We start from the raw sequence: 55470 nt of genomic DNA, 5'->3' as shown, positions 1-55470 counted from the left end.
ACGCCGCCCCGCTCGCGCCGGGCACGCGCAGTTGCGACTGGGCCACGGTCGCGCCGTCGCGCGGGTCCAGCTTCAGCGCGTGCAGCACGGTCTGCGACAGGCTCTGTTGCGACTGGGTGTCGGTCTGCAGCAATACGTACAACGCCCCGCCCTGGCCCAGGCAATGGGTAGCGCGGCCCTGATGCATGTCCGCCGGCAACGCCAGGCTGCGCACCCAGACCGGCCGGCCCGAGGCTTCGGCCAGGTAGACCACCGGCCGCTGGTTCATGCCGTCCTCGTCGGTCGCCGCACCCACCATGCACTGCCGATGGCCGCCGATCGATGCGCTGGCGTAGGACGAAAAACCCGCCGGAATCTGCGCCGGCGCGGGCCGGGTCCGCGCGGCGGCAGCGTCGGGGGACTGCGCTGCCTGGCTCGCTGCGGACACGGCGGCCACGCGCTCGCCGGCGGATTCCGCCGCGCAGGCCGTCAGCGCCCACCCCAGGGCAGCCAGCGCCAGCGGCGGAACCAGTGCATCGATCTTCATTGCCTTGCCATCCTGTGACTGTGACTAGCCAAACCGCGCTCGCATGCGCACCCGCATCGATTCTGCGAGCCGGAATGGCGCGTCCGCCGTATCGGCGGCGAACGCGCCAGACCGGACCGCACCGACCGCTCCCGCCTCCCCGCGTGAGCGACCGGCTACCCCTGGTCGTCCCTGACCATCCATCCGTGGCCGTCGTCCCTGACCAACAAACCCGGTGCGCCGGCATCGCCGCCGGCGCGCGGCGGTCAGGCCATCAGCGGCCGCTGCTGGCGCTCCTGCTGCTGTTGCTGCTGCTGAGCCTGCTGCGGCACGTCCTGCTGCAACTGCTGGCTGGTCTGCTGCACGGTCTGCGCGACGGCCTGGCCGCGGTCGACGTGAACCCGATGGTGCGCCGGGTCGTTGACCTCGCCCTGCACCGCGAACAGGCCGGTGCCGCTGGCGTTGGGCACCACGTGGTCGATCTTGTTCAGACCGCTGACGCGCGCTTCGTAGGTCAGGGTGGCGGCGGCGCGCTCCATGTCCTCGCGGTTGCGGAAGCCGCCGTTCGGGCCCAATCGCTCCAAGCCTTCCACGGCCTGGCGGTACATCGGATTGTCGCGGTTGGCCGGATCGGCCAGCGAACCGGTGCGGGCCGGCTCGGCCTGGGCCGGCTGCTGATCGCGCTGCGGCTGCGCGTTGCGCAGGGCGTTGAGCGTATCGCGGCCGGCGATGCCGTCGTCGGTGAGGCCGTTGGCGCGCTGGAACGCCTTCAGCGCTTCCTCGGTGCGGCGGCCGAAATGACCGTCCGGATTGATCTCGCCGCCGGCGGCATCGCGATAGCCCAGGCGCTTGAGCGTTTCCTGCATGTCCTGCACCGCCTGGCCGCGCTCGTTGAGCTTGAGCACGCCGTCGGCCATCGCATCGCGGCCGCCGCGACCCTGCGTCTCGGGCAGGTTCACCTGGCCGCGCGACAGCCCCTGCATCACTTCCGGGGTCAGCATGCGCTCCCACTCGGCGACCGCGGCGCGGCGCTCGGGCAGGTGGTTGCTGCCGCCGTTGATGTCGCGGGTCGCCGCGCGCACGTCGAACTGGTGGCCGTGCGGCACCACCCGGCTCTGCCAGTAGTGCACGGCGATGTTGGCGGCGTTGGTGCGGTCGGCGGCCAGGTCCGGGTTGCGGGTCAGGTCCATGCCGAGTTCGCGCGCGGCGCGCTCGTAGTTGTCGCGGCCGGTCAGCTGCACGTAGCCGCGGCCGTGGAAACGCCAGCCGTCGCCCGGCTCGGTGTTGCCGAGGTTGTCGCGGCCCCAGCGGCCGCCGTAGATCTGCTCGGCGATCTGCTCGCGGCCGCCGTTCACGGCGGCGCGCGCCTCGGCGAGGGTGTCCATGCCGTTGCGGCCCGGGAACACTTCCAGCAGGCGCTCGGCGCTGTAGCCCAGGCCTTCGTGCATGCTGCGGAAGCGGCCCGACTCGACCTGCATCTGGCCCATGAACGCGGCCAGTTCGCGCGGATCGCGGATGCCGGCGTTATAGGCGTGTTGCAGCAGGAAATCGCGATTGCTCGGGTTCGACATGGTGTACTCCTCCTTGATGAAATCGTGGCGACGGCCGGACCGTTCCGGCCGTGGAATCAACTCTTGGCCGGCAGGCCGCTGCGATCGATGGCGTCGTCGCGGCCCCAGCTACGGGTGAACTTGAACAGCGCGTCGTCGATGTCGTCGACCACGCTGCCCGACTCGCAGGCCTGCACCTTGTCGGCCTTGGCCGCGCCGGCGGCGACGGTCATCAGGCCTTGCTCCTGCAGTCCGGCTTCGCCGGAGATCGAATAGAAAATGCGCTTGCTGCCGGCGTCCTCGAACGAGTACGCATAGCCGCCGGTGTTGCCGGCGAAGCCCAGTTGGGTGCGCTTGAAACGGCCCGCCGGGGCGGCGTTGTCGGCCGGAAAGCGGTACTCGACGCGGCCGGCGCCCTGGGCGAAATAGACATGGCCCGACTGTTCGCTGGCGCCCTTGGAGGCGCAGATCGAGGCCAGTTGGCCGCCGTCGAGCTTGCAGGCGAACACGATGTCCTCGTTGGCCGCGCACAGCGAACGGCCGTCGCCGGCCGGCGCGGCAGTCGCTTCGATGGCTGCGGGCTCAGCCGCCGCGGCCGGCGCGGGTTCGCCCGCCGGCGCAGCCGCCTCGGTCGCGGCCGGTGCGGACGCCGCTGCGTTCTCGCCGCCCGGCGCGCTGGCCGAATTGCAGCCGGCGAGCGCGGTCAACAACGCAAGGCCCAACAGGTTCGAAGCTTTCATGGCAGTTCCTTGATGATCGAGGTACGGAAAGACGCCGGGATCGGCGGATTCGTTCGCAGGACGCAAGCGTCCCGGGGCGCGGGCACGGCGCCGGTTCGGATCGGGCGAAAGTCGTGGCGCGCGGCGACCGCCGATGCGCAGGCGGCGACGGAGCGGACCGATTCGAACCGGACGAGTCCGGGCACCCCGATCGCGCAAGCGAACGAGGCGCCGTCGGCTCAGACCGTATGGCTCTTCGGCCTCTGCTCCGGCGTCTGCGCTGCGAGCTGCGGCGCGTCCTGCCCGGCTTGGAAGGTCGATCGCTCGATCGGCTGCTGCGCCGCATGGGCCTTGTCGACGTGCACGCGCTGGTGACCGGGGTCGGTCAAGGCGCCCTGCACGGCGAACAGGCCGCCGCCGTTGGCGGTCGGCACCACGTGGTCGATGCGGCTGAGCCCGCTGACCTTGGCCTCGTAGGTCAAGGTCGCGGCGGCGCGTTCGAGTTCGGCGTGGCTCTTGAACGCCTGCGGGCCGAGCTTCTCCAAGCCGTCGACTGCGTTCTTGAACATCGCGTGGTCGGGATGGGACGCATGCGACAGCAAGGGCGCGCGTTCGGCCTGCTTCAGCGCCTCCAGGGTCTTGGGCCCGGCGATGCCGTCGTCCTTGAGCCCGTGGGCGCGCTGGAAGGCCTGCAGCGCTTCCTTGGTGCGCTCGCCGAAATCGCCGTCGGCGCGCAGCGCCTGGCCGCGCGCGTCGTGATAACCGAGCTTGTTGAGCGACTCCTGCAGGCCGCGCACGGCCGGGCCGCGTTCGTCCTGCTTGAGCAGCCCGTCGGCCAGCGCGTTGCGCGCCGCGGCCGGTTCGCGGGCAGGCGCCCGCGTATCGGCATGTCCGATCGACACGCCGTTCTTCTTGATGTCTTCGATGATCCCGGGAAGCTTGCGCTCCCAGGCCTCGGCGTAGTTCTCGCAGTCCTTGGCCGCTTTCACGGTCCAGGCCTTGGCCGGGGTGACGCCGTTGACGGTGCGACGCGCGTTGTACAGATCGTGCGAGTCTTCGTCGATGTAGCGGTCCAGACGCTTGCCGGTGAACAGACCGTCGCGCATGCCGACCACCAGGATCTTGGCGGCCAGTTCGGGGTCTTTGGCGAGGTCGGGATTCTTGACCAGCTGCCCGTTGAGGCCCAGCAGCTTGTCGAAAGTCTTGTAGTTGTAGTCGTGGGTCAGGTGCACGTACCCGCGACCATAGAATTCTTCCCCGCCGCTGTAGCCCAGCTTGCGCGCCTGCGACCGGCCGAAATCCTCTTCCGGGGCGCTGAAATTGCGGGTTTCGTGCTGCGCCGTCGCCAGCATGTAGGCGATCTGGCGCGTGTCGGTGACGCCGTTTTCGAGCGCGGTCTTGACGATGAGGTTGACCGACGAGTTGCGGTCTATCCCAAAGCCGTCCGTGCTCCGGCCGTGGCCGTTGCTCATGGTGCTATCTCCTGTACGTGCATGTCATTGGAATTTGTTGTATCGCCGGATCCATCGAGGGACCCGTGCGTTGCATGTACCAGCGTTGTGTGTGGCTGAAGATCAGCCGCGCCCTGTTCGCATCAGGGCTGGTGAAGCACCTCCTTCATCTCGCCGTCGACGAGCTTCTCGGTGCGAACCTTAACCTTATCCTGGCCTTCGGTCGAGTCCTGGGTGACACGTTCGACCAGCTTCGGCCGCCCACCTTCGATGGCGTATGTCTCGACCACGTGCAGGCAGCAACCATCGGTGGACGACGAAACCAGACGCCCGTCACGAACCGCGAACAGGCCGTTGCTGCCGATGCCGATGTCGGAGAATTCCTGGTCGAACTCGAAGCTGCGCCGCGCCGGGTCGTACAGGAACACATCGTAGGAGGCGGCGCCGTGCGCGCCCTCCTTGCCGGTCCACAGCAACAGGTCGTCGTGGCCGTCGCCGTCGACATCGGCCAGCACCAGCGACACCCCTTGCGGGAAGCGTTCGTCGAGCGGGCCGCGGTACACGGTCTTGACGCTGTCCAGGTACAGGGCGTCGGGCTTGAGGGTCTGGCGCAGGCTGCCGTCGCGCCGGCTCAGGCTCAGCTCGACTCCGCGGTTGCACAGGCTCAGGGTATCGCTCTGCTCGATGCAGGCGGGCGCGGTAAGGCTCAGGCTCAGGTCGCCGGCCTCGGCCTGCAAGGTGCCGGCGGCGCTGAGCTGGGCGGAAACAGAGATCGGCATGGACACTCCTGTGTTCGCCTGTCCGGCATCCGCTTGCTTCGCCGCAGGGGCGACGGGCTCGGGCGCAGGCGTGCCGCGGTCGGGCGCTTTGCACGCCGCCAGGCCGCAGATCACGAACAGACAGACGGACTGAAATCGTTTCATCGCATGGTGACCGGTCTTGGGGCTAGTGTACGTCATGCGCGCGACGCAGGCCGTCGATCGCCAATCGGCGCAAAAAGGCGGGAACCGGCGACGCAGCGCCAGCCCGGCGCCGGTCCGCCTGCGCACGCAGGCCCGGCGCAGGCACCGGTACGCGCCCGGCCGGCCGCGTCGCCGGCCGCGTCGCCGGCCGCCTGGGCGCGGACGCTCGGACGCTCCGCGCCCGCGCCGCGCCTGCGGCGAGGACGGTTCGCGCCGCCCTGCCCCGCGCCGGCCAGGATCAGGCCATCGCCGGCCGCGGCGCCTGCCGCTCGGGCGATGCCTGCGCCGGCTGCATCTGCGCCGCATCCTGCTGCAACTGCTGGCTGGTCTGCTGCACCGACTGGCTGACCGCCTGGCCCTTGTCCACATGCGCGCGCAGGTGGGCCGGGGCGTTGAGCGCGCCCTGCACCGCGAACACGCCGCTGCCGCTGGCGTTGGCCACGACGTGGTCGATCCGGCTCAGGCCGCCGGCCTTGGCCTCGTAGGCCATCGTCGCCGCCGCTCGCTCGCGGTCCTCGCGATTGGGATACCCCTGCGCGCCGAGCTTCTCCAGGCCCTCGAAAGCCTGCTTGTACAACGCGTGATTCGGATGCGCCGGGTCCGACAGCAGCGGCCCCTGGCTGCGAGCGTCGTCGCGGTTCTGCGCCGGCGCCGCGTTCTTGAGCGCGTTCAAGGTATCGCGCCCGGCCTTGCCGTCGTCGTTCAGGCCGTGCGCGCGCTGGAAGGCTTGCACCGCTTCCTGGGTGTGCTTGCCGAAGTGGCCGTCGGCCGACAGCGGATTGCCCTGCGCGTCGCGGAAACCCAGGCGGTTGAGGCTTTCCTGCAACTCGCGCACCGCCGGCCCGCGCTCTTCGAGCTTGAGCACGCCGTCGGCCATCGCGTCGCGGCTCGGCGCCGGGCGCGGCGCGGCATCGTGCGAACGGCTGCCCGGCGCCAGCGACACCGGCGGCACCTCGATGCCGTTCTTCTTCAGCAGCTCTTCCTGATTGGCCAGTTGCACCAGCGAATCTTTCTCGTTGTTGGCGCGCTTGAGCAGCCCCGGCCACCAGTCCGGCGAGCTTTTGAACAGGGTGTTGTTGTGGGCGATCTTGTAGTCCTGCACCGCCTCGACGATCTGCTTGTCGCTCAGTTCCGACAGTTTGTAGTCCTTGCCGTACGCTTCCTTCATCCCCTTGTCGAAGATGTCGGGGGTCAGGCCGCGGAACTGCACCGAGGTGCTCCACAAGGCGTCGTGCACCGCACGGCCGCGGTCGGACAGATCGATCCCGCGCGCCTTCAGCGCCTCGTTCTGCTTGTCGAAATGCGAGCGGCCGATGAAGTCGTGCTGATCCTTGCCGAAGCCGGGATCGGAGGCGGCCAGTTGCTTCCATTTGGCGTTGAACTCGGGCGTGGCCGGGGTCAGCCCCTTGAACTGATCGCCGTAGCGCGACTGTTCCAGGTACTCCTGCACCGTGCCCTTCTTGCTCGACAACTGGTACTCGCCGTACGACACGCCGCCGGCGTCGCCTACGCCGGTCGAAATCGTCCCGGCGCCCTTGCCCGAGGACTCGTAACCCGCCGAGGTCTGGCCGATGTGCCAGCCGTTGACGGCGCGTTTGGCCTTCTCGATATCGTCTGCCATTGCATTCACTCCATTGATTGTCGTGGGCTTCCTAGGCGGCGGATCAGCGCTGGCGCGCGACCATCGCCTCCAATTCGACCGCGCGCTCGGCGGTCATCTTCAACGCGCAACTGTTGGCTTCGATGCGCTGGGCCTGGCCTTCGGTCTCGGCGTCCCAGGCGCAGGCCTTGTCTTTCTCGGCGATCCACTTGCGCTGCGCGTCGCGCAGCACCGCCATCTCGGCCGCCGGCAGCAGCGTCTGCAGACGCTTGTAGGCGGCGTTGAGGCGCTCGTCCTGGTAGACGAACTCCTGCTCGATGCAGTTCTGGATCTCGAAGGTGACGCCGTTGGTGGCTTCGGCGCACTTGCTGTAGGACTCGCGGAACATGCTGGCTTCCTTGTCGGTGGCGGGTTCGCCCTCGGACGCGGCCGCGGGTGCCGCCGCATCGGCTGGGCCGGGAACGCTCGCGGGTTCGGCGCCCGGTGCGGGCGCCTCGGGCGCGGGCGCGGCTGCCGGCGCGGGCGCCGGTGCGGTGTCGGCGGCAGGCGTCTGGGCCTGGCACGCGACCGCCAATGCCAGCAGCGCGGCCAGGCCGCAGGAACGAATGGCTTGCATAGGGTTACCGTCTCTCCATGACCTACGGGGTGCGCGAAGGCCGCGCATCGATGCCCTGTTCCAGGCCGTGAGGCCATCGTAGCAAAGGCCGTCGCCGCACCACAGTCGCCGATCGGCGCGTGGCTGAACGGCGCTCGACTTGTGGACTCGAACGCGGACGGCCATTGCGCTGGCGCCGCTACCGTCCCGCGCAGCGGCAACCGATCCGCCTAGGGCTCAATAGACCGGAACGGGGTATGCGCAATCGGTGTAGGCGATCTTGCAGTCGACGGCGGACCGGGCGCATTGTTCCAGCGCCAGGTCGGACGCTCCCGGAACGTCGGGGCCGCGCGCCGACGCATAGAAGTCGCCGCCCCAGGCCAGCACCCCGCACTGATCGCGGTAGACCAGCACGACCTTGCATCCGCCACCGCCCTCGCGGGCGCAGTCCTGCAGCGCTTCGCGTTCCGCCTCCGGCTGGCTCGCCACCTGGGTGGAGGTGCCGACGCTGCGGCTGCCTTCGTCGACCGCGATTGCCCCCCATTGCATGCGCCAGTCGCGGGGAGCGACCGGCGGCGGCTCGGGATAGATCACTTCCGCAGGCGGCGCCCGCCCCCAGGCGTTGAACAACACCCACTGGAAATGCCCGGCCGAGGGCACCGCGAACGGGAAGTGCGCGGCGGCCGGCCCGGCGAACCCGAGCATTGCGATGAGGCTGAGCGCGATGGGTTTCATCGCCCGCTCCTTCGGCATTGGAGCCTGCGGACACTATACGCCGCCCCTCAAAGCGGCGCCGAAAGCGCCACTGTTAGAGCGCCGGCCGGCGGCGGTTCAGCCGACTGAACCGATTCAGCCGATTCGCGCCGCGCTTGCCGGCGCAGCTTACTGAATCAGGAACCGCGCGCGCGCAATCCGAATGAAAGACCTTGCAGCGCGAGGACGAGCGCTCGCGACATTTCGTCGCCGACTCGGATGCTCTTACTGGATGCGCACGGGCAGACTGCAATCGGAGTAGTACACCCGGCAACCGGTATCCGACGAATTGCAGCGCTTCATCGCCAGCGCAGAGGCGCGTTCGATCGAGGCGGCCGTCTGCGTCGAGTAGTTCTTGTCGCCCGTGACCAACACCGCGCACTGGTCGGAATACGAGATATCGAGGATGCAGTCCTTGCCGCCCTGTTCGCGGCATTGCGACAACGCGATCTCCTCCGCATCTTCTTTCGACGCGATGCCCGTGGCGGTTCCGAGCTTGGCATTGACGCCGTCGGCGGCGATCGCGCCCCAGGTGCTTTTCCAACGCGGCGGCGGGCGCGGCGCATCATCGCCGTCCGCCGGCCTGTTGTGCCGCCAGCCCGGAGCGTCGGGAGGAGCGCAATTGGGAGACGGCGGAATACCCGCCGGACACTGCGCATAAGCCGCGCCCGCAAATCCCATCAACAAGCCCGCCAAGACGACCCGCATCGACCTACTCCTAAGATTCAATGGCCGCATCCCGCAACCACGGCGCCCGAGCCGCGCGCGCCCGGCGAATACCTGCCGCTCGATCAGACTTCGGCCTCCAAGACGGACAACGGCGCCGTGAGGCGCCGCTGACTGGAATCCCGCTGGGATGCGCATCGCAACAGCGCACCGAAACTTCAGTGGACCGCCGTAGGCAAGGCGCAGTCCGAGTACGCGACCTTGCAGTCCTTGGTGGACTTGCTGCATTCGGAAATCGCCATCTTCGAGGCCTTGTCCACCGAAGGCCCGCGAGCGGTCGCGTAATAATCGTAGCCCCAGGCCAGCACGCCGCATTGGTCGTGGTACGCGAGCACCACCCGGCAGCCGCCTCCGCCGTTGTCCACGCAGCGATCGAGCGCTTCCTGCTCGGCATACTCCTTGCTTGTCGACTGGGTCGAGGTGCCGACGCTGTTGGTGCCGTCGTCCACCGCGATCGCTCCCCAACGGGACAGCCACTGCTTGGGCGTGCGCGGCCTGGCCTCGTCGCCGGGCGCAGGCATGTTCTGCCGCCAGCCCGGGCCGTCGGGCGGAATGCAACCGGGCGTATTCGGCATGCCCGCCGGGCACTGGGCGTAAGCCCCTCCCATCCATCCAAGAAGCAGAACTGCGACCATCGCACGCATCGGTAGACTCCTTCACCGCGAGTGAGCTACAGCCGCCAGCCCCTTCGAGGTCTGGCGGCACATAGCGCTTATTCTCGCGATCCTGTCTTAACCGTATCTTGATGGGCGACGGTCTGCCCGCCGCTGACGCGGCTACCCACCATGTTGGGTCCACCGCCCATATTCGGACCGCCGCCCGGAGCCACACGCCCCGCACCGCCCATGTCGTAGCCAGGGTTGCTGGGCGCATAACCGCCACCGCCGCCCTCATAGCCGCGGTTGCTCGGCGGAATGCCGCCACCCGGCGACGCGGTCTGGCCACCGCCGGCGAAGTTGTTGTAGCTGCTGAACTGGCCCATCACGCCCTGGAAGAACACCGCGGCCATCGGCGGCGCGCTGATGATCAGCACCGACAGGATCAGGCCCAGGCCGCCCTGCTGCAGCGCCTGGCTGGACATGCCGTCGCTGGTGTCCAGGCCGGTCAGCGAGCCGAGGATGGCCGTGCCCCACAAGGCGATGGCGACCTTGGACACCATCTTCAGCGCGATCGAGATCATCGCGCTGAGCACCGCCATCGAGAACATCGTGCCTATGCCGTAGAACAGCCATTTGCTGAACAACTGTTTGGTCTGGTCGAACAGCAAACACAAGATGAATATCGGCCCGAACCCGACGAACAAAGCCATCGCGATCTCGTACAACAGCAGCGAGATGCCGGCGGTGACCGCCGGACCGCCGGCGCCGACGCCGACGAACCACATCGCCCGGGTCTTCTTGGCGTCGAGGACGTTGTCATCCATCGCATCGAGCATGTCGATGCTCGACCAGGCCAGCTGCATGTAGCCCAGGTTCTTGTCGATCTCGTCCTCGGGATCGGTGTTCTCGCCGGTGACGACCCAGTGGATTTCCTTCTTGACGTCCTTGGTCAGGAACTGGTGCATCGGGGTGCCGAACATGGCCATGGTCGTGGCCAGGCCGACGATCAGGGTCGCACGCAGGGAGTTGGTCACCAGGGCCATCATCGACTCGCGCGACTGGCCGGTGGCGATGCGGTAGCCCTGGATCATGATCCACAGGGTCAGCAGGGTCAGGGCGATGCCGCCCGCCCACTGCATCGCGTTGCCGAGGATCTCGATGCCGAACTTCTCGATCTCCTTGCGCAGGTACTTCAGGATCAAGCGGAAGAAGATGAAGTCGCCCGCCGAGTCGATGCTGGGGCTCAACCAATCGGTCAAGCCGCTCGCCGATCCGCCAACGAGGTTGAATGCCTTACTCATACCGCCACCACGCCCTCTGAGGCTCATGCCCCTGATCTAGTGAATCCATTTACTCACCGCGGGAACTCCGTCCCGCACGTCCCCTGCGCCCGGAGCAGCGCTCAGTTGTTGAGCGCGCGCTCGAGCGCGACGGTCTTGAACACCGAGCCGAGGATGCCGGCGCGGCCGTTCATCGCCGTTTCCACCAGCTGGCGCTGGTTGTCTTCCATCGCCATGATGTAGCTGTCGTAAGCCTGCATCTGGCCCTGGTAGTTGGCGAACTTGGCCGACATGGCGTTGGCCAGGCGCGCCGAGTCGTTGGCGACGGCTTCCATCGTGCCCTGCTTCAGGTCGCTATTGCGCTTCTTTTCCAGGGTCTTCATCTGGCGCTCCATTTCCGGCAGCGTGTCGCGCGCGAAACGGACGGTGTAGTTGTACTTCTCGACCTTGGCGCTGACGATGTTGACGCAGATCTGGCGCTGCTGCTTGGCGACGTCGCCGCCCAGATCGAGCTTGAACCCGCCGGTCAGCGCGCCGATCACCGGCAACCCGCCGCCGCCGCCGCCGCTGGAGGCGCACTTGGCCGCGACTTCGGCGCCCCGGTCCAGCTCCTTCCACTTCTCCTGCGGCGGCATGCCGATCGTGCTCAGCATGCTCTGCAGCTTGACCAACTGCTGCTGGAAGTGCTCGACCGACTCCTTGAGCTTGGTCCATTCCTTGTAGTGCTGGCCGTAACGCTCGGCGAAGCCCTTGATCTGGGTGACGATGTTCTGGATGGTGTGGCCCGGGTCGGTCACCACCCACTGGGCGTGGGCGCTGCTGACGCCGAACACGCAGGCCGCGGTCAGGACCGCAACGGCCAGGTTCTTCTTGATCGCCTGCTTGGCATTCATGGTCTTCATCTTCCTTTTCTCCTGATCTCGTAAGTCGCGCTTGACGTTGCGGCTCAAGGTGATTGCGTGATTAAGCGGCGGACCGGTTGGGCGAGGCGCTCTTGGCGCCGCCCTTGCCCGAGCCCTTGCGGTTGTCGTAGAAATCCTGCAGCCAGGCGTCGGGACTCAGATCGTCCGCGGCCACGCCGGCCTTGTGCGCTGCTTTCTCCACCACCTGGTGCATGATCTCGATGTTGTCGGTCGACGAGGAGATCACCGCCAGCGCGTCGTCCATGCCGCGCAGGTTCAACTGGCAGACGGTCGCGGCATGGCCCTGCTTGACCAGGAAGCAACGCGAACGCTCGTCCAGGCTCTTGACCACCTGGTACTCGGCGTCGGTGAGCTTGAGGCCTTCGATGTAGTCTTCGCGGCTCGCGTTCGGGTTGGGCAGCAGGATCAGGGTCGCGGTCTGCTCGATCAGCGAGGCCGAGATGTCGCTGGCCAGCGCGTCTTCCGGGCTCTGGGTGGCGAAGATGCCCAGGCCGTTCTGCTTACGGATGGTCTTCTGCTTGTTCTTGGCGAATTCCTTCAGCGCGCCGCCGCCGTCGAGGATCTTCCAAAACTCGTCCATGACGTAGATCAGCGGGCGGCCGTCAATCAGCTCTTCCAGGCGGTGCAGCAGGTAGTTGATCACCGGAACGCGCACCTCGACGTTGTCGATCACGTCGGTGTAGTCGAAACCGATGATGCTGGCCTTCTCGAGGTTGATCGTGTCGACCGGATTGTCGAACACCCAGCCCAGCGAATTGCCCGCGGTCCACTTGCGCAGGCGCGCGTAGAGGCCGTCGTCGCCCATGTTGGGCAGGCTCTTCTGCAGGTTGGTCATGCTGCGCAGGTGCATCGGCGTGTCGAGGATGTTCTCGACCGCGCGGAAGATGTCCTCCTCTTCGCGCGCCGAGTACACCGACTTGCCGGCCAGCACCTTGATCAGGTCCGACAGGAACTGGACGTTGGTTTCGTTGTTCTCGCACTGGAACGGATTGAAGCCGGTCGGCTGGCCGTTCTCGAGCGCAAGGTAGTTGCCGCCGCAGGCGCGGACGAAGATCTCGGCGCCGCGGTCCTTATCGAAGAAGAAGATGGTCGGCGTCGGCTTGAGCTTCTGCACCTGGCTGAGCAGGAAGTTGATCAGCGCGGTCTTGCCGGTACCGGACTTGCCGATCACCATGGTGTTGGCGATCGCCTTCTCGCCGAGCGAGTTCTCGGCCGGATGGGTGGCGTGGAAATTGAAGAAATACGGCTGGCCGTTGGTGGTCTGCAGCGTGGTGACGCACTCGCCCCAGGGATTGTTTTCCTTCTTGCCGGTGGCGAAGTTGTGCAGCGGCGACAGGCCGAGGAAGTTCAACGAACTGACGTTGGCCAGGCGCGTGCGGTACTTCCAGTTGGCCGGGAACTGGGCGTAATAGGCCGCGGTCACGGCCAGATCTTCCTTGACCGAAACGAAGCCGGCGTTGGACAGCTCGGCGCGGGTCATGGCGATGTTCTGCGCCAGCGCTTCCTGGCTGTCGGCATACACGGCGAAGCTGAAATGGTACTCGCCGAGCACGAAGTTGCCCGAGGCGAGCTGGTCCATCGCGTAGTCGAGCTCGACGATCTGGCTGACCGCCTTGTCGCCGGAGGAGATCATCATGCCCTTGGTGCGGTCGAGCACCTTGAGCGCGTCCTGGCGCCCCATCGGGCTGAAGGAATGGGTTACCACGTACTCGAAATCCAGGTACTTCAGCCCGTTGAGGATGCCCGGATAGGTAGCGTCGGTGTATTCCTTGACGTTGAGGATCGCGCCGAAATGGTTCTGCCCGGTCGGCGTGGTGACCACGAAGTCGCCGGTCTTGCTGGAGAAAGTGTGGCGGCTGACCGGCAGGTAGTTGTAGACCGGCGCCGGCAGCACCGGCACCGGCTCGTCGATGCGGTTGAGCACGTAGCCGAAGAACTCCAGCGCCTCGGAGAAGACGACTCCGTTCTTGGCCTCGTACATGCCCAGGCGGTACGGCGCGTAGTCCTTCAGCACCGCCTCGACGTTGCTGGCCAGCTCCAGCACCTTGGCGATGGCCTGGTCCTGCTGCTCCTGCAGCTGCTGGACGTTCGAGGATTTCTCGGCCAGCCGCTTGCCGGTGACGATCGGGCGGTAAATCATCGTCAGGTACAGCTCGTTCTGCATCAGCTTCTGGCTGGACAGCGAGGCGAAATAGCCGTCGGAGAGCTGCTGGTTGAAGGTCTGGCCGAACTTGCTGTCGGTCTTGATCCGGCGCTTGCGGCGCACGTCGTGGACCCAGAACGCGACATTGGTGAAGTCGGGCGCACGCAGCGTCTGCAGCATGCGGTTGAAGGTGTTGTGGCGGTGCTCCAGCTCCCACTCTTCGCGACCGACGAACGGCAGGCCGCCCAAGTGCCAGACCAGCATGAAATCGCCGCCGGTGGTCTTGAGCACCGTGGGCGAGACATGGGTGGACAGCGGGATGAATTCGCTGATCGGAGCGTCTGGACTCAGCATTGGGCGGCGGTCGATGTCTGCTGTGGGAAGTGGGCGGCCCCGGCCGCGGCCGAGGCCGCGCGGGTTCCGAACCTGATTGCGCTACTGCGCCGGACGCCATTGCGGCTGACCGCAATGGCGTCCGGTTACGGCACTATGCCTTGCTCTTTTCGCCAGGATTGCGATAGAGGTTCGGCGAGAACACCCACATGTTCGCGTTCTTCTGCAGGTTGCGGACCCGCATGCGGAACTGCAGCCGCAGGCCGAGCAGACGGAAGATCATCTCGTCGCGCCGGGCCATCTGCCGCATGATGAAAATCACGATCGGCAGCAGCAGAATGCAGAACATGTCGATGTAGAACGTCAGCAGCAGGCTGGTGCCCGCGCCGAAGGCGAACGGGATGTACGGCACGCCGAGGAACATCGGCGGGCGCGTACAGCCGCGGAACAGCACGTTCTTATGCATACACGGGCAGAGCGGCGGTGATCATGCTCACCGCCGAGCCGACGTCCGCCGGGATGACCATCTTGGCCAGCTGGGCGGCGGCGCCGATCAGGAAGCCACCGATCAGAACCGGAGCGACGTCGGCGATGCGCTTGTGGGCGAACGCGATCTGGTAGCCGGCGAAGATCACGGCGATGGTCACGATGGCGACCGAAGCGATGTTCAGCAGGCTGTTCAGGTTGGTGATGAAGCCCTTGACGCGGCCTTCGGCCGGGTTCTGAGCGAAGGCCAGTTCCGGCATGGCCAGCATGGCGACGAACAGGGCGGCCATCGCGAAGGCCGACGTGAAGTTCTTGAGGACGGTGGTATTCATGAAGAAATCCCTTCTTTTTAGCGAGTGGTCAGTGGTGGTCGAGGAAAACGGAATCGCTTTACGGGGTCGGTGGAGGACAACAACAAATCAAAAGACGAAGGCCTGGTCTCCCGGGGAAGTCGCCGTTGCCGGCGCAGGAGCGACAGGCGCAGCCGCCGTGGCCGCGTTCATCGGCATCACCTTGACCGGCTGGAGCGGTTGCGGCTGGGCCGCAGCCGTACCGGCCGGAGCAAGTCGGACCGCCGCGGCAAGGGGCTGCGGCCCCACCACCACTGGCGTAGGTAACGGCATCGGGGCGACGGGCGCGGCCATCGCCGGCGCGGCGGCGAGCGGCGCCGGCGCCGGATCGAGCGCGGCGGCCAGGCGCTGCGGGCCGGACTGGCGGCCGGGGGCGTAGACCCCGCGCGCGGTCGCGGTCGCCGCAGCCGCCGACATCGGCGCGCTGCCGACCCGACGCTGGGCCGGCGCGGCGAGGCCGGCCAGGGCGATGGCCTGGCCGTCGGACTCGGCCGCGGCGGCCTTGTTGATCGATGCGTAGATCTTCTGCACGTAACCGTGGCGGAAACCGGTCACGAAGTTTCCGGAGTAGTAGCAGCTGAAGGACTTGCCCCAGTTCGAACCGGAGCGGCCGTAGCATTCGGCCAGGATCTTCGAGCCGGCCTGCAGGTTCGGGCAGACTTCGAACGCCTTCTCGTACGACGGCAGGCCGTACTTCTCCAGGTTGTAGCGATTGACCTGGGCGACGCCGAGCGAAAAATTGTAGCCGCGGCGCTCGAGCATGCGCGCGGTGGCCACCGCCTCGGACAGGTTCTTGGGCTGGCGCACCAGGCGGCCGCCGACCACGCCGATGGCGTAGGGATTGAACGAGGACTCCACCCGAACGACGTGTTGCATCACTTCGTTCGGGACAGCCAGGCCCGTGCAGTTCGTCAATTCAATTCCGGGCAACATTCCTTGATCCCCCCGTGCCGACCTTGGCGCCGACCCCCTGCAAACATTCCAGAAATGAAGGACTTATCGAAAGTCGCATTGACGCAGCAATGATTCATTCTGGAGCCAGCAATGTCAATGGCCGTGCACAACTGCGTCACAGTTCAGGCTATTCAGCGCCCTCGCCTCACTCGGCGAAGGCGCGCTCCGGATTGAAGTCGATGCCGGTGATGTATCGCTGGCCCGCGTGGGCCTTGATGTGCACCAGGATATCGATGGTCATCATCAACAGGCGCTTGATGACCGAGAACTCCAGCCCCGACCCCTCGTTGGACGCCTTCACCATCAGCGCGAGCTGATCCCAGGTCTGCGCGGTACTGCCGGCGTGACAGCTGGTGATCGATCCCGGGTGGCCCGAGGCGCAGTTACGAATGAAGTAGAACGATTCGTCGCCGCGCAGCTCGGCCAGGATGATCCGGTCCGGCTTCATTCGCAGACAGGCCTCCATGCAGCTCTTGGCCGTGACATTGCTGGTGCTTTGTCCACCTTTTGAGTAGAGCAAGTGCACCACATTCGGCTGCTCGATGAAGAGTTCGCGCGCGTCCTCGATCGTCACCAGCCGTTCGTAGTTCGGAATGTGGCCGACCAGCGATTTCATGAACGTGGTCTTGCCGCTGCCGGTGGCGCCGGCGACCACGATGTTCTTCTTGTACTGCACCGCCTTGCGGAAGAAATCGGCGTAGTTGCGCTGCGAGCGCAGCTCCAGCAGCTCCCGGTCGTGGTCGCTGATGGTGTGGGCGCCCTCCAGGATCTGGTTGAAGAAGCCGTCTTCCTGGTACTGGGCCAGGGTCTTGCTGTGCTTGGACGGCAGGCGGATCGTGATCGACACCTTGCCCGAGTCGCAGGCCGGCGGGATCACGAACTGGGCGCGCTGCCCGGTCGGGAAGGTCAGCGAGACCACCGGGTCGGCATCGGTGATGCGCTGGCCGGTGTTGCTCTCGTTGACCACCGCGGTGCAGAACTGCCGGGCCCGCTCGAACGTCAGGCTCGGCACTTCGATCCGGTTCCAGCCGGAGCGAGTCTCCAGATAGAGCTCGCCCGGCCGGTTGATGCAGATTTCGGTGACGTCCGGGGAGCTCATGTACTCCAGGATGCCGAGCACCTGGTACTGATACTCCAAGAACGCGTTGGAAACCTGCGCTATCGGTGAATTGTCTGCGTCCATCGTGACTGCCGCGGAGACCGGCTTACCTCATGACCGTCGAGAAGTCGACGTCCTTGGCGACGTAGACGTTGACGATCGTGCCCTGGTTGATGGTCACGGTCGCCGGCCGGTTGATGCTCTTGTCCAGCGCCTGGTTGGCCAGCCGCTCCATCGCCTCGGCGGTGTTGCTCTCGTACGGCGAGGACACCAGGTTGCCGCTGTTGGTGACTTCGGTCGAGCGCGGGCCGTGCTCGGCGGCGGCGTACTTGAACGCGTCGCTGATCAGGCTGATCAGCAGGGCCGAGGCGATGCGGCTGCCCCAGTGCGCGTTGTAGTCGCCGACGTGGCCGGCGCCGCCGAGGTTGTCCACGCCCGGGCTGGCCATGTTCACGTCGATGCCGTTCGGGGTGGTGATGCGGTCCCAGATCACCGACACGCGCGGTCCGTTGATGTTGTCGGACTGGTAGCGGCCGGAGATCTTCGACCCCTTCGGCAGCAGCAGGCGGCGCCCGTTCACCGAATAGGTCGGCTCGGTCACGATGCAGGAGGTGAAGCCCGCGATATCGGTGACGATGCGGGTTTCCATCACGCAGCGGATGTAGGTGCCGCGCAGCAGCAGGGTGTCCGGGTTGTACAGCGGCTGGGCGCTGGTCGGCATGTCGCGCTCGTCGCGCTGCTTGGCGCCGCCGCCGGGCATGTTGGCCTGCACGGCCGCGGCCATCGCGGCGGCGTACGGGTCGTTGCCGGCGCCGTCGGTGCCGCCCATGCCGGCGCTCGGATAACCGCCGCCGCCTTCGACCATGCCCATGCGGCGCTCGAGCAGCGACGGCGGACGCGGACCCTGCTGTTCCGGCGGCGGCGCTTCGCGCTCGGCCAGTTCCTGCGGCGAAGGCTCGGGCACCATCGGCAGCGGCGGCATTTCCTGCACCTGCTCGACCGGCGGCAGCGGCGGCGCGGCGTCGGTCGCGGCCTTCGGCAGCTCCGGGATGTTGACCACCTCTTCCTCGACCGGCTTCTTGTCGTCTTCGCCGGAGGTCGCGCTCTTGAACATCCACACCGCGGCGATGATCAACAGCAGCACGATGCCGCCGAGGAACAGCATCGCCTTGCGGTTGAGCTTCTGCACGTCGGTCGACTTGAGCATCGGCGCGCCGGCGTCCAGGTCCGGCGCCGCGGCCGCCTGCTGCTGGCCGTAATAGGGATTGGCGCCGGCGCCGGCGTAGCCGTAGGCGCCCTGCTGGCCGTTGTTGTCGTCCGGCTGGCCGGGCGTGTTGGGCGGAATGTTCTGGCTCATTTCTGCTTCTTCCTGCGCAGACCGACGACGTTATTGCCGTGCCGGATGATCAAGTAGGGATAGGTCCCGTGCACCACGATCGTGTTGTCCTGGACCGTGGTATTGACGACGAAATCCTCGCTGCCTTCGCGTTCGCGGCCGAACACCGCGGGGAAATTGCCGGTCGGCAGAGACTTCAGCCCGCTGATCTTGATGTAGGTGAACTGACCGTCGTCGTAGACGTTGCTCGGCACCAGCCAGGACTGCTTCTTGCGGCTCGAGTACTGGTAGTCGAAGTTGTAGACCCGGTTCTTGTCGAGCGTGGTGTTCAGCTCCGGGGTCGGCTCTTCGGGCTTGGCCTCTTTGCTGTTCGAGAACTCGGTGTCGTTCGGATAGACGAACTTGATCTTGTACTGCACGCCGGCCTGCTTGGCCTGTTCCAGCACGCGCCAGTCGGTGGCGACGACCTTCAACTCGAAGATGTACGAGTGGGTGCTCGTACGGATCATCATGTTGGTGTCGACGTCGACGTTCTTGGGCTTGATGTAGAACACGTTGTCGCGACGGCTCAGGTCCCAGCCGGAGCTGAAACCGGTGCTGTAGTCGAGGATGTTCTCGCTCGGGCTGAGCTCGATCTGGGTGGTGATGCCCAGGCCGGTGCGCACCGTGTAGATCCGGTTGGCCTCGTACTCGTATTCCTGGATGACCTGGGCCGAAACGGGTTGCGCGAGGCCGGAAACCGCCAGGAACATCAGGGCGGCCAGGCGATGTTTACGCAGGCAGTTCATCGGGTGCTGACTCCATTCGCATTGCCAGTCGGTGCAGCTTGGGCGGCCGCCGGCGTCATTGCCGGATTGGCGGCGGGGTTGGTGGGAAGCTGGGCGCCCGGCTGGGGCGGCATCGTGCCCGGCGGATAAGCCGCCGGCGCGGCGCCGGGCTGGGCGGGCGCGGCGCCCGGCTGGCCCGGAACGCCCGGTTGGCCCGGTTGGCCCGGAACGCCCGGCTGCGGCGGATAGCCCTGCGGATAAGCCTGCTGCGGCGCGCCCTGCACGACGCCCGGCTGCTGCGCCGCGGCGCTGGGATCCTGGTACTCGGTGGCGATCGGCGGCGAGGCGGCGTAGTCGTTGTCGACGCGGTAGCCGGTGACCTGGAAGCCGAGCGGATTGGCCAAGCGGTTGAGCTCGTCCATCTTCAGGTTCGACTTGTACAGGAACTCGATCGTCGCGATCTTGCTGTCGAGCGGGGTCGAGCCGCCGGAGGTCTTGTTGTAGACGCTGCGCTGGAAGCGCACCGTCGCCACCTTCGGCCGCGAGTCGACGTTCTTCTCGCTCTGCAGCTGGATGCTGAGGATCTTGACCCGCAGGGTCTTGTCCTTGCCGTAGACGGTGATCGGGTTGGCCGGGTTCTCGGTCTTGAACACCGCCGAGTAGCCGCTGGTCACCTGCGGGGTGGCCATCGCGAACACCGTGCCCCAGTCGCGCTGGCCGATCTGCGAGTAGTCGTACGACTCGCGGGCCAGGACGAACTGGGAAATGTTGGCCTTGTTGATCGCCTCGCTGGTGGCGATGGTCGGGTTGGTGAAGTCGTTGGCCAGGCGGGCCACGGTCGCGGTGCCGTTGTAGGCGTCCGCCATCACCAGATACGGCACCTTCTCCTTCAGCGGCAGGAAGAAGAAGTAGCCGCCGGCCAGGATCAGCGCCATGACGATCGAGCACCAGGCGACGATCCAGGCGCGACGCTCGCTCTTGCGGGCGATGTCGGCGACGGTGACTTCGTAGTTGGCCGCCTTGGCGACCGCGTTTTCGATTTGCGGGGTTACGGGCTTTTTTCCGAACATCTGGGCTGCATCCATCACTATGCGATCGTCGCCGGCGAGGCGGAACGGCATCCGAACCGTTCCGCCGCCGGACCCTGGGGCCTAGGGGCCCGTCGCTGGATCAGGGCGTCGGACCGGCCGCCTCGCCGCCGCCGGAGGCCGCCGGCGCGGAAGGCGCCGTACGCACCACGATGCGGTCGCCTTCGCGCGCGATCACCACGCCCTGCGCCGCGTAGGCCGCGTTCAACTGGCCGATCGCGTCCGGCAGGCTGGTGCTGTTGATCGTCGACACGCCCTGGTGCAGGGTGAAATCGGAGTAGTGCTGGTAGTCCAGCTGCATGCTCGTGTCCTGGGCCCAGCGGGTGAGCATGGTCTTGAGCGTCCCGTCCATCGGAGAGGGATAGAACACGTAGGACTGGTGCAGCGGAATTTCGCTCGGAGCCTCGGAATACCGGTTGACCGGCTTCCAGCGACCGCCGAAATCCGGCGCGGGCCTTGTGGCGCACCCGGCCAGCGCGGTCGCCAGCAGAATCGCGGTCCACAAACGAGGGCTGGTTGCAGTTGTATGTCTCACGCTTTCCCCGGCTAGGTAATGAGCTGACGCACGAGTTAGTCCGCGGTGGCGCCGGCCGCGCCTGGCCGATCCAGGCTTGGCGACGGCGTCGCCGCGGTCATTGTTGGAGTTGGGTTGTCCGGACAGATGCGGACGGAATTGCGACCGAGAACACGTTTTTCGCGGCGACGCGAACGGCGTCGGCCGCGGATGGCTCGGTTCGGAAAATACGGGCTGCGCGCGACGCGCAGCGGATGACGATCGTTCTGTCCATGAACTCCCCCTTGCTAGACGGCCACGCCGTCGTTCGAGCGTCTGCCGACACTCGTAAGCGAAGGTTAGACCGAAGTCAAAGCAGTGTGCAAGTGGTCACGTTGATTTTGTGCAATCTAGAGTTGCGACTCAAAGTCGGGCCAGGCGCTCGATCGCCGCATCCAGGGTGGCCGGATTCTTGGCGAAACACAGCCGCGCCAGGCGCTGTCCGGCCGGCGCGCTTTCGTAGAACGGCGACAGCGGAATCGCCGCGACGCCCTTCTCGATCGTCAGCCAGCGGCAGAACGCGACGTCGTCCAGATCGCTGACCTGCGAGTAGTCGACCAGTTGGAAGTAGCCGCCCGGCACCGGCAAAGGCCGCAGCCGCGTGCCCAGCAGCTGATCGCGGAAGGCGTCGCGCTTGGCCTGGTAGAAGGCGCCGAGCTGTTCGTAGTGCTCCGGCTCGGCCTGGATCATTTCGGCGAACGCCCACTGCGCCGGGGCGAAGCTGCAGAAGCTGTTGTACTGATGGACCTTGCGCAGCTCGGCCGATAGCGCCGGCGGCGCGATGCAGTAGCCGATCTTCCAGCCGGTGCAGTGGTAGGTCTTGCCGAAGCTGGACACCACGAAGGCGCGCTCGCGCAGCTCGGGGTAGCGCAGCACCGACTCGTGGCGGCGGCCGTCGAACACGATGTGCTCGTAGACCTCGTCGGAGAGCAGATAGATGCCGGTGTCGCGCAGCAGTTCGCTCAGCCGGGCGATGTCGGCTTCGTCGAACATGGCCCCGGAAGGGTTATGCGGCGAGTTGATCATCAGCAGGCGGGTCTTGGGCGTGACCGCGGCGCGCACCCGGTCCCAGTCGACCGCGAAGGTCTGCGGGTCCAGCGGCACGTGCACGGCGCGGCCGCCGGCCAGGTCGATCGCCGGCTCGTAGCTGTCGTAGCAGGGATCGAGCACGATCACCTCCTCGCCCGGCCGCACCACCGCCTGCACCGCGTCGAAGATCGCCTCGCTGGCGCCGGAGACCACGGTGATCTCGGCGTCGGCGTCGGGCCGGTGGCCGTAGCAACGCTCGGTCTTCGCCGCGATGGCCTGGCGCAACGCCGGGATGCCGGTCATCGGCGCGTACTGGTTCTTGCCCTCGGCCATCGCCCGTGCGAGCGCGTCCACCAGGCGCGCGGGCACGTCGAAGTCCGGGAAGCCCTGGCCGAGATTGACCGCCTGGTGCTCGAGGGCGAGCTGCGACATCACGGTGAAGATGGTGGTACCGACCTTGGGCAGCTTGGTTTCGGGCGTCATGGGCCTGGCTGGGATCGCGCGAGGAAACCTCAAGTGTACGGAATCGGGATTGCACGACGTGAGACCGCCGCGGGCGGCAGCGATTGCGCACCCTCATATCGTTATGCCGCAGCCGCCCTGGACAAGCACGGACTGGACAAGCACGGAATGGACCGGCACGGACTGGACGAGCCATGGACTGGACGAGCATGGCCTGGACCGACCGGACCAGGCCGGCGCGCGCCGCCCGTCGGCCGGATTTGCGCCCCGCGCCACGCCGGCCGACACTGGCGCCATGCGCGAACTGCAGGTCGTCAACGCCGCCGAACTGGCGCTCGCCTACGCCGCCGCCGAGTACGCGGTGGCCTTGGACGGCGACGCCCTGCCGCTGCGGGTGGGACGCCCGGCGGCCGACCTGGAGGCGTATTGGCCGGCGTCGCGCTACCTGTTCGTCAGCGCCTGGAACCCGGCCTCCGAGCCGCATTCCGAGAGCGCCAACCGCGCCGCCGACGAACGCCTGATCGCCCGCCTGGAAGCCGCCGGCATCCCGCGCCACGCCGCCTGGGCCCAGGACAGCGCCGGCGAATGGCGCGAACCGGGCTGGTTGTTGGCCGATCTGGACGACCTTGCCGCCAATGCCCTGGCGCGCGACTTCGGCCAAGCCGGCGTGCTGGCCTGGCGCCGCGGCGAACCGGTCCGGCTGCGGATGCTGATCGCCCGGCCGACCGATGCCGAGGGCGCCGACTACACCGACTGGATCGGCGACTGAGCGATTCGGCGCCGCCGCCTGCGGACCGGGGCGCCGACTCGCATAAACTGCGCGATCCGTGGCCGCGCCGGCCGCCCGCTCGCCGCCGATGACGCCCACGCCCGCTTCCGCCCCGCCGCTGCTGCAATCCCGCGCCCTGCGCTTCACGCGCAACGACGAACCCGTGTTCGGCCCGCTGGATTTTTCGGTCGCCGCCGGCGAGGCCCTGCTGGTGCAGGGCGACAACGGCGCCGGCAAGACCACCCTGCTGCGGGTGCTGGCCGGGCTGCTGCGCGCCGACGCCGGCGAGATCGAACTCGACGGCCGCCTGGCCGACGCCGCTCACCGCGCCCGCGCCATCGCCTATCTCGGCCATCTGCCGGGCTTCAAGGCCGATCTCAGCGCACTGGAGAACCTGAGCTTCCTGTGCGGCCTGCAGGGCCGCCGCCCCGGCCAGTCGCTGGAGCACGCGCTGGCCATCGTCGGCTTGGCCGGCTACGAGGACGCGCCGGCGCGCCAGCTCTCGGCCGGGCAAAAGAAGCGCCTATCGCTGGCCCGGCTGTGGCTGTCGCCGGCGCCGTTGTGGCTGCTCGATGAACCCTATGCCAACCTCGACCTGGACGGGATCGAACTGGTCAACCGGATGGTCCAGGCGCACCTGGGCGAAGGCGGCGCAGCCCTGGTGACCACCCACGGCGCCTACGCCGCGCCGCCGGTGCGGACCCGGATGCTGCTGCTGGAGAAGGCCGCATGAGCGCCCCGGCTCCATCCGAACACATGCCATCCGAACACGTGCCGCCCTCGCACGATGGCGCCCTGCCCGGCCTGGCCGGCGCGGCGCGCGCCTTGCTGGCGCGCGATCTGCGCCTGCTCTGGCGGCGCCGCGGCGACGCGGCGCAACCGGCGCTGCTGGCGTTGTTGGTAGTGACCCTGTTCGCCCTGGCCCTGGGCGGCGAAAAGCAGGCCCTGGCGCGGGTCGCCGCGGCGGTGCTGTGGCTGGCGGTGCTGCTGGCCGGCCTGCTGTCGCTGGACACGCTGTTCCGCGGCGACGCCGAGGACGGCTCGCTGGAACAATGGATGCTGGCGCCGGTGCCGCTGGGCTGGCTGGTCGCGGTGCGCACCTTCATGCATTGGGCCACCACCGCCCTGCCGCTGCTGCTGGCGACCCCGCTGCTGGCCCAGTTGCTGTACCTGCCGCCGGAGCAACTGCCGGTGCTGATGGCCTCGCTGGCGCTGGGCACGCCCTTGCTGAGCCTGCTCGGCGCGGTGGTCGCGGCGCTGACGGTCGGCATGCGCCGCTCTGGTATCCTCCTGGCCTTGCTGGCGTTGCCGTTGTACGTTCCCGTGCTGGTGTTCGGCGCCGGCAGCGTGGCCGCCTCGGCCCAGGGATTGGACCCGGTCGGCGCCTTGCTGATCCTGGCCGCCGGCCTGGCGGTGGCGCTGCTGTTGGCGCCGCTGGCCGCGGCGGCCGCGATCCGCATCGCGCTGAGCTGATGCCCCCCGATCCCGCGCGACGGCCCGGCCGCCGCGCCCCAACCGTCCGGCCCGCAAGGGCGGGCCCGGACGTCGAAGCCGCTGAATGAATCCCATCGTCCGCTGGTTCCACCAACTCGGTTCGCCGCCTTACTTCGACCGCTTCGCCGCGCGCTGGGCGCCGTGGGCCTACGGCCTGGGCCTGCTGGTCATGGCCTGGGGCCTGTACGGCGCGCTGTTCCAGGTCCCGGCCGACTATCAGCAGAAGGACAGCTTCCGGATTCTTTATATCCACGTGCCCAGCGCCTGGATGAGCATGGCGGTGTTCGCGCTGATGGCGCTGTACGCCGGCATCGCCCTGGTCTGGCGGATCAAGCTGTGCGAGATCCTGGCCATGGCCTGCGCGCCGATCGGCGCCGGCTTCACCGTCATCACCCTGGCCACCGGCTCGATCTGGGGCCGGCCGATGTGGGGCACCTGGTGGGACTGGGACCCGCGCCTGACCAGCGAACTGATCCTGCTGTTCCTGTACCTGGGCGTGATCGGCCTGTACCAGGCCATCGACGACCGCCGCGCCGCCGCGCGCGCCGCCGGCCTGCTGGCGATCGTCGGCGTCGCCCTGCTGCCGGTGATCCGCTACTCGGTGGAATGGTGGAATTCGCTGCACCAGGGCCAGACCATCCGCCTGCTCGGCAAATCGAGCATGGACCCGAGCATGATGATGCCGCTGGTGCTGATGCTGATCGGCACCAAGCTGTGGTTCCTCGGCGCGTTGCTGACCCGCGCCCGCGCCGACAATCTGCGCCGCGAGCGCGGCAAGGCCTGGGTCGCCGAACTGGCCGGCGCCGGCGAGGGAGCGCGCTGATGGAATACCTGTCCTATATCGTCGCCGCCTATGCGGTGTTCGTCGTCGTGCTGGGCTGGGACTTCGTCGCCGGCCACTGGCAGGTGCGGCGCGAGCTGCGCCAGGCCCGCGCCCGCGCCGCGCGCGCCGCGGCTGCGGCGGCCCGGCCTCGCAGCGGAGAACTGAGCCGATGAACCCTACCCGTCGCCGTCGCCTGCTGTGGGTGCTGGGCCTGGTCGCCGCCGCCGGCGTCGCCACCGCCCTGGTCGCCACCGCCCTGCAACGCAACATCGCCTATCTGTACACGCCCAGCGAAGTGCTGCGCGGCGAAGCCGGCGACAGCGCCCGCTTCCGCCTCGGCGGCATGGTCGCCGCCGGGTCCTTCCAGCGCACCCGCGGCTCGCTGGAGTCGCAATTCCGCGTCACCGACGGCGACGCCGAACTGGCGGTGCGCTACAGCGGCATCCTGCCGGACCTGTTCCGCGAGAAGCAGGCGGTGGTCGCGACCGGCCGCATGCAGGGCGACACCTTCGTCGCCGAGGAAATCCTGGCCAAGCACGACGAGACCTACATGCCGAAGGAAGTCGCCGACAAGATGGGCAAGGCGCACCAGAAGCACGACGTCGCGGCGCCGGGCGGCAAGGAGACGGCGCGTTGATCGCCGTGGTCGTTGCGGGCAAGCGCAAATCCCCCTCGCCCCCCTTTTTCAAAGGGGGGAACAGCAGCGCCCGGTCCAATGGCGGCAACAGCCGAGGCTGGACGGCTCCTACGCGCGCTCCCGACAGCCTCCCCCCTTCGAAAAAGGGGGACGGGGAGGGATTGGCTGTGGCCGTTGCCGTAGTCGCCAAGCCTTCCAGCGAGCCGCGCCATGTTGCCTGAACTCGGCCAGATCGCCCTGATTCTCGCCTTGTTGGTGTCGCTGGTGCAGGCGGTGCTGCCGATGCTCGGCGCCCAGCGCGGCATCGGCCCGTGGATGGCGATCGCGCGTCCGGCCGCTTACGCCCAGTTGCTGCTGGTCGGCCTGGCCTTCCTCATCCTGACCCACGCCTTCGTGGTCCAGGACTTCTCCCTGCGCTACGTCGCCGAGAACAGTAACAGCCTGCTGCCGATGGGCTATCGCTACTCGGCGGTATGGGGCGCGCACGAGGGCTCGCTGCTGCTGTGGGCGCTGGTGCTGGCGGCGTGGACCGGCGCGGTGGCGCGGTTCTCGCGCGCGCTGCCGGCGCCGGTGATCGCGCGCGTGCTGGCGGTGATGGGCGTGGTCAGCGTCGGCTTCCTGGCCTTCCTGATCTTCACCAGCAATCCCTTCGCCCGCCTGCTGCCGGCGGTGGCCGAAGGCCGCGACCTCAATCCTTTGCTGCAGGATCCGGGCCTGATCATCCACCCGCCGATGCTCTACATCGGCTACGTCGGCTTCGCGGTGCCGTTCGCGTTCGCGATCGCGGCCTTGCTCGACGGCAAGGTCGACGCGCGCTGGCTGCGCTGGACCCGGCCCTGGACCAACATCGCCTGGGCCTTTTTGACCCTGGGCATCGCCCTGGGCTCGTGGTGGGCCTATTACGAACTGGGCTGGGGCGGCTGGTGGTTCTGGGACCCGGTCGAAAACGCCAGCTTCATGCCCTGGCTGGCCGGCGCGGCGCTGCTGCATTCGCAGGCGGTGACCGAAAAGCGCGGCAGCTTCCGCGGCTGGACCCTGCTGCTGGCGATCGCCGCGTTCTCGCTGTCCCTGCTCGGCACCTTCCTGGTCCGCTCCGGCGTGCTGACCAGCGTGCACGCCTTCGCCGCCGATCCCTCGCGCGGCTTGTTCGTGCTGGTGTTCCTCGGCCTGGTGATCGGCGGCTCGCTGTTGCTGTACGCGCTGCGCGCGCCCTCGTCCGCGGACGACCCCGGCAAGCCGTTCGAGCCGGCGTCGCGCGAGACCCTGCTGCTGATCAACAACCTGTTGCTCGCCACAGCCTGCGCGATGGTCCTGCTCGGCACCTTGTACCCGCTGCTGGCCGATGCGCTGGAGCTGGGCAAGATCTCGGTCGGCCCGCCGTACTTCGCGCTGATGTTCGTGCTGCTGATGACGCCGCTGGTGCTGCTGCTGCCGTTCGGGCCGTTGTTCCGCTGGCAGCGCGAACAGCCGGCGCGGCCGCTGGCGATGCTGCTGCCCTGGCTGGGCCTGGCCCTGGGCGCGGCGATCGGCGCCTTCTTCCTCGCTCCGCAGGGGCCGTGGAAGGTCGCCGCCGGCGTCGGCGGCGCGGTCTGGGTCGGCGCCGGCACCCTGCGCTTCGTCTGGACCCGCCTGCGCGGCGACGGCACGCGCTATACCGCGGAAATGCTCGGCATGACCCTGGCCCACCTCGGCGTCGCCGTGTTCCTGGTCGGCGCGCTGCTGGTCGAGGGCCTGAGCGTGCAGCGCGAAGTCGCGCTGGCGCCGGGCCAGAGCGTCGACCTGGGCCGCTACGCGTTCCGCTTCGACCGGGTCGCGCACCGGGTCGGGCCGAACTACGAGGCCGATTACGGCACGGTCACCGTGTTCGACCGCGGCCGCGAGCTGACCGTGCTGCACCCGGAGAAACGCGCCTACGCCAGCGGCGGCCAGGTCATGACCGAGGCCGCGATCGAGCGCGGCCTGAGCCGCGACCTGTACGTCGCCCTGGGCGAGTCGCTCGGCGACGGCGCCTGGGCGCTGCGCGTGCACGTCAAGCCGTTCGTGCGCTGGGTGTGGGCCGGCGCCTTGCTGATGATGCTCGGCGGCTTCGTCGCCGCCGCCGACCGCCGCTTCCGGCCCGCGCTGGCGCAAGCGGCGCAGCCGGCCCGCGCCGAGCCGGCCGGTTTGGCCATGGCCGACGGCCCGCAAGGGTATTTCGAACACGGGCGTGACCGCCGCAACGACGACAGGCCGAACGCGCACGCGGCGGACGATGGAGATTGACCGATGAACAAGAGCCGCTGGCTGCCGCTGGCCGTCTTCGCCGCCCTCGCCGTGCTGCTCGCCGCGGGCGTATGGCTGAGCCGCAACCCCAACCGCGAGGCCCTGCCTTCGCCGCTGATCGGCAAGCCGGCGCCGGCGTTTTCGTTGCCGGTGCTGCACGAAGCCGGGCGCCTGCTGTCGTCCGAGGAATTGCGCGGCGCGCCCTACCTGCTCAACGTCTGGGGCAGTTGGTGCCCGGCCTGCCGCGACGAGCATCCGGTGCTGACCCGTTTCGCCGAAACCAAGCGCGTGCGCGTGCTAGGTTTCAACTGGAAGGACGAACACGCCGACGCGCTGCGCTGGCTGGAGCAGTACGGCAATCCGTACTGGGTCGTGGTCGCCGACTACGACGGCAAGTCGGCGATCGACTGGGGCATCTACGGCGCGCCGGAGACCTTCCTGGTCGATGCGCGCGGCATCGTGCGCTGGAAGTACGTCGGCCCGTTGAGCGACAAGGTCGTCGCCGAGCAGTTGCTGCCGATGCTGGACGAGGTCGAGAAGACGCGATGAGGGCGGCGACGGCGATCCAGAGCAAATCCCCCCTGCCCCCCATTTTCAAAGGGGGGAGAAGCGTGGCGGTGCGCCTGCAGGCAGCGTCGTTCTCTCCTGTCGGCTTCCCCCCTTTGAAAAAGGCGGGACAGGGGGGATTTGCTGCTGTTGCTGTTGCCTCGTCCCGCCCGCGCCGGCTTCTGGCGACCGTCGCCCTCGCCCTGGGCCTCGCCGTGAGCGCACCGCTGTTCGCCCAGCCCGCCAACGACCCGGCGCCGCTGAGCTTCCACAGCGACGCCGAAGAACGCCGCTTCCACGCCCTGGTCGCCGAACTGCGCTGCGTGATGTGCCAGAACCAGTCGCTGGCCGATTCCAATGCGCAGATCGCCCACGACCTGCGTCGCGAGGTGCTGGAGCTGATGCGGAAAGGCCAGGACGACGCCCAGATCAAGCAGTTCCTGGTCGCGCGCTACGGCGAGTTCGTGCTGTACCGGCCGCAGGTCGAATCCAAGACCTGGCTGCTGTGGTTCGGTCCGGCGCTGGTGCTGCTGGCCGGCGGCTTCGCGGTCGCGCGCCTGGCGCGGGGCCGCCGCGCCCCGGGCGACCGCGCGCCCGCCGATGCACCCAGCGATGAGGAACAGGAATGGTAAGCGCGGGAATGGTGAGCGCGGTGGCCATGGGGAGCGCGTCGATGTCGATGTTCGTCGCCGCCGCGGCGCTGTTGGTGGTGCTCGGCCTGGGCGTCACCCTGTATCCGCTGTGGCGCGCGCGGCCGCTGCTCGGCGCCGGCCTCGGCCTGGCGCTGGGCCTGGCGACGCTGGCCATCTATTTGGCGATCGGCACTCCGCGCGCGTTGGACCCGCAGCAGAGCAAGGCGCCGCAGAACCTGGCCGACGCCATCGTCCAGCTCGAAGCCGAACTGCAACGCGATCCGCGCCAGATCGAAGGCTGGCGCCTGCTCGGCAGCGCCTATACCGCCGAAGGCCAGAGCGCCAAGGCGCGCGACGCCTACGCGCGCGCGGTCGCGCTGGCGCCGGACAATCCCGATCTGCTGGCCGAAGCCGCCGAAGCGCGCGCCCTGGCGACCCGCGACCGGCGCTTCGACCAGCAAGCGGTGAGCATGCTGCAGCACGCGCTCAAGCAGCAGCCGATGCATCAGCGCGCGCGCTGGTTCCTCGGCATCGCCCATCGCCAGGCCGAACGCCCGGCCGAAGCGGCGCAAACCTGGGAGCCGTTGCTCGGCGTGGTCGACGCCGGCACCGCCGCCAGCCTGCGGGAGCAGATCAACGGCGCGCGCCAGGAAGCCGGCTTGGAACCGCTGCCGGCGCCGGTCGCGGCGGCGGCCAACGCAGGGCTGAAGATCAAGGTCGAACTGGCGCCGGCCCTGGCCGCGCGCGTGCCGGCCGGCGCCAGCCTGTTCGTGATCGCGCGCCAGGCCGACGGCCGGCCGATGCCGGTCGCGGTGGAAAAGCTGGCCGCCACCCGGTTCCCGGTGCAGGTCGTGCTCGACGACGGCGACAGCCCGATGCCGACCGCCAAGCTTTCCCAGCTCGAGCAGGTGCAGGTGCTGGCGCGGATCTCCGCCACCGGCAACGCCATGCCGCAGGCCGGCGACCTGGCTTCGCCGCCGGTCGCGGTCAAGGTGCGCGGCAACGCCGACGAGATCGTGTTGCGCATCGACCGCGCCGTCGAGTGAAACCGACGGCACGACGCCGGACGCAGCGTCAGTGCTGCGCCGGGCACAGAATCGCGCCGGTGCGCAGCGCGCGTCCGGCGACGATGGTTTACCCTGCTTCGCGGGCCGGAGCGCGCACTCGAGCGCGCACTCGCCGAGGCCCGCCGACGCCCTCCAAGGACACCGGCTCCGCCGGCCAGACGAGTTTCAGGCATGACCGAATTCATTCCCCCCGGCACCCGCCACATCGACCTGCCCTCGCCGTTCGCGATGAAGCGCGGCGGCGCCCTGCACGGCGCGCGCATCGCTTATGAGACCTGGGGCGAACTCAATGCCGAGCGCGACAACGCGATCCTGATCGTGACCGGCCTGTCGCCCGACGCCCACGCCGCCGCCAACGCCGGCAACCCGGAACCGGGCTGGTGGGAAGCGATGCTCGGCCCGGGCAAGCCGATCGACAGCGCGCGCTGGTTCGTGATCTGCGTGAACTCGCTCGGCAGTTGCAAGGGTTCGACCGGCCCGGCCTCGATCGAAGCCGCCACCGGCGACACCTACCGCCTGCGTTTTCCCGAGTTGTCGGTGGAGGACGGCGCCGACGCCGCCGCGCACGTGGTGCGCGCGCTCGGCATCGAGCGGCTGGCCTGCGTGATCGGCAACTCGATGGGCGGGATGACCGCGCTGGCCCTGCTGATCCGCCATCCCGGCCTGGCCCGCGCCCACATCAACATCTCCGGCGCCGCGCGCGCGCTGCCGTTCTCGATCGCGATCCGCTCGCTGCAGCGCGAAGCGATCCGGCTGGATCCGCAATGGAACCAGGGCCGCTACGACGACGCCCACTACCCCGAGTCCGGCATGCGCATGGCGCGCAAGCTCGGCGTCATCACCTACCGCTCGGCGCTGGAGTGGGACGGCCGCTTCGGCCGGGTGCGGCTGGATTCCGACCGGGTCGAGGACGAGCCCTTCGGCCTGGAATTCGAGGTCGAGAGCTACCTGGAAGGCCATGCGCGACGCTTCGTGCGCCGTTTCGACCCCAATTGCTACCTGTACCTGAGCCGCTCGATGGACTGGTTCGACCTGGGCGACTACTGCGACGGCGACGGCCTCGACAACGATGAACGGGTGCGCCGCGGCCTGGCCGCGATCCGGATCGAAAAGGCCCTGGCGATCGGCGTTCACACCGACATCCTGTTCCCGCTGCAGCAGCAGCAGGAAATCGCCGACGGCCTGCGCGCCGGCGGCGCCGACGCGCGCTTCCTGCCGCTGGAGTCGCCGCAGGGCCACGATGCCTTCCTGGTCGACATCGGCCGATTCGGACCGGCGGTCGGCGGATTTCTCGCCGAGTTGCGGACCGGCGTAGAATCGCCGGCATGAACGCCACCGACGCCCTGCCCGACCTCGACTTCCCCGGCCACGACAAGCTGGTCGCCGCGATCGACGCCGCCGTCGCCGCCGGCGACGAGCACGCGGTCACCGCCGCGCTGCGCAACACCTTGTGCAAGATGATCCGCGACCGCGACGTGCACCTGCCCGAATGCGTGTTCGACCCGATCGACGACCACTACGCGCGGCGCGAGATCTACCGCAGCCGCGAGCTGGGCTACAGCGTGGTCGCGATGACCTGGGGGCCCGGCCAGGGCACGCCGATGCACGACCACAGCGGCCTGTGGTGCGTGGAAGGCGTCTGGGACGGCGAGCTGGAAATCACCCAGTACGAACTGCTCGAGCGCAACGGCGAGAACTTCCGTTTCCGCGCCGCCGGCGGCATGCACGCCGGCCCCGGCAGCGCCGGCAGCCTGATCCCGCCGCACGAGTACCACACCATCCGCAACGCCAGCAACGACTCGGTCGCCGTGTCGCTGCACATCTACAAGGCGCCGATGGAGTGCTGTTCGATGTTCGTGCCGCGCGAAGGCGAATGGTTCCGCCGCGTCGACCGCGCCCTGGCCACCGACGAAGCGGCCTGAGCGCAGACGGCCGAGTCTTCGGACGCCCGGTTTTCGAACGATCCACCGCGGTTCCCGGATTTTCCGCGCGCAGCGCGCGCGCACTGCGGCTCCGTTTTCGCCCGCCCGGGCGGCGCGATCGCGCAACGGCCGGTTCGCCGGCCGCAGGCGCGGCGGCGGCCCGCCTCAGCCACTAAGGCCCCATCATGCTCAACGACCTGCTGCTCGCCGCCGCCCATCACCTGCTGGTGTTCGCCCTGGTCGCGATGCTGGTCGCCGAATCGATGCTGTTGCGCGGCCCGATCGACGCCTCCGCCCTGCAGCGCCTGGCCAAGCTCGACGGCGGCTACGGCGGCTGCGCCGGACTGTTGCTGGCGATCGGCCTGGGCCGGCTGTGGTTCGGGGTCAAAGGCCTAGACTTCTACCTGCACAACCCCTGGTTCCACGCCAAGCTCGGCGCCTTCGTCCTGGTCGGCCTGCTGTCGATCCTGCCGACCGTGCGCTTCCTGCGCTGGCGCAAGGCCCTGGCCGCCAACCCGGCCTTCCTGCCCGACGCCGCCGACGTGGCCCGGATGCGCGCCATCGTGCGCTTCGAACTGGTCCTGCTCGGCGCGGTGTTCGTGCTCGCCGCGGCGATGGCGCGCTACGGCGGCTTCTGAGCCGCCCCGCCGCGCGAACCGTCCCTTGTAGGAGCGGCGTAAGCCGCGACCCACCGCAGCGATGGACGAAAGCGCACCACCCGAAGACCGGATAGCCGGCGCATGTCCTCGCGTCGGATCGTGCAGATCCCCGCGTTTGCAAGCGCCGCGGCCGCAAACCGCTTCGGCTGTCGCGCTTACGCCGCTCCTACACAAGCCGCACGCCCCTCAATCTCCCGGCTGGGATGCGGCGCCGGCCCGCATCCGCGGGCGCTCGTCGCGCAAGGCCACCGGCCACCGCGGGCTCACGCTGCGCAGGTAACGGCCCAGGCGATAACTGTCGAAACGGCAGAAATCCGCGCCGCGATGGAGAAAATTCCAGCCCCGTCGCAGATCGAAACGCAGGTCGTAGGCGCAGCCTCCGGGCGGCGCCTGCAGGCGCAGCGTCTGCTCGGCGCCGGCTCCCAGACCGCGCACGGGCAGCGCGATCTTGCGCCATTCCTCGCTGCCCGCCGGCGCGATCCACACCTCGCGCACGCTCTGCGCGGTGTCGTTGCGCAAGGACACGGTCAGGGATTCGGCCCCGGCGTTCGACGCCGCCAGGATCAGGAACGAACAGCACGACAGCCACAGCGCACGCATGGCGACCTCCGATGCGAAACAGACGGATAAGCGACGAATGCGATCGGCCGTGACCGACCGGATCGCTCTTCGGCGCAGCATCGAGCCGGCCTTCGCCGGGCGACAGCCCCATTACGACGAAGCCGGCCGCCCAGGGCGCGAACCCAGGCGGCGCGCGGCGAAACCATCGCGCTCGCGTCGGCTGCGCCGCTGCGGGCGATGCCTCGCATCGGCCGTCCGTCCCGCCCGAACCGGGCCGAAACACCCGGGCGCGCGGCCGAATCGCCGGTTTCGCCTCAACGTGTATGATTGCGCGCGCTCGTCCGGCCGCGATGCCGCGACCGGATCGGCGCGGGCCCGAATTGCTCCACCGCCGTTCGCCGCAAACGCGCTCGCCCTCTCGCCCCGCAGGTCGCCCGTGGGCGAAAGACCGATCGTTTCGATGGACCGATCATGCTGAGCCAACACTTCCTGTTCTTCTTCTCCATGCTCGGCGCCTTCAACGGCCTGGTCGCGGCGTCGTTCCTGTGGTGGCGGGCCAAGGGCGCCCCCACCCAGCGCTGGCTGTCGCTGCTGATCCTGGCGGTGAGCGTGCGCGCCGGGAAATCCGTGGCCTTCTATTTCTGGCCGGACATCCCGCGGATCGTGCTGCAGATCGGCCTGACCGCCTGCTTCATGATCGGGCCGTGCCTGTTCTTCCTGCTGCGCTCCAGCCAGGGCGATACCCCCAGCCCCGGGCGGGCGGACCGCTGGCACATCGCCGGCCTGCTCACCCTCGCCGCCGCGGTCAACCTGTTCCTGCCCTACGACGGCCACGTCGAGCTGTGGCGGCAACTCGTCATCCCGGGGATCATCTACTCCTGGCTGGGCTATCTCCTGCTCGCCACCGCGCAGTTGTACCTGCACCGCGCGCGGCTCTCGGGCACGCCGGCCGGCCCGCTGTTGCTGGGCACCGTGGCGGCCATCTGGATCATCTGGATCGCCTACTACACCTCCGGCTACACCTCCTACATCGTCGGCGCGCTGTCCTTCACCTTCGTCCTGGCGTTCAGCGTGCTGGTCTACCTGCGCCTGCGCTCCGGCCAGGCCCCGATCGAGCCCTACCAGGACCGTCGCATCCCCGAGCCCGAGGCGGCCGTGCAGTTGCAGTCCCTGGCCGAGTTGATGGCGCGCGAGCGCCTGCATCTGGACCCCGGACTGACTCTGCCCCGTCTCGCGCGCCGTCTCGGCCTGCCGCAGACCCGGCTGTCGCAGTTGTTGAACGACAACAACCAGACCTCGTTCAAGCAGTACCTGGCGCAACTGCGCGTGACCGAGGCCAAGGCGCTGCTGCGCCAGACGCCGCCCAAGCCGCTCGACGTCGTGGCCGCCGAAGCGGGCTTCCAGTCGATGTCGACCTTCCACAGCACCTTCAAAAAGCTGGCCGGGATCACGCCCGCCGCGTTCCGGGGCGCCCCCAGCGACTCCTGAAAGCCATTCCAGCACTCCTGGAAGATACGGCAACAGCTTGATTTGAAAGGAAACGCATAGGTTACGGGCTCCTTCCCACGAGCCCGTGCCCATGCCCCTATCCCGCTTCCTCCGATCGATCCCGCTGCTCGTCCTGTCGGCCTGCCTGGGCTGCGTTCCCGATGCCCACGCGGCCCCGGGCATCGCCGGGCCGGTCGTCGTCGACGCGCTGAGCGACACCTCCGCCTCACGCGCCGCCCCGCTGCCCGCGGCCGCGCACGCCGATCTCAGCCAGCCCGTCCGCGGCGGCCAGGGACGGATCCTGTTCGTCGTCGCCAGCAGCAAGGTCCACGGCAGCTCGACCCTGCCGGCCAGCATCAGCTTCGGCGAAGTCGTGCATGCGTGGGACACGTTCCGGGCCGCGGGCTACGCGGTCGACTTCGTCTCCCCCGACGGCGGCGACGTGCCGATCCTCGACCGCTACGTCGGCAAGGACATGGAGCCGCGCCTGAAGGACGAGCGGATCATGAGCGGCCTGCGCAACACCGCCCGCCCGGCCCAGATCGACCCGACCCGCTACCGCGCCGTCTACTACGTCGGCGGCAGCAACGCCATCTACGGCGTGCCGGAGCACCCCGTGCTGCAGCGCATCGCCGTGCAGGTCTACGAGCGCAACGGCGGCGTCGTCTCGGCCGTCTGCCACGGTACCGCCGGCCTGGTGAACCTCAAGCTCGCCGACGGCCGGTACCTGCTGGCGGGCAAGCGCGTCACCGGCTATCCCGAAGAGCACGAGCGCCAGAACGAGGCCTACTTCAAGCAGTTCCCGTTCCTGATGCGCAAGACGGTCGAATCCCGCGGCGGCCTGTTCCATGCCCTGGACGGCGACCAGCCCTACATCGAAGTCGACGGCAGGCTGGTGACCGGCCAGAACTACGCCTCCGCCACCCAAGTCGCGCAAGCCGTGGTCGAGATCCTGCGCCGCCAAGCCGCCCGACCGCCGGTCCGCGGCGCCAAGAAAGCCTGAACCCCGCAACTCCATCCCTCGCCGGCCGACGCCGGCCCTCAGCTACGTCCCAACAACCGCAGGAACCACCATGAAACTATCGATCCGATCCGCCGTTCTCGCCGCCGCCCTGCTCCTCCCCGCCTCCGCCCTGGCGCAAGGCAGCGACCGCGCCGGGGTGGACCGCGCCATGCAAAGAATGATGCAGGCCTTCGAAGCCGGCGACGCCGACATCGCCTACGAAGTGCTGCGCCGCGACGGCGCGGTGCTCGGCTACTCCGCCTCCAGGGGCCGGGTGGTCGTGCAGACCACGGAAGAATGGGCCAAGGGCTTCCCCGGCAAACCCGCCGACGACGAAGACCAGCGCCACCGCAGCTACGAAATCCTCGACGTCACCGAGAACGCTGCGGTGGTCAAGGTGAAGCTGGACTATCCGGCGTGGGACGGGGTGGACTACCTGGCGCTGTCGAAGATCGACGGCAAGTGGATGATCGTCAGCAAGTCTTGGAGCGGGAAGGCTAAGGCGAAGGCGCAGTAAGCCCCGCTAGCCCTGCCTAGGACGCACGGGCGCCGGCTCGATGGAACCTAGTCGGCGCCCTTGCCCGGCCGCCTGCCCAGGCTGAAACGAGATCCGCCTTGCGGCCCGACCGCGCGCAGGCGGACTCGTGTCGTCCCCATGTCGGGTTGCTGTCGTCACGCAGGGCCGGCCTGCGGCAGGATGATGACGGGAACCCGAGCCGCCGATGCCGAGGAGCATCCATGCACATCAACAGCGTCCGCCTCCGAGAGCTGCGCACCGCCCGCCAATGGTCGCAGGAGCAATTGGCCCAGCTGAGCGGCTTGAACCTGCGCACCATCCAGCGCCTGGAATCGGGCGCGAAGATCTCGACGGAATCCTTGCGGGCGCTGGCCGCCGTGTTCGAGGTGCCGGCCGAAAGCCTGCTGGTGGGCGACCCGGCGCCCAGCCAGCCGGCCCTCAAGGCGATGCGCGAAGGCGTGCTGCGCGGCCTGGAATTCACCGGCGTCACCGCACGCGCGGATTTCTGGTGGTTCGCGCTCGCCGTGGCCATGCTGCTGGCCTTCGCCCAACTGCTCGCCGAGGCCGTGGGCCCGCTGCCGATGCAGATCGCCTCGTTGCTCGTGCTGTTGCCGTGGATCGCGGCAAGCACCCGGCGCCTGCGCGACGCCGGCTTCAACCCTTGGTGGCAGCTGATCGGCCTGGCGCCGGTCGGCGGCATCCTGGTGCTGCTGTATCTGCTCACCTACCCGAGCAAGGCGGAGTCGCCGGTCGAGGGGACGGCGGGCTGAGTGCGAGGTCATTGCGGGGCGGACGAACCAGCACAAAAAAGCCCGCGATCGCTCGCGGGCTTTTGATTTTCCTTGGTGCCGGAGGTGGGACTCGAACCCACACGCTTTTAAGGGCGGCGGATTTTGAGTCCGCTGCGTCTACCGATTCCGCCACTCCGGCAGCGGCTGCGCAGTATAGCGGGGCTTGCGCGTGGAGTCTGCCCCCTGCGGCGGCCTCGGGCGCCGGAGCCTGCAGCGCGACCGGCCGGCCGGAAGCGGCGGCTCAGTGCGGCTCGGCCGCGACCGCGTAGGCCGGCTCGTCGAAGGCCTCGGCTTCGTCGGCGGCCCGGACGGTCCGGGTGCGGGCCGCCCCGGACCCGGCCTTGCGCAGTACCTTCTCGGCCAGCGCCGACGGCCGCTGGGGCCGCAGCGGGGCCGCTTCGGGCGGAGGGGTCACGGTGCAGTGGATGGCGGCGGCAGTGAGCATGGGATCAAGACCGATGATGGGAGCCTGGGACGGGCGGATCGGCGGATCGGGATCGGCGGAACCAACGGGCGGATCGGCGTTGCGGATCTGAGCGAGCGGCTGGCGGCGACGGCAGCCCAGGCAGTGGCGGACGCGGCCGCGTTGCAGGGACCACGGCCGCGACAACAGGCCGCCGCACGGACATTGCGGCTCCAGGCCGCGCTCCCAGCGCCACACGCGCCAGAGCGAGTGCAGCGCCATCGCCGCGCCGGCCGCCAACGCCGCCGCTTGCAGGCCGCGCGCGATCGGCGCGAATGCGGCGGCCTCGGGCGCGGCCGCGGCCTGCAGCAGGAGCGCGCCGCTGGCGACGCCGCCGGCGGCGACCACCACGGGCGGTGCGAACAACTGCAGCAACATCCTGGCACCACGATTCATGAATGCGTCTCCCCGTCTGCGCCGGCTAGCAGAACGTGGGACGGTCTCAACTGCTGAGACGATGGCCAGAATAGTGCCAGGCACGATGTGCTGCCTCTGCCATTCGTCGTGTGAAACGCGCGACCGATGCCGCTTGCGCCCGCACCGACGCTGTGAGCACTCTGGCGCAAGCGCGAGGCTAGAATGGGCAGATGTGCCTGATCGCCCTCGCCTGGGACCACCACCCGCGCTATCGCCTGGCCCTGATCGCCAATCGCGACGAGGCCCATGCCCGCCCCAGCGCCGCCGCCGGACCCGATCCGGAAGCGCCCGAGGTTTACGGCGGCCGCGACCTGGTCCAGGGCGGCAGTTGGCTGCAAGTCTCCGCGCGCGGACGCTTCGCCGCGGTCACCAACGTCCGCGCCGGGCGCAATCCCGAAGCGCGGCCGCGCTCGCGCGGCGCCCTGGTCAGCGGGTTCGTGCGCGGCGAGGCCGATGCCGAGTCCTACCTCGCCACGCTGGCGCCGCAGGCGGCCGATTACGGCCGCTTCAATCTGCTGCTATGGGACGGCACGCAGCTGCGCTTCGCCAGCAATCACCCCGAATTCCAGACCGCGCCGGTCGCGCCCGGGGTGCACGCCATGTCCAACGGCGCCTTCGATGCGCCCTGGCCGAAGAGCGGCCATGCCACCCGCGCCTTGTCGGCCTGGCTGGTCTCGCCCGCCTCGCAGGCCCGCGCCGCCGACAGCGCCGGCGTCGCCGAACTGCTGGCCGCGCTGGCCGACACCGCGCCGGCGCCCGACGCGGCCCTGCCCGACACCGGCGTCGGCCTGGAGCTGGAGCGGATGCTGTCGCCTCCGTTCGTGCTCGGCGAGGGCTACGGCACCCGCTGCAGCACCGTGGTGCTGGTCGAAGACGAATCGGTGGTGTTCGTCGAACGCCGTTTCGGGCCCAACGGCGTGGTGACCGGCGACAGCGCCGTGCGCTTGCCGTTCAGCGCCGATCGCGCCGCGTAACAATCCGCGCGCGAGTGGCGCGCTGGAGTCGAAGCGGGCGCGCCGCGCCGGAGCCGCGCGCAAGACCTAACCCGAATCGGATCGAGGCGAGGAATCGAAGCCCGCAAATGAGAAGGCCCAGGCCTCGAGATTTCCTCGGGTGTCCGGGCCTTCCGTTGTCGGAGCGATTGCGTCGGACTCGCGTCCGTTGCTTGTTCTCCGACGTGCGCAGAGTACGTCCGGCCGCGTTATCGGCCGATCAAATTTTCGTGATCGCTCCGGCGCTCGCGTTCACATGGCGCCTGTTCATTCGCGTCGCCGGAATAAATGCGCGCCACCGTCGCCGATCCGGCGCTCTGCTCGGCCGGCAGCCGCGACCACGGCCACCAGCCCCGCCCGGTCTGGGCGTAACGGTCGGCGGCGCGCTCGAAGCGGTTGCGCACGCTGATCCCGCCGCAGAGCAGGTACAAGGGCAGGAACAGCGGCCCCAGCACCATGTACTGGTAGACGTGGGCGCGTTCGTGGTCGGACAGCCGGATCGGCGCCTCGACGCAGTGACCGGCATCGTGGGCGTAAGTGAAGCACGGCGAATCCAGGTCGGCGCCGGTGTGCAGGATCACGTTGCCGAGGGTGATCGCCCCGCCCGGCCCCCACGGCCAGTGGTGGAACACCAGCGCCAGGTCTTCGCCGCGCCAGCGCGCGCGCGCGCCGAACGGCATCGCCAGCAAGCCGGCGAGCAGGCCAAGCACGGTCACCGGCGAGGTCCACACCGCGCCGAGCGCGCCGCCGGCGATTCGCAGCCAAGCGCTCAGTCAGCACCCCTCTTCGGGCATGACCAGCCACAGGATCAGATACAGCAGCACCATCGGCAGGCCGAAGCTGGCCAGGGCGAGCACCACGAACGCGGCCCGCACCAACACCGGGTTCCAGCGCAGGCGCTGGGCGATGCCGCCGGCGACGCCGGCGATCATGCGGTCGTGCCGCGAGCGGCGCAGCGGTCGCGCGGAACTGCTCATCCGGCCCAGGTCTCCGAGTGCTGGCGGGTCCGGAATCAGTCTAGCGCGTCACCGCGACGGCGATGTCGAGGCGCCGGCCTTGCGTAGCTGAACGAGCTGGGCCTGCAGCCAGGCCGCCGAGCCGATCGGCGTGGCCTGGCCGCAGCGCATCCGGTAGGGCTGGCCGCTGAGGCTGCTGCGGGTGGCCGCGCGCTCGATGAACAGTTCCGCGGTGTCGGCCAGACCGCGCTTGCGCAGATAGGCCAGCTTCTTGCGCAGATGCGCCTGGGCCTGGCCGGCGTCGTGCCAGCTGCCGTTGCGCTCGAACTGGCAGCCGGAACGAGCCAGCGTCTGGATCAACTGCTCGATTTCGCGTTCGGCCTGGGCGCTGGGCGCGGCCTGGGCGCCGAAGCCGGCCAACAGGCCGGCCAACAGCCAGCCGGCGCGGCGCAGGCGGCGGGGCGCCGCGGTGCGGCGCTGCATCGGTTCGTCCATCGAAGCTCGCAAGTCCCTGCCATTGTTGGTGGTGGAGTCGTTGATGGCGGAGTCGTCCATGGCAGCGTCTTTCATAGCGCGATTAAAGCGCACCCAGCCAGGCCCCGACCACCTGCTTCCAGATCGCGTAGCCATCGCCGTTCATGTGCAGCCGGTCCTGCAGGAACAGCGCCTCGCGCGGCGCGCCTTCGCCGTCGAGCATCGGCGTAAACACGTCCAGGTAGTCCACGCCGTCCGCACGCTCGGCGTAATCGCGGATCAGCGCATTGGCCGCGCGCACCTGCGGCAGCAGGGCCGCGCGCGCGGGGCTGGGCTTGATCGAAACGAAGCCGATCCGCGCCTGCGGTTCGGCCTGGCGCACGCGCTGGGCGAAGGCGGCGAAGTCGTCGCGCACCTGTTGCGGCGAGCGGCCTTCGGCCAGATCGTTGTCGCCGGCGTAGAACACCACCGCGCGCGGCCGATACGGCAGCACGATGCGCTCGACATAGCGCAACGAGTCGTAGACCCGCGAGCCGCCGAAGCCGCGGTTGATGCTGGCGACGCCGGGGAAATCCCGGTCCAGGGTGGTCCAGTAGCGTATCGACGAACTGCCGACGAACACCACCCCGCCCGGCCGGCGCCGGACCCGCGCGTCCTGCGCTTCGAAAGCGCGGATGTCGGCTTCCCATTTTTCCGGATCGAGCGGCGCAGCGCCTTCGGCGACGGCCGCGGCCGGCGCGGATTCGACCGCGGCGTCGGCGGGACGCGGCGGGGCGCCGGCGCAGGCGCTCAACGCGAGGACGAAACAGACGAACAGGCCAAGGCGCATGCGGCGTTCCGGTCGGAAGAGGAAGCGACAGCCTAACCCGGAACGCCGCAGCGCGGCCGACGCGGCGGCGCCAGCGCGCGATGTAGTCGCCGCCGCGCCAACCGCGGCGGCGCATCGCGTTCACCGCGAGCGCTGCGCCAGCCAGTCGTGGATCGCGCCGGGCACTTCGCGCTGGGCGCGGCCGGACACGTAGATGCCGATATGGCCGCCCTTGAACGACAGCTCGCTGTAGTCCTCGCTGCCGACCAGGCCCTTGAGCGCCTTCGACGCCGCCGGCGGCACCAGGTGGTCCTGCTCGGCGTAGATGTTCAGCACCGGCATGTCGACATAGCCCAGGTCGACCGCACGGCCGCCGATGTCGATCCCGCCCTCGACGAAGCCGTTGCCCTGGTAGAACTGCTTGATGAACTGGCGGAAGGCTTCGCCGGCCTGGTCGGGCGAGTCGAAGATCCACTTTTCCATGCGCAGGAAGTCTTCCAGCGCGCGCTTGTCGTCGAGGATGTCGATCAGGCCGACGTACTTCTGCACGAACAAGCGCCACGGCTTGAGGGTCAGGTAGCACCAGTTCATGACGTCGGCCGGCACGTTGCCGAGGGTGTCGACGAACTGGTCGATGTCCAGGCCGCGGGTCCAGTTCGACAGCATGTTGTCGTCGGTGTGGAAATCCACCGGCGTCACCATGGTGATCAGATTGCGCACCTTGCGCGGATTCAAGGCCGCGTAGCACAGCGAGAACGCCCCGCCCTGGCAGATGCCGAGCAGGTTGATCGCGTCCTGGCGGTACTCGCGGCGCAGGTGGTCGACGGCGCCGCCGAGGAAGCGCTGGATATAGTCTTCCAGCTCCAGATAGCGATCGGAGCGGTCCGGATAGCCCCAGTCGAGGATGTACACGTCCTCGCCGCGTTCGAGCAGGCCGCGCACGATCGATTTGTCGGCCTGCAGGTCGACCATGTACGGGCGGTTGACCAAGGCGTAAGCGATCAGCAGCGGCACCTTGGCGGTCGGCGCCTGGTCGCCGCGGAAGCGGTACAGCACCACCTTGCCGTCGCGCCAGACTTCCTCGCGCTCGGTCGCGCCGTAGTCGATGTTCTCGACCTGGCGCAGCGATTCCAGGCCGGCGCGCAGTTTCTGCTGCGCCTGCATCGCTTCCTGGGCCAGGGATTCGGCGCTGAAATTGATCGGTGCGGTCATCTCAGCGGGCTCCCTTCTTGGCCGGCTTGGCAGCGGACTTGCTCACCGCCGCGGACTTGCCGACGGCGGCGGGGCGCGCCGGCGGTTGCGGGCGGGCGATCGCGGTCTTGCGCGGCGGCGCGGCGGCCGGCTTCGCCGCGCTGACGCTCGGCGCGGCGGCGACCGCTTGCGCCGCGCGCGGCTTGGCCGCCTTGGGCTTGCTTGCGGCGGACTTGCTTGCGGCAGGCTTGCTCGGCGCCGGCTTGGCGGCGGCGGACTTGCTAGTAGCGGCCGGCTTGCGCGGCGGCTCGGCCGGCGCGCCGGCCGGAGCCGAGCGCGACTGCAGTTCGTCGCGCAGCCGGCGCAGTTCGCGTTCGAGCTGGACGATCTTGCGGTGCGCGGCGTCGATCTCGGTGCGGGTCGGCATGCCCAGGCTGCTGCTGGTCTGCTCGATCTCCTTCTGCACGCCGGCGCGCAGGCGCATCTGCGAATTGACCAGGTCGGCGTAGGCGCCGCGGAAACGCGGCGACAGCGCGATCTCGGCATAGGCCTCTTCGGCCGCGTCGATCCACAGGTCGAACAGGGCGCGTGCGGTACCGATCTGCCGGCCCGGCTCGCTGCGTTCGGCCAGCTTGTTTTCGAAGCGCGCGAACGCGTCCTGCGCGGCCTCGGCCATCAGCGCGTTATAGGCCTGGCTGCGCTGCTGATAATCCAGATAGGCCTGACCCAGGTGTTGCACGCGCTCCTGGTGTTCGCGCGAGAAACCGAACGCCGGCACGCCGAGCCAGGCGCGGCCTTCGCTGTGCAGGCTCTGCAGATACGGCGCGATCTGCTCGACCCAACGCGAGAAATCCTGCTGGCCGGGACCGCGCATCGCACCGAACACATCGGCGAAGGGATTGCCTCCCTGCCCGCCCATCGCCTGCTTCCAGGCGCCGGCGATGTCCGCCGCGGACGCGTCGCGGCCGGCGAACTGCGCGGCCAGTTTCTGGATTTCGCCGAACCAGGCGCGCGCCTGGCTGTTGAAGCGGTCCAGGGTATCGTCGGCCTGCGGGCTGCTGCCCTTGGCCAGTTGCGACCACCATTGCACGGCCTCGTTCCATCCCGGCATCGCGGGCTGCGCCGGCTGCGGCGCGGCGCCGCGCATCATCTCGCCCCATGCGCTCCAGTATTGTCGCGCCAGTTGCTCGAATCCATCCGAACCGACGGCGCCGAAGCCGCCGGGATTGTTCGAGCCGAAACCGAAATTCGCCATCGCCGCCTCCAGGATTTGTCCCGATCATAGCAACCGCGTGTTGCCGGGCGGTGGTCGTGCCGGATGGCACGCGAGGAACGTGAACCCGGCCATTGCCCGGGTGAAGGCGTGGCCGACCGTAGCTGGCGGTGCCTTCGGAAAGGGGCGACACGGACGCGAGGGACTGCTTGGTCTGCCGCGCGCAGCAGCCAAGGCAGAAGCAAATCCCCCTGCCCCCTTTTTCAAAGTGGGGAACAGCACAAGCCGCAGAGTCTTCGGGATTGCGCCAGCAGCGCCGGTGCCGTTGCCCCCTGTGCAACCGTGCCCCCTTGGAAAAGGGGCAGCGGACGCGGCGGATTTGCTTTTGCTTTGCTGCGCGCGCTGGAGCAACAGCGACTTTCGACGGGGACCGCGCCAACCCGCGCCGAGTGCGACCCTAGCCGCCGGCAGCTCAGGGCTTGGGAATGCGCAGCGTCTTGCTGATCATCAGCGAGCCCGACAGCGCGAACATCAGCACCAGCGGGTGGAACAGCCAGGGACCGACGCGGATGCCGCCGAACCACAGGTCCGGGCCGATCGCGCCCTGCCAGGCGGCGACCGCCAGCACGATCACCAGGATCAGGCTGGTCGGAATCGGTGTGCCCTCGAAGTACTTGACCTTGCCTTCGTCGCCGGCCAAGGCCTCGGCGGTGACGTTGTAGCGCGCCAGACGGCTGACGCCGCAGCCGACGAAGTAGCTAAGCACCACCCAGTCCCAGCCGCCCTGCAGGCCGCAGGCGTAGGCCAGCGCCGCCGGCGCGACGCCGAAGGAGATCACGTCGGCCAGCGAATCGAGCTCGCGCCCGAGCGTGGACGAGGACTTGCGCCAGCGCGCGACCTTGCCGTCCAGTGCGTCGAAAACGAACGCCAACGGAATCAGGGCCATGCCGATCATCAGATCGCGCACGCCGCCTTCCTGCAGGAAGCGCATCGCAGCGAAGATCGCGCCGGTGCCGCAGAAGGCGTTGGCGAGGGTGAACCAGTCCGCGAGGTGGAATTCGCGAAGCATCGAGAAATGACGCGCCATGCGGTGCTGCTCCGTGACGGACGGCGACGGCCGTCCCGAGGGGGCGTCCAGCCTGCCAAAGCCGGAGCGCCGGCCGCAAGAGGCCAAGGTCGCGCATCCGCCGCCTCGCCGGCGGCGGGCGAGCGCGATCAGCGCGGAATCGCCAACTGCGACGCCTGCAAGGCCTGCCCCGCCTCGCGCAGGCCGGTGTCGACGGTGGCGTCGGCCGGCAGCGGCGCACCGTCGGCCAAGTGCGCCTCGACCCGGTCCAGCGCCGCGTACACGTAGGGCAGCAAGGGCTGATAGCGGGTCGCCAGCGCCGGCAGGCCGAGGAAGGCGTCGAAATGCTGGACGTTGCGTACCTGCCAGTAAGCGACCTGGGCGCCGGCGCGGCGCGCCATCGCCACATACGGCTCGCTGCTGAACGCCGGTGGAATCAGGCCGTCGTCGAGACCGTGCACGACCACGATCGGCAGCCCCTTGCGCGGCGCCGAAGCGCGCGTCGCGGCGATGCCCTCGCGCACTCGCCGGTGGGCGGCGGCGAGCCCGGGCGCGCGGTGGGCGTCGACGCTCTTGCCGGTCCACAGCGCGCGCAGTCCGGCCAGCGGCGCCAGCGCCTGCGCGGGGTCGCCGCCGGACGGCGCGAACAACTGCACGCCGGCACCGGGCGGAATGCCGCTGGCGTCGGACCACCACGCGGCGCGCTCGTTGGCGCCGGCCGCGCGCGCGCGCGGCGGCTGGGCCGCCGCATCGGCGGCGGCGTAAGCGAACGGCAGCCAGGGCTGGTCGTACTTGGATCCGCCGGCGCCCGGCCTGGCCGCCGGCGCATAGCGGCCGTAAGCCGAGGCATAGGTCGCCGCGACCGCGCGCCATAGGTCGAAGCTGACCGACAGCGCGCCGGCGCGCAGCGCGGCATCGCTCCAGCCGTTGTCGCGCAGGCGCCGGTAAGCGGCCTCGGCGCGCGCCTCGTTGGACGCATCGGCCGCACCGCCGCCGAGCCAGCCGTGCGCCGCGGCATAAGCGCAGTAAGCCTCCGCCGTGGCCCCGGCCGGCGCCGCCGGCATCGCCGCCAACGGTTTGTGCTGCAGCGCGCACGGCATCAGCAGCGCGGCTTCGGTGGTGTAGTCGTACAGGGCGCGCGCGCCGTCGACATGGACGTTGGGTTCGCCGGCCACCACCGCATCGAGCCAGGGCTCGTCGTCGAGTTCGGCCGCGCGCAGCACCGCGCCGCCGCCGTTGGAAATGCCGACCGCGATGACCCGGGTATTGGCCCAGGTGAACGGCGCCTGCTGCGGATAGGCGCGATCCAGCGCGGTGAGGGCGAACTGCGCGGCCTGGCGCACGTGCCGGCCCCAATCGGCTTCCGGGTTGTCTCCCGAGTGCGCGTGCTTGAACGCGACGCCGCCGGCGGCCGCGCGTTCGGCCGCGCTCGGCACGAAAGCCAGATCGCCGTCCTCGGGTTTGCCGACGCTGCCGTCCGCGCGCACGCCCAGACCGGCGTCGAGATCGAAATAGTCGGTGCCCGCGCCCTTGTCGGTGTAGGCCACCGCGCAGCCCTTGGGCAGGCCCCAGGCGCCGGCGACCGCGATCGCGCCGTAGATCCCGCGCGAGCCCGACGAGGCCGCCACCACCAGGCAGCGCTTGCCGGCATCGAAGGCATCCGGCACCTGAACCAGCACGCGATGCGGCTGGTGCGCGCCGTGCAGACGGGCATAGGCGCTGTACTCGCGTCCCTCGACCCGCTGCACGCTGCCGTAGACCTCGCCGTAGCCGCCGCCCGCAGCGAGGTCGGCGATGCCGCGCCAGTTCGCCCACAGCGCGCGCCGGCGCAGTTCCGCCGCGGTCGGATGGGCCGGATCGGCGAACGCCGGCGGCGCCGCCGCGCGCAGGCCGTCCAGGCCGAGTCCAGCGCTGAGCAGATCGTCGTGCTCGCCGCGGTGCTCGGTCTGGCGTTGGGCGCTGAACATCGGCGAGGCGTCCTTGGCGGGCTGGGCCGGCTTCGCGCGCGGCGCGGCGACGGCGGTCGGCGCCGCCGCGGCGGCGCCGATCAGGGCGAACGCGGCGCAGGCCGCGGCAACACGGGAATGGAAGGCGTTCATCGGCGCAGGCTAGCAAGCCGTGCGCGCCGGCCCATCGTACTTTGGTACAGCCCGGCCGTCCGCGCGCGGCAGCCTCGGCGCGGCCTGCTAGGCTAACGGCGATGCCGACCCTGCTGATCGCCGACGACCATCCGCTGTTCCGCGCCGCGCTGCGCCAGGCCGCCGCCGACGCGGTGCCCGACACCCTGGTGCGCGAAGCCGGCACGCTCGACGACGCGCTGGCCGCGCTCGAGGCCGAGCCCGGGATCGACCTGGTCCTGCTCGACCTGCACATGCCCGGCAATCACGGCCTGGCCGGACTGGCGGCGATCCGCGCCCAATACCCCGGCACCGCGGTGGCGGTGGTGTCGGCCAACGACGACCCGCGGGTGGTGCGGCGCGCGCTCGATCACGGCGCCGCCGGCTACCTGCCCAAGAGCGCCGGCCTGGACGAACTGCGCGATGCGATCCGCGCCGTGCTGGCCTGCGAGCAATGGCTGCCGGCGCCGCTGCGCGCGGCGGTCGCGCGCACCCACAGCGAACGCGGCGACGCCGACCTGGCCTCGCGCCTGGCCAGCCTGTCGCCGCAACAGTTCCGGGTCCTGACCCTGGTCGCGCAAGGCCTGCTCAACAAGCAGATCGCCGATCGCCTGGACGTGCAGGAACGCACGGTCAAGGCGCATCTGTCGGCGATCTTCGACCGCCTCGGCGTGCGCAACCGGACCCAGGCCGGAGTGGTGCTGCGCGAGCTGGAATTGTCCGATCCGGCGCGCCGGATCGAGGACTGAGCGCGCAGTCACACGCAGGTCTCTCGCTCGTTCGCGCCCGCTCACCCTGCCTCACCGGCGACCGCCGCGTTTGTCCACACAGCCTGTGGACAAACCTGCGGACAGAAAGGTGAAGAGCATGCCGAATCCTTTGTGGCATAAGCATTGCAATAGGGTTGGCGAGAAAATGACCAGCGAAAATCCTTGACATCGCTCACGCGATCTCACCTTCGCGTTTTCTTCACCCGCCGCCTTGCGCCGCGCATTCAGGCGCCGACCCCGCCGGCCGCCAACAGACGATCCAGAACCGACTTCAGCGCCAGCGGCTTGACCGGCTTGGCGAGCAGGGCGACGCCGGCCTCGTGCACCGCTTGCCGCACCGCAGCACCGGTGTCGGCGCTGAGCAACAGGCAAGGCCGCGCGCCGAACTCGGCGCTCAGACGCCGCGCCAGGGCCAGGCCGGTGTCGTCGTGGTCGAGGTGGAAGTCGAACAGCCACAACGCCGCCGGCCGCTCGCGCAAGGCCTGGCGCGCGCCCGCATCGCCGCTGGCGGTGCTCACCTCGCAGCCCCAGCGACGCAACACCTCGTCCAGCGCCGCCAGCGCCTGCGGATCGTTGTCCACCGCCAGCACGCGCAGGCCGGCGACGCTGCGCTGCGCGCCGGCCGGCAGCGCGGTCTGCGGCGCCGGCGCATGCGGCACGCGCACCGCGAACGCGGTGCCGCGCCCGGGCGTACTGCGCAGGCTCAACGGCGCGCGCAGCAATTCGGCGATGCGGTCGGCGATCGACAGGCCCAAGCCCAGGCCCTGCCCCGGCGCGTCCTCGCCGCGGCGGAACTCCTCGAAGATCGCCGCGCGCTGCGCCTCCGGGATGCCCGGCCCGCTATCCAGCACCTCCACCGCCAGCGCGCCGCCGCGCCGGCGCACGCCGAGCAGCACGCCGCCGCGCTCGGTGTAGCGCACCGCGTTGGCGAGAAAGTTCTGCAGCACCCGGCGCAACAGCTGCGGATCGCTGCGGGTCCAGGCGCGGCTGGCGACGTAGCGGAAACGCAGCCCGCGCGCGGCCGCGATCGCGCCGAATTCCGAGGCCAACGGCTCCAGCACTTCGGCGAGCGGGAACTCGCGCGGCTGCGGCACCAAGCCGCCGGCCTGCAGGCGCGACATGTCGAGCAGGCCGGTCAGCAGGTCGCCGGTGGAATCCAGCGCGCCGCCGATCTGGGCCACGGTCTCGCGCTGCGCCGGCGCGGTCAGCTGCTGGGCCAATGCGTCGGTGAACAACTGCGCGGCGTGCAGGGGCTGCATCAAGTCGTGGCCGACCGCAGCCAGGAAGCGGCTCTTGGCTTCGTTGGCGCGTTCGGCCTCGCGCTTGGCCACTTCCAGGTCGGCGGTACGCTCGGCCACGCGCTGCTCGAGGGTCTCGTTGGCCTGGATCAGCCCGGCTTCGGCGCGGCGGAAGGCGGTGACGTCGGTGAAGGTGGCGACGAAGCCGCCGCCGGGCATCGGATTGCCGCGGATTTCTACGATGCTGCCGTCGGCCAGCACGCGCTCGGACAGGTGCGGGGTGCCGGCGCGCATGAAGGCCAGGCGCCGCTGCAGCGCGCGCTCCAGGTCGCCCTGCATCGGCAGGCGCTGCATCGCCCAGCGCGCCAGGTCGGCGATCGGCCGGCCGACCTGCAGCAGTTCGGGCGGATAAGCGAAGAACTCGGCATAGCGACGGTTCCACGCCACCAGGCGCAGTTGCGCGTCGACCACGCTGATGCCCTGGCTCATGTTCTGCAGCGCGGCCTCGAGCACGCGCTGGTTGAAGCGCAGGTCGGCCGAGGCTTCGCCGACGATCGCCGCGACCGTGTCCAGGTCGCGCCCGGTCTCGCGTCGCGCCGCATCCAGCAATACCCGCGCCGAAGCCGAGCCCAGCACCGCCGCCAGCTCGCGCTCCAGCGCGGCCTCCACCTCGGCCGCGACCGGCGCGCCAGCCGGCACCGCATCGAGCAACTGGGCGACGCGCTCGCGCGGCAGGAAGCGCAGCCCGGCCGCGCGCAGGGTCTGCACGTCGAGGCCGCGGCGCGCGCTGTGCGGCGTCTCGCGCCGCCACACCGCGGCCAGCACGGTCGCCAGCGTACCCAGGAACAGGCTGGCGCCGACCGCGCGGCCGAGCCGGCTCCAGCCGGTCAGGCCGAACAAACGTTCCGGCGCCAGCCACGACCAGCCCAGCGGGCCCTCGTGCAACCAGGTCGGCGCGAAGCCGCGCGCGTCGTACAGCATCGGCAGCAGCAAGGCCCAGGCCCAGGCGGCGAAGCCGACCGCGATGCCGATCACCGCCGCGCGCGCCGGCGTCTGCGGCCGCCAGACCGCGAAGGCCAGCGCCGGCGCCAGGGTCGCCAGGGCCGAGAACGACACCGCGCCGACGTCGGCCAGGGCCTCGCTGCCGGCGATCAGGCGGCTATAGCCCCAGGCCAGCAGCATGATCGCGACGATGCCGCCGCGACGCAGCGCCAGCACCCGGCCGCGTAAGTCGCTGTCGCGCGCCCAGGCGCCGCGCAGCAGTCCGGGCGCGAACCAGTGGTTGCCGATCATCAGGCTCAGGGTCAGGGTGCTGACCACGACCATGCCGGTGGCGGCGCTGAGCCCGCCCAGGAAGGCGAACAACGCCAGCAACTCGTGTCCCTGCGACAAGGGCAAGGCCAGCACGTACAGGTCCGAGGGCACCTGGCTGCCGAGCATGGCCTGCCCCACCGTCGCCAGCGGCAACACCGGCAGCGCGATCAGCAGCAGGTACAGCGGAAACTGCCAGCGCGCGGTGCGCACGTCGCGTTCGTCGCGGCATTCGACCACGCCGACGTGGAACTGGTGCGGCAGGACGAACATCGCCAGGCCGCCGAGCAGCACCAGCGGCGCGAAGCCGCCGGTCTCGCCGGCCGGCGGCGCCGGCGCGGCGCCGGCGACGGCCGCGCCGGCGTCCAGCCCGAACCAGACCAGGGCGCCGATCGCCAGCATCGCGGCGAGCTTGAACACCGACTCGAAGGCCATCGCCAGGACCAGGCCGCGGTTGTGCTCTGCGGCGCTGGCGCGGCGGGTACCGAACAGCATCGCGAACAAGGCCATCGCCAGGGCCACGTACAAGGCGCTGTCGCGCCAGGCCGGCGAGGCCGCGCCGTCGGTGGCGCGGGTGGTCAGCATCGCGAAGCTCATCGCCACCGCCTTCAGCTGCAGGGCGATGTAGGGAATCAGGCCGAGCGCGGCGATCAGGGTCACGGTCGCGGCGAGCCAGGCGTCCTTGCCGAGCCGGGTGGCGATCAGGTCGGCCAGCGAGGTCGCGTTGGTTTCGCGCGCCAGCTTGACCAGCCGCACCATGAAGCCGACCGCGAAGGCGTAGAACAGGATCGAACCGAGGAAGGTCGGCGGCAACGGCCAGCCGTAGCGCGCGGCCTGGGTGACGGTGCCGTAGAAGGTCCACGAGGTGCAGTGCACCGCCAGCGACAGCGCGTAGATGTGGCGCCAGTGCCGGGCCAACGCGGCCGGCCTGCGCTCGGCGAACAGCGCGGTGCCGAACATCAGCGCCAGCCAGGCCAGGCTGGCCAGGGCGACGACGGTGAGGCTCAGCATGGGCAGCGGGTGCGCGGCATCGGCGCAGGATAGCGCCGCGGAGGCGGGGCCGTCTTCGGGGCGGGCAAGAGCAAGGGCAAATCCCCCCTGCCCCCCTTTTTCAAGGGGGGAACGGCAACGGCAACGACGCAAGCAACGGCAACGGCTGCTGCGGCGACTGCGGCTGCGGCTGCGGCTGCAACAGACTGTAGCTGTAGCTGTTGTAGTGGCTGTGGCCAACGCTCCCGGCAACCTCGCCCCGCGATAGCGGCAGGCCCTCCAGACGGGTTCCCCCCTTTGAAAAAGGGGGCCAGGGGGGATTTGCTTTTGCTTTGCTTTGCTTTGCTCCGTTCCGTCGCCCACACCCGCCCGCCGCAAAAAAACAAGCCCCCGCGCGAACGCGGGGGCTTGCTCTCCGGAACCCGCGCGGCGTCCTGCCGAGCGCGATCAGAAGTCGTATTTGACCGAGAAGGTGTATTGGCGCGGCGGCCCGTAGAAACCGGTGTACACGCCCAGCGCCGAATTCAGGCTGTACCCGGTGGTGCGGTACTCCTTGTCGGTGAGGTTGCTGCCCTGCAACGACAGCGTCCACGGCCCGCGGCTCTTCCAGGTCACGCCGGCGTTGACCAGGCCGTAGCCGTCCTGGGTGATCGGCAGCGCGCCGGTGCGGACGATCTCGGTGGTCGCCACCACCTCGCTCTGGTAGCTGTAGCCCACCCGCGCCGACAGATTGCTGCCGTCCGACAGGTCGGTGCGGTACTCGACGTTGACCGCGCCGGAGAAATCGGGCGCGTTGGTGAATTCCTGCTCGTCGGCGATGTTGATCCCGGCGTACATGAACTCGTCGTACTTCGCGTCCAGCCAGGCCAGGTTGCCCGACACCAGCCAGTGCTCGTTCGGCAGCCATTGGTACTCGACTTCGAAGCCCTGCACCGTGCCCTTGCCGGCGTTGGTGAAGTCGCCGAAGAAAGCGTCGTTGGTGCCGTCGCCGTTGCTGTCGTAGGCGGTGAACACCGACAGCTGTATGTCCTTGTACTTGTTGTGGAAGTACGCCAGGTTCAGGAACAGGCGCTGGTCGAAGAAGGCCATCTTGCTGCCGACCTCGTAGCTGTCCACGACCTCGTCGTCGAACGGCTCGGCCGAGCGCGGCACCGCCGCGGCCTGGGCGCGGATGTTGTAGCCGCCCGACTTGAAGCCGCGGGTGGCCAGGCCGTACAGCAGGATATCCGGGGTGATCTGGTAATCCAGCGAGACCTTGGGCGAGGTGTTCTTGAAATTGATCTTGCGGTCGAAGTTGGCCGCGACCACCCCGCTGGGGATGGTGAAGTTCGGATCGCGGTAGCCCTGGTTGAACACCTTGGCGCGCTTGTCCTCGTCGGTGTAGCGCACGCCGACATCGAGCTTGAGCCGGTCGGTCAGGTCGAAGGTCCAGTCGGCGTAAGCGGCGATGCTCTCGGTAAAGACCGTGCCCTGGGTGTCGCCGAAGCTTAGGTTGAAGAAGTTGTTCAGCACCTGGCCGCCGGCCTCGCCGTCGAATCCGTAGATGCCCATCACGCCGCGCGCGCGGCCGCCGCCGTCGTAGTTGGCCTGCAGTTCGTGGCTGACCTGCTGGTCGCGGTAGAACGCCTTCACGTCGGCGATCTTGTTCTGCAGGGTGTCGAAGTCGATGTTGGTCTCGGTATCGGATTCGCGCTTGGCGATCACGTACTTGAAGGCCCAATCCTCGTTGGCGCGCCAGTTGACCGTCGCCGACGCGCCCTTGATGGTGGTGTCGTTGACGTTGGGCATGCCGTTGCGCACGTCGTAGCGGTCGTCCAGCGGCAGGGTGCCGCGGGCGAAGCGGTTCGGCGCCAGCATCTTCGCGCCGCGCACGCCGGACTGGTCGTCCATCCAGTCGAACGCGAACTGGATGTCCAGCGCGTCGCTGACATAGGCGCCCAGGCTGCCGCGCAGGGCCAGCACTTCCTTGTCGCTGACGTCCTGGCCGGTGACCACGTTCTTGCCGAAGCCGTCGCGGTTGAGGCTGGCGACCGAGATCCGCCCGCGCAGCGCGTCGTCGCCGCCGATCGGGCCGCCGATCGCGGCCTTGACGTCGAGCTGGCCGTAGTTGCCGACCGTGACCGAGGCGAAGCCGTCGAGCGAGGTCGGCAGGCCGCGCGAGATGTACTTGATCGCGCCGCCGATGGTGTTCTTGCCGTACAGCGTGCCCTGCGGGCCGCGCAATACTTCGATCCGTTCGATGTCGAACACGTCCAGCAGCGCGCCCTGCGGGCGGGCGATGTAAACGTCGTCCATGTAGATGCCGACGCCGGGGTCGACGCCCCACAGCGGATCGGACTGGCCGACGCCGCGGATGTAGGCGGTGATGGTGCTGCTGGAGCCGCGCGCGGCGTAGATGGTCAGGTTCGGCACCTGCGCGTCGAGGTCGGACAGGTCCTCGACGTTGAGCCGGTCCAACGCCTCGGGAGTGAAGGCGGTGATCGCGACCGGCACCTCCTGCAGGGTTTCCTCGCGCTTGCGCGCGGTCACGGTCAGTCCGCCGAGAGTCTTGGCCTCGGCCTGCGCGGCCGGCGCCGCATCCTGCGCCCAGGCCGCGGGCGCCAGCAGCGCGCCGGCGATCGCCAGGCTCAGGTAGTTGCGCGCGGTCCTGCCCACGGTGGCGCCGCGCGGTTGCTTGCCTTGCTTCACGTCTGTCTCCTCCCCAGAAACCGGTCGGCGGTCGGACCGTCGCCACCGCCGCCGCCAATCCCGTCCCTCGGCGGGAATGGCGGCGGCAGCAGGACGCTGGCCCCCGCCATGCAGCGCAGACTAGGAGGCCGCCGCCGCCGCGGCTGCTGTACCTTCGGACAATGCCGGGCTCCGGCGGGCTTGCCGACACTGCCTCCACGACGGGCGCCGGGCCCGTCACGGGGAACGGAACCGATGGCGTTTTTGATCGTGCTGGCCGCGCTGTGCTTCCTGATGTACGTCGCCTACCGCGGCCACAGCGTGATCCTGTTCGCTCCGGTGGCCGCGCTCGGCGCGGTGCTGCTGACCGATCCCAGCCTGGTCGCGCCGATGTTCACCGGCCTGTTCATGGACAAGATGGTCGGCTTCCTCAAGTTGTACTTCCCGGTGTTCCTGCTCGGCGCGATCTTCGGCAAGCTGATCGAGCTGTCCGGTTTTTCCAAGGCGATAGTCGCAGCCACCATCCGCCTGCTCGGGCGCGAACGGGCGATGCTGTCGATCGTCGCGGTCTGCGCCCTGCTGACCTACGGCGGCGTGTCGCTGTTCGTGGTGGTGTTCGCGGTGTATCCGTTCGCCGCCGAGCTGTTCCGGCAGAGCGATATTCCCAAGCGGCTGATCCCCGGCACGATCGCGCTGGGTGCGTTCACCTTCACCATGGACGCCCTGCCCGGCACGCCGCAGATCCAGAACATCATCCCGACCGCGTTCTTCGGCACCGACACCTGGGCCGCGCCCTGGCTGGGCCTGCTCGGCGGCGTGTTCATCCTGATCGTCGGCTTGAGCTATCTGAACTGGCGGCGCCGGGTCGCCGCCGCGGCCGGCGAAGGCTACGGCGACAACCTGGTCAACGAACCGGCGCCGTTCGCCGGCGACGCCCTGCCCCATCCCGCGCTGGCTCTGCTGCCGCTGGTCCTGGTCGGCGTCGCCAACAAGTTGCTCAGCATGTGGCTGCCGCAGGTCTACGGCAGCGAGCACCGCTTCGACCCGGCGGTGATCGGCAATGCCGCGCCGGTGGTGCAGGAAGTATCCAAGGTGGCGGCGATCTGGGCGGTCGAGGGCGCGCTGTTGATCGGCATCGCCACGGTGCTGGTCTGCGCCTGGAAGGCGACCGCCGGCCGCTTCGCCGAAGGCAGCAAGGCGGCGATCGGCGGCGCCCTGCTGGCGGCGATGAACACCGCCAGCGAATACGGCTTCGGCGCGGTGATCGCGGCGCTGCCCGGCTTCCTGGTGGTCGCCAACGCGCTGGGCGCGATTCCCAACCCGCTGGTCAACGAGGCGATCACCGTCACCGCCCTGGCCGGCA

53 protein-coding genes, 1 tRNA gene and 1 pseudogene (2 of these 55 cut by a window edge) are annotated in these 55470 nt (G+C 69.2%); 20 read left to right on the top strand and 35 right to left on the bottom strand.

Annotation, left to right across the window (positions count from 1 at the left end; genetic code table 11):
• From AC3A57_RS09325 to AC3A57_RS09220, 22 genes are all read right to left on the bottom strand, one after another.
• Positions 1-526 carry the 5' portion of a hypothetical protein gene (locus AC3A57_RS09325; RefSeq protein ID WP_487578652.1) on the bottom strand. 140 nt of this gene lie to the left of the window's left edge, so the window shows 526 of its 666 coding nt (coding positions 1-526); the start codon lies at positions 524-526; its stop codon lies off the left edge, out of view.
• 245 nt (positions 527-771) lie between these two features.
• Positions 772-2076, bottom strand: coding sequence for an XVIPCD domain-containing protein (locus AC3A57_RS09320; protein ID WP_487578651.1), 1305 nt, complete (start codon positions 2074-2076; stop codon positions 772-774).
• Between the two features lie 56 nt (positions 2077-2132).
• On the bottom strand, positions 2133-2795 hold the full coding sequence (locus AC3A57_RS09315; RefSeq protein WP_487578650.1) for a hypothetical protein: 663 nt from the start codon (positions 2793-2795) through the stop codon (positions 2133-2135).
• A 218-nt stretch (positions 2796-3013) separates the two neighbouring features.
• Positions 3014-4246: an XVIPCD domain-containing protein gene (locus AC3A57_RS09310; protein ID WP_487578649.1), complete on the bottom strand. Its 1233-nt coding sequence runs from the start codon at positions 4244-4246 to the stop codon at positions 3014-3016.
• Positions 4247-4368: 122 nt separating this feature from the next.
• Positions 4369-5004: an XAC2610-related protein gene (locus AC3A57_RS09305; RefSeq protein ID WP_487578648.1), complete on the bottom strand. Its 636-nt coding sequence runs from the start codon at positions 5002-5004 to the stop codon at positions 4369-4371.
• A 421-nt stretch (positions 5005-5425) separates the two neighbouring features.
• Positions 5426-6808 carry a VgrG-related protein gene (locus tag AC3A57_RS09300; RefSeq protein WP_487578647.1) on the bottom strand — a complete coding sequence of 461 codons (1383 nt, stop codon included), beginning with the start codon at positions 6806-6808 and terminating at the stop codon, positions 5426-5428.
• A gap of 43 nt (positions 6809-6851) precedes the next feature.
• Positions 6852-7403 carry a lysozyme inhibitor LprI family protein gene (locus AC3A57_RS09295; protein ID WP_487578646.1) on the bottom strand — a complete coding sequence of 184 codons (552 nt, stop codon included), beginning with the start codon at positions 7401-7403 and terminating at the stop codon, positions 6852-6854.
• A gap of 216 nt (positions 7404-7619) precedes the next feature.
• Positions 7620-8117: a DUF4189 domain-containing protein gene (locus AC3A57_RS09290; RefSeq protein WP_487578645.1), complete on the bottom strand. Its 498-nt coding sequence runs from the start codon at positions 8115-8117 to the stop codon at positions 7620-7622.
• Positions 8118-8360: 243 nt separating this feature from the next.
• The gene (locus AC3A57_RS09285; RefSeq protein WP_487578644.1) at positions 8361-8843 is read right to left on the bottom strand and encodes a DUF4189 domain-containing protein; all 483 of its coding nucleotides are present in this window, start codon (positions 8841-8843) and stop codon (positions 8361-8363) included.
• A 176-nt stretch (positions 8844-9019) separates the two neighbouring features.
• Positions 9020-9436 carry a DUF4189 domain-containing protein gene (locus AC3A57_RS09280; protein WP_487578643.1) on the bottom strand — a complete coding sequence of 139 codons (417 nt, stop codon included), beginning with the start codon at positions 9434-9436 and terminating at the stop codon, positions 9020-9022.
• A gap of 137 nt (positions 9437-9573) precedes the next feature.
• On the bottom strand, positions 9574-10719 hold the full coding sequence (locus AC3A57_RS09275) for a TrbL/VirB6 family protein (RefSeq protein WP_487578642.1): 1146 nt from the start codon (positions 10717-10719) through the stop codon (positions 9574-9576).
• A gap of 143 nt (positions 10720-10862) precedes the next feature.
• Positions 10863-11642 (bottom strand): DUF4141 domain-containing protein, encoded by a 780-nt coding sequence (locus tag AC3A57_RS09270; protein WP_487578641.1) that lies wholly within the window; start codon positions 11640-11642, stop codon positions 10863-10865.
• Positions 11643-11703: 61 nt separating this feature from the next.
• On the bottom strand, positions 11704-14160 hold the full coding sequence (locus AC3A57_RS09265; RefSeq protein ID WP_487578640.1) for a VirB4 family type IV secretion/conjugal transfer ATPase: 2457 nt from the start codon (positions 14158-14160) through the stop codon (positions 11704-11706).
• A 133-nt stretch (positions 14161-14293) separates the two neighbouring features.
• Positions 14294-14605, bottom strand: a complete 312-nt coding sequence (locus AC3A57_RS09260) for a VirB3 family type IV secretion system protein (protein WP_487578639.1) — start codon at positions 14603-14605, stop codon at positions 14294-14296.
• Positions 14598-14957: a TrbC/VirB2 family protein gene (locus AC3A57_RS09255; RefSeq protein ID WP_487578638.1), complete on the bottom strand. Its 360-nt coding sequence runs from the start codon at positions 14955-14957 to the stop codon at positions 14598-14600. The genes AC3A57_RS09260 and AC3A57_RS09255 overlap by 8 nt, the downstream gene beginning before the upstream one ends.
• Positions 14958-15044: 87 nt before the next feature.
• Positions 15045-15896 carry a lytic transglycosylase domain-containing protein gene (locus tag AC3A57_RS09250; RefSeq protein ID WP_487578840.1) on the bottom strand — a complete coding sequence of 284 codons (852 nt, stop codon included), beginning with the start codon at positions 15894-15896 and terminating at the stop codon, positions 15045-15047.
• Between the two features lie 178 nt (positions 15897-16074).
• Entirely contained in the window at positions 16075-17112 is a 1038-nt protein-coding gene (gene virB11 / locus AC3A57_RS09245) for a P-type DNA transfer ATPase VirB11 (protein WP_487578637.1), read from the bottom strand.
• Between the two features lie 22 nt (positions 17113-17134).
• Complete coding sequence (locus AC3A57_RS09240) at positions 17135-18385, bottom strand: TraB/TrbI/VirB10 family type IV secretion system protein (protein WP_487578636.1); 1251 nt, start codon at positions 18383-18385, stop codon at positions 17135-17137.
• The gene (locus AC3A57_RS09235) at positions 18382-19152 is read right to left on the bottom strand and encodes a TrbG/VirB9 family P-type conjugative transfer protein (protein WP_487578635.1); all 771 of its coding nucleotides are present in this window, start codon (positions 19150-19152) and stop codon (positions 18382-18384) included. The genes AC3A57_RS09240 and AC3A57_RS09235 overlap by 4 nt, the downstream gene beginning before the upstream one ends.
• Positions 19149-20201 (bottom strand): VirB8 family type IV secretion system protein, encoded by a 1053-nt coding sequence (locus AC3A57_RS09230; RefSeq protein WP_487578839.1) that lies wholly within the window; start codon positions 20199-20201, stop codon positions 19149-19151. The genes AC3A57_RS09235 and AC3A57_RS09230 overlap by 4 nt, the downstream gene beginning before the upstream one ends.
• Before the next feature lie 100 nt (positions 20202-20301).
• The gene (locus AC3A57_RS09225; protein WP_487578634.1) at positions 20302-20724 is read right to left on the bottom strand and encodes a hypothetical protein; all 423 of its coding nucleotides are present in this window, start codon (positions 20722-20724) and stop codon (positions 20302-20304) included.
• A 411-nt stretch (positions 20725-21135) separates the two neighbouring features.
• Entirely contained in the window at positions 21136-22284 is a 1149-nt protein-coding gene (locus AC3A57_RS09220) for a pyridoxal phosphate-dependent aminotransferase (RefSeq protein ID WP_487578633.1), read from the bottom strand.
• A 274-nt stretch (positions 22285-22558) separates the two neighbouring features.
• Here AC3A57_RS09220 and AC3A57_RS09215 point away from each other — a divergent pair, with 274 nt between their 5' ends.
• The 13 genes from AC3A57_RS09215 to AC3A57_RS09155 all read left to right on the top strand — a co-directional run bounded on the left by AC3A57_RS09215 (position 22559) and on the right by AC3A57_RS09155 (position 33053).
• A complete protein-coding gene (locus AC3A57_RS09215) occupies positions 22559-23032 on the top strand; it encodes a DUF3293 domain-containing protein (RefSeq protein ID WP_487578632.1) in 474 nt (157 codons plus the stop codon).
• Positions 23033-23120: 88 nt separating this feature from the next.
• Positions 23121-23765 (top strand): heme ABC exporter ATP-binding protein CcmA, encoded by a 645-nt coding sequence (gene ccmA, locus AC3A57_RS09210; RefSeq protein WP_487578631.1) that lies wholly within the window; start codon positions 23121-23123, stop codon positions 23763-23765.
• A gap of 23 nt (positions 23766-23788) precedes the next feature.
• Positions 23789-24505, top strand: coding sequence for a heme exporter protein CcmB (gene ccmB, locus AC3A57_RS09205; RefSeq protein WP_487578838.1), 717 nt, complete (start codon positions 23789-23791; stop codon positions 24503-24505).
• An 85-nt stretch (positions 24506-24590) separates the two neighbouring features.
• Entirely contained in the window at positions 24591-25349 is a 759-nt protein-coding gene (ccmC, locus tag AC3A57_RS09200; protein ID WP_487578630.1) for a heme ABC transporter permease CcmC, read from the top strand.
• Entirely contained in the window at positions 25349-25522 is a 174-nt protein-coding gene (gene ccmD, locus AC3A57_RS09195) for a heme exporter protein CcmD (protein ID WP_487578629.1), read from the top strand. Before ccmC ends, ccmD begins: the two co-directional genes overlap by 1 nt.
• The gene (gene ccmE, locus AC3A57_RS09190) at positions 25519-25986 is read left to right on the top strand and encodes a cytochrome c maturation protein CcmE (protein WP_487578628.1); all 468 of its coding nucleotides are present in this window, start codon (positions 25519-25521) and stop codon (positions 25984-25986) included. Before ccmD ends, ccmE begins: the two co-directional genes overlap by 4 nt.
• 210 nt (positions 25987-26196) lie before the next feature.
• Positions 26197-28248: a heme lyase CcmF/NrfE family subunit gene (locus tag AC3A57_RS09185; protein WP_487578627.1), complete on the top strand. Its 2052-nt coding sequence runs from the start codon at positions 26197-26199 to the stop codon at positions 28246-28248.
• 3 nt (positions 28249-28251) lie between these two features.
• A complete protein-coding gene (locus tag AC3A57_RS09180) occupies positions 28252-28797 on the top strand; it encodes a DsbE family thiol:disulfide interchange protein (RefSeq protein WP_487578626.1) in 546 nt (181 codons plus the stop codon).
• A 179-nt stretch (positions 28798-28976) separates the two neighbouring features.
• Positions 28977-29426 (top strand): cytochrome c-type biogenesis protein, encoded by a 450-nt coding sequence (locus tag AC3A57_RS09175; protein WP_487578837.1) that lies wholly within the window; start codon positions 28977-28979, stop codon positions 29424-29426.
• Positions 29427-29467: 41 nt separating this feature from the next.
• Complete coding sequence (locus AC3A57_RS09170) at positions 29468-30472, top strand: tetratricopeptide repeat protein (RefSeq protein WP_487578625.1); 1005 nt, start codon at positions 29468-29470, stop codon at positions 30470-30472.
• A 192-nt stretch (positions 30473-30664) separates the two neighbouring features.
• A complete protein-coding gene (gene metX, locus AC3A57_RS09165; RefSeq protein WP_487578624.1) occupies positions 30665-31822 on the top strand; it encodes a homoserine O-acetyltransferase MetX in 1158 nt (385 codons plus the stop codon).
• Entirely contained in the window at positions 31819-32415 is a 597-nt protein-coding gene (locus AC3A57_RS09160) for a cysteine dioxygenase family protein (RefSeq protein ID WP_255595277.1), read from the top strand. The genes metX and AC3A57_RS09160 overlap by 4 nt, the downstream gene beginning before the upstream one ends.
• Before the next feature lie 185 nt (positions 32416-32600).
• The gene (locus AC3A57_RS09155; protein WP_487578623.1) at positions 32601-33053 is read left to right on the top strand and encodes a DUF2214 family protein; all 453 of its coding nucleotides are present in this window, start codon (positions 32601-32603) and stop codon (positions 33051-33053) included.
• A gap of 207 nt (positions 33054-33260) precedes the next feature.
• On the opposite strand, the gene AC3A57_RS09150 is transcribed toward AC3A57_RS09155, so the two are convergent.
• On the bottom strand, positions 33261-33755 hold the full coding sequence (locus tag AC3A57_RS09150; protein WP_487578622.1) for a hypothetical protein: 495 nt from the start codon (positions 33753-33755) through the stop codon (positions 33261-33263).
• 351 nt (positions 33756-34106) lie between these two features.
• Between AC3A57_RS09150 and AC3A57_RS09145 the strand changes: the two genes are divergently transcribed.
• The 4 genes from AC3A57_RS09145 to AC3A57_RS09130 all read left to right on the top strand — a co-directional run bounded on the left by AC3A57_RS09145 (position 34107) and on the right by AC3A57_RS09130 (position 37413).
• Complete coding sequence (locus AC3A57_RS09145) at positions 34107-35123, top strand: helix-turn-helix transcriptional regulator (protein WP_487578621.1); 1017 nt, start codon at positions 34107-34109, stop codon at positions 35121-35123.
• A 91-nt stretch (positions 35124-35214) separates the two neighbouring features.
• Positions 35215-36126, top strand: a complete 912-nt coding sequence (locus AC3A57_RS09140; protein WP_487578620.1) for a type 1 glutamine amidotransferase domain-containing protein — start codon at positions 35215-35217, stop codon at positions 36124-36126.
• A gap of 70 nt (positions 36127-36196) precedes the next feature.
• Positions 36197-36643 carry a nuclear transport factor 2 family protein gene (locus AC3A57_RS09135; protein ID WP_487578619.1) on the top strand — a complete coding sequence of 149 codons (447 nt, stop codon included), beginning with the start codon at positions 36197-36199 and terminating at the stop codon, positions 36641-36643.
• Positions 36644-36864: 221 nt separating this feature from the next.
• Complete coding sequence (locus tag AC3A57_RS09130) at positions 36865-37413, top strand: DUF805 domain-containing protein (RefSeq protein WP_487578618.1); 549 nt, start codon at positions 36865-36867, stop codon at positions 37411-37413.
• A 73-nt stretch (positions 37414-37486) separates the two neighbouring features.
• On the opposite strand, the gene AC3A57_RS09125 is transcribed toward AC3A57_RS09130, so the two are convergent.
• A tRNA-Leu gene (locus AC3A57_RS09125) sits at positions 37487-37573 on the bottom strand.
• Positions 37574-37675: 102 nt separating this feature from the next.
• Positions 37676-38293, bottom strand: coding sequence for a hypothetical protein (locus AC3A57_RS09120; protein ID WP_487578617.1), 618 nt, complete (start codon positions 38291-38293; stop codon positions 37676-37678).
• Between the two features lie 191 nt (positions 38294-38484).
• Between AC3A57_RS09120 and AC3A57_RS09115 the strand changes: the two genes are divergently transcribed.
• The gene (locus AC3A57_RS09115; protein WP_487578616.1) at positions 38485-39288 is read left to right on the top strand and encodes an NRDE family protein; all 804 of its coding nucleotides are present in this window, start codon (positions 38485-38487) and stop codon (positions 39286-39288) included.
• A gap of 359 nt (positions 39289-39647) precedes the next feature.
• Here AC3A57_RS09115 and AC3A57_RS09110 read toward each other — a convergent pair.
• The 8 genes and pseudogenes from AC3A57_RS09110 to AC3A57_RS09075 form a co-directional block, all read right to left on the bottom strand.
• Positions 39648-39986: pseudogene (locus tag AC3A57_RS09110) on the bottom strand (hypothetical protein); the annotation flags it as partial.
• A 93-nt stretch (positions 39987-40079) separates the two neighbouring features.
• A complete protein-coding gene (locus AC3A57_RS09105) occupies positions 40080-40283 on the bottom strand; it encodes a PspC domain-containing protein (RefSeq protein WP_487578615.1) in 204 nt (67 codons plus the stop codon).
• Between the two features lie 48 nt (positions 40284-40331).
• Positions 40332-40817, bottom strand: coding sequence for a DUF5329 family protein (locus tag AC3A57_RS09100; protein WP_487578614.1), 486 nt, complete (start codon positions 40815-40817; stop codon positions 40332-40334).
• Between the two features lie 22 nt (positions 40818-40839).
• The gene (locus tag AC3A57_RS09095) at positions 40840-41565 is read right to left on the bottom strand and encodes an SGNH/GDSL hydrolase family protein (RefSeq protein ID WP_487578613.1); all 726 of its coding nucleotides are present in this window, start codon (positions 41563-41565) and stop codon (positions 40840-40842) included.
• A gap of 120 nt (positions 41566-41685) precedes the next feature.
• Positions 41686-42756, bottom strand: coding sequence for a class III poly(R)-hydroxyalkanoic acid synthase subunit PhaC (locus AC3A57_RS09090; protein WP_487578612.1), 1071 nt, complete (start codon positions 42754-42756; stop codon positions 41686-41688).
• Between the two features lies 1 nt (position 42757).
• Entirely contained in the window at positions 42758-43990 is a 1233-nt protein-coding gene (gene phaE, locus AC3A57_RS09085; protein ID WP_487578611.1) for a class III poly(R)-hydroxyalkanoic acid synthase subunit PhaE, read from the bottom strand.
• 430 nt (positions 43991-44420) lie between these two features.
• Positions 44421-45035 carry a CDP-alcohol phosphatidyltransferase family protein gene (locus AC3A57_RS09080; protein WP_221672925.1) on the bottom strand — a complete coding sequence of 205 codons (615 nt, stop codon included), beginning with the start codon at positions 45033-45035 and terminating at the stop codon, positions 44421-44423.
• A 128-nt stretch (positions 45036-45163) separates the two neighbouring features.
• On the bottom strand, positions 45164-47113 hold the full coding sequence (locus tag AC3A57_RS09075; RefSeq protein ID WP_487578610.1) for a 3-hydroxybutyrate oligomer hydrolase family protein: 1950 nt from the start codon (positions 47111-47113) through the stop codon (positions 45164-45166).
• Positions 47114-47214: 101 nt separating this feature from the next.
• Between AC3A57_RS09075 and AC3A57_RS09070 the strand changes: the two genes are divergently transcribed.
• Complete coding sequence (locus AC3A57_RS09070) at positions 47215-47880, top strand: response regulator transcription factor (protein ID WP_221672927.1); 666 nt, start codon at positions 47215-47217, stop codon at positions 47878-47880.
• A gap of 245 nt (positions 47881-48125) precedes the next feature.
• On the opposite strand, the gene AC3A57_RS09065 is transcribed toward AC3A57_RS09070, so the two are convergent.
• Positions 48126-51461: a hybrid sensor histidine kinase/response regulator gene (locus AC3A57_RS09065; RefSeq protein WP_487578609.1), complete on the bottom strand. Its 3336-nt coding sequence runs from the start codon at positions 51459-51461 to the stop codon at positions 48126-48128.
• Positions 51462-51887: 426 nt separating this feature from the next.
• Positions 51888-54059 (bottom strand): TonB-dependent receptor, encoded by a 2172-nt coding sequence (locus AC3A57_RS09060; protein WP_487578836.1) that lies wholly within the window; start codon positions 54057-54059, stop codon positions 51888-51890.
• Positions 54060-54362: 303 nt separating this feature from the next.
• Here AC3A57_RS09060 and AC3A57_RS09055 point away from each other — a divergent pair, with 303 nt between their 5' ends.
• Positions 54363-55470, top strand: partial view of a GntP family permease gene (locus tag AC3A57_RS09055; protein ID WP_487578608.1) — the 5' portion only. The gene runs 290 nt beyond the window's last position; the window shows 1108 of its 1398 coding nt (coding positions 1-1108); the start codon lies at positions 54363-54365; its stop codon lies off the right edge, out of view.

This window comes from Lysobacter sp. Soil_C_15, assembly GCF_057657315.1.
Note: the sequence above shows the minus strand (reverse complement) of the source record. Positions and strands in the feature narration are given on the sequence as shown.

What these genes read in the sequence shown, in the direction of transcription:
- AC3A57_RS09300 (WP_487578647.1), bottom strand. Translation starts at nt 6,808, where the DNA reads ATGGCAGACGATATCGAGAAGGCCAAACGCGCCGTCAACGGCTGGCAC.
- AC3A57_RS09265 (WP_487578640.1), bottom strand. Translation starts at nt 14,160, where the DNA reads ATGCTGAGTCCAGACGCTCCGATCAGCGAATTCATCCCGCTGTCCACC.
- AC3A57_RS09160 (WP_255595277.1), top strand. Translation starts at nt 31,819, where the DNA reads ATGAACGCCACCGACGCCCTGCCCGACCTCGACTTCCCCGGCCACGAC.
- AC3A57_RS09140 (WP_487578620.1), top strand. Translation starts at nt 35,215, where the DNA reads ATGCCCCTATCCCGCTTCCTCCGATCGATCCCGCTGCTCGTCCTGTCG.
- AC3A57_RS09305 (WP_487578648.1), bottom strand. Translation starts at nt 5,004, where the DNA reads ATGCCGATCTCTGTTTCCGCCCAGCTCAGCGCCGCCGGCACCTTGCAG.
- AC3A57_RS09150 (WP_487578622.1), bottom strand. Translation starts at nt 33,755, where the DNA reads ATGCTGCGCCGAAGAGCGATCCGGTCGGTCACGGCCGATCGCATTCGT.
- AC3A57_RS09235 (WP_487578635.1), bottom strand. Translation starts at nt 19,152, where the DNA reads ATGAACTGCCTGCGTAAACATCGCCTGGCCGCCCTGATGTTCCTGGCG.
- AC3A57_RS09220 (WP_487578633.1), bottom strand. Translation starts at nt 22,284, where the DNA reads ATGACGCCCGAAACCAAGCTGCCCAAGGTCGGTACCACCATCTTCACC.
- AC3A57_RS09095 (WP_487578613.1), bottom strand. Translation starts at nt 41,565, where the DNA reads ATGCGCCTTGGCCTGTTCGTCTGTTTCGTCCTCGCGTTGAGCGCCTGC.
- AC3A57_RS09320 (WP_487578651.1), bottom strand. Translation starts at nt 2,076, where the DNA reads ATGTCGAACCCGAGCAATCGCGATTTCCTGCTGCAACACGCCTATAAC.
- AC3A57_RS09120 (WP_487578617.1), bottom strand. Translation starts at nt 38,293, where the DNA reads ATGAATCGTGGTGCCAGGATGTTGCTGCAGTTGTTCGCACCGCCCGTG.
- AC3A57_RS09180 (WP_487578626.1), top strand. Translation starts at nt 28,252, where the DNA reads ATGAACAAGAGCCGCTGGCTGCCGCTGGCCGTCTTCGCCGCCCTCGCC.
- AC3A57_RS09310 (WP_487578649.1), bottom strand. Translation starts at nt 4,246, where the DNA reads ATGAGCAACGGCCACGGCCGGAGCACGGACGGCTTTGGGATAGACCGC.
- AC3A57_RS09075 (WP_487578610.1), bottom strand. Translation starts at nt 47,113, where the DNA reads ATGAACGCCTTCCATTCCCGTGTTGCCGCGGCCTGCGCCGCGTTCGCC.
- AC3A57_RS09155 (WP_487578623.1), top strand. Translation starts at nt 32,601, where the DNA reads ATGCTCAACGACCTGCTGCTCGCCGCCGCCCATCACCTGCTGGTGTTC.
- AC3A57_RS09230 (WP_487578839.1), bottom strand. Translation starts at nt 20,201, where the DNA reads ATGTTCGGAAAAAAGCCCGTAACCCCGCAAATCGAAAACGCGGTCGCC.
- AC3A57_RS09290 (WP_487578645.1), bottom strand. Translation starts at nt 8,117, where the DNA reads ATGAAACCCATCGCGCTCAGCCTCATCGCAATGCTCGGGTTCGCCGGG.
- AC3A57_RS09215 (WP_487578632.1), top strand. Translation starts at nt 22,559, where the DNA reads ATGCGCGAACTGCAGGTCGTCAACGCCGCCGAACTGGCGCTCGCCTAC.
- AC3A57_RS09105 (WP_487578615.1), bottom strand. Translation starts at nt 40,283, where the DNA reads ATGAGCAGTTCCGCGCGACCGCTGCGCCGCTCGCGGCACGACCGCATG.
- AC3A57_RS09280 (WP_487578643.1), bottom strand. Translation starts at nt 9,436, where the DNA reads ATGCCGAATACGCCCGGTTGCATTCCGCCCGACGGCCCGGGCTGGCGG.
- AC3A57_RS09255 (WP_487578638.1), bottom strand. Translation starts at nt 14,957, where the DNA reads ATGAATACCACCGTCCTCAAGAACTTCACGTCGGCCTTCGCGATGGCC.
- AC3A57_RS09260 (WP_487578639.1), bottom strand. Translation starts at nt 14,605, where the DNA reads ATGCATAAGAACGTGCTGTTCCGCGGCTGTACGCGCCCGCCGATGTTC.
- ccmB (WP_487578838.1), top strand. Translation starts at nt 23,789, where the DNA reads ATGCCATCCGAACACGTGCCGCCCTCGCACGATGGCGCCCTGCCCGGC.
- AC3A57_RS09135 (WP_487578619.1), top strand. Translation starts at nt 36,197, where the DNA reads ATGAAACTATCGATCCGATCCGCCGTTCTCGCCGCCGCCCTGCTCCTC.
- AC3A57_RS09295 (WP_487578646.1), bottom strand. Translation starts at nt 7,403, where the DNA reads ATGCAAGCCATTCGTTCCTGCGGCCTGGCCGCGCTGCTGGCATTGGCG.
- AC3A57_RS09100 (WP_487578614.1), bottom strand. Translation starts at nt 40,817, where the DNA reads ATGGACGACTCCGCCATCAACGACTCCACCACCAACAATGGCAGGGAC.
- AC3A57_RS09070 (WP_221672927.1), top strand. Translation starts at nt 47,215, where the DNA reads ATGCCGACCCTGCTGATCGCCGACGACCATCCGCTGTTCCGCGCCGCG.
- AC3A57_RS09285 (WP_487578644.1), bottom strand. Translation starts at nt 8,843, where the DNA reads ATGCGGGTCGTCTTGGCGGGCTTGTTGATGGGATTTGCGGGCGCGGCT.
- AC3A57_RS09130 (WP_487578618.1), top strand. Translation starts at nt 36,865, where the DNA reads ATGCACATCAACAGCGTCCGCCTCCGAGAGCTGCGCACCGCCCGCCAA.
- ccmE (WP_487578628.1), top strand. Translation starts at nt 25,519, where the DNA reads ATGAACCCTACCCGTCGCCGTCGCCTGCTGTGGGTGCTGGGCCTGGTC.
- phaE (WP_487578611.1), bottom strand. Translation starts at nt 43,990, where the DNA reads ATGGCGAATTTCGGTTTCGGCTCGAACAATCCCGGCGGCTTCGGCGCC.
- AC3A57_RS09170 (WP_487578625.1), top strand. Translation starts at nt 29,468, where the DNA reads ATGTCGATGTTCGTCGCCGCCGCGGCGCTGTTGGTGGTGCTCGGCCTG.
- ccmD (WP_487578629.1), top strand. Translation starts at nt 25,349, where the DNA reads ATGGAATACCTGTCCTATATCGTCGCCGCCTATGCGGTGTTCGTCGTC.
- AC3A57_RS09315 (WP_487578650.1), bottom strand. Translation starts at nt 2,795, where the DNA reads ATGAAAGCTTCGAACCTGTTGGGCCTTGCGTTGTTGACCGCGCTCGCC.
- AC3A57_RS09145 (WP_487578621.1), top strand. Translation starts at nt 34,107, where the DNA reads ATGCTGAGCCAACACTTCCTGTTCTTCTTCTCCATGCTCGGCGCCTTC.
- virB11 (WP_487578637.1), bottom strand. Translation starts at nt 17,112, where the DNA reads ATGGACGCAGACAATTCACCGATAGCGCAGGTTTCCAACGCGTTCTTG.
- AC3A57_RS09080 (WP_221672925.1), bottom strand. Translation starts at nt 45,035, where the DNA reads ATGGCGCGTCATTTCTCGATGCTTCGCGAATTCCACCTCGCGGACTGG.
- AC3A57_RS09185 (WP_487578627.1), top strand. Translation starts at nt 26,197, where the DNA reads ATGTTGCCTGAACTCGGCCAGATCGCCCTGATTCTCGCCTTGTTGGTG.
- AC3A57_RS09065 (WP_487578609.1), bottom strand. Translation starts at nt 51,461, where the DNA reads ATGCTGAGCCTCACCGTCGTCGCCCTGGCCAGCCTGGCCTGGCTGGCG.
- AC3A57_RS09270 (WP_487578641.1), bottom strand. Translation starts at nt 11,642, where the DNA reads ATGAAGACCATGAATGCCAAGCAGGCGATCAAGAAGAACCTGGCCGTT.
- ccmC (WP_487578630.1), top strand. Translation starts at nt 24,591, where the DNA reads ATGAATCCCATCGTCCGCTGGTTCCACCAACTCGGTTCGCCGCCTTAC.
- AC3A57_RS09090 (WP_487578612.1), bottom strand. Translation starts at nt 42,756, where the DNA reads ATGACCGCACCGATCAATTTCAGCGCCGAATCCCTGGCCCAGGAAGCG.
- ccmA (WP_487578631.1), top strand. Translation starts at nt 23,121, where the DNA reads ATGACGCCCACGCCCGCTTCCGCCCCGCCGCTGCTGCAATCCCGCGCC.
- metX (WP_487578624.1), top strand. Translation starts at nt 30,665, where the DNA reads ATGACCGAATTCATTCCCCCCGGCACCCGCCACATCGACCTGCCCTCG.
- AC3A57_RS09115 (WP_487578616.1), top strand. Translation starts at nt 38,485, where the DNA reads ATGTGCCTGATCGCCCTCGCCTGGGACCACCACCCGCGCTATCGCCTG.
- AC3A57_RS09240 (WP_487578636.1), bottom strand. Translation starts at nt 18,385, where the DNA reads ATGAGCCAGAACATTCCGCCCAACACGCCCGGCCAGCCGGACGACAAC.